Genomic DNA, 57,671 nt, shown 5'->3' on the forward strand with positions numbered 1-57,671 from the left:
CTCTTCATTAAAAAATGTATAAAAATATTGACTACAATTATAACAGTAAATAAAATATAATTAGTAATACTTGTTAAAAATCCTGTTCGTTTAGTAAACTCATTTAGAACATAAACCTGCAAATAAGTATTACATAAAATTCTCTATAAAACAAAAAATAACACCTAATGGATACCCTCCCTAGGTGTTATTTTTTTGATGATTTAATAATATTAACTTGTATTTTAATTATAGACAGTAATATTATGTTTTATACATATTAGAATTAGTAAATTAATAACAAATAAAGTTGTAATAAGATATTATAAGTTGTCGAATTATATAATAATAATAGAGTGTTTGTCGAAAGGCTTGAAGGAATAAAGAAAATCTTTTATTATCATAAGCGAATATTTTGTTTTTAGGGGGAATAATAAATGAAAAAAAATGATACAATGTAAATCTTGCTCTAAAGAAATAGCATCGAGTGCTAAAGTTTGTCCAGGATGTGGAGCAAAAAATAAAAAACCAATATACAAAAGAGTATGGTTTATAGTTATAGTACTTTTGATACTAGTTGGAGCAATAAATGCAGCAGGTGGTGGTAATTCTACTACGCCAAATAGTGGAATAACTGAAACTGGACAAGTAGAAAATTCTACAGCAAAGAAGGAAAAGTTTGAATTAGTTGGGGAAGTAGAAACAGAGACAGATCAATTTGCAACTTACTTAAAAGGTGTTATAAAAAATAATAGTGGTAAAGATTGTAGTTATGTTCAAGTAACTTTTAATTTATATGATGCTGAAGGAAATCAAATAGGAACAGCTTTGGATAATATAAATAATCTTGAAGCAGATGGAACTTGGAAGTTCAAAGCTATGGGAATTGATGTTGATGGTGAAATAGCATCTTACAAATTAGCTGAAATAACAGGATTCTAAGATTATAAAAACAATATATAACTAATCATGTGATATTATCAAGAAGATAATTAAAAAGAGTTTTAAGTGGCATGTGTACGGGATTTTACCGTATGCATGTCGTTTTTATTTATAAACATTTACTATTATAGACACTTAAGTGTCAAAACTAGGGATTAGTTAAATTATAGAATATTGTATAAGTTCGGAAAGAAGTTAGTTAAATAGAAATTAATTTATAAGATAAGAAAAGCTAGGTACCAATAATTAGGTATCTAGCATTTTTTTATATTTATTATTAGTTTACCACCTATACAAAATATGAATGATAAAAAAATTCCTTCATTATATATACTATAAATAATAACCTTGATAGGAATATATTACTAAGGAAAAAAATAGGTTGATACGAGAACGTTTGTTTGGTATAATTTGTTATGGATTTTACCAGCTAAGGAAAAGGGGGAACTGAAATGACAAACTTAGAAGTGTTTGGAAAACAAGAGGAGCTTATAAAGATGATATATAATTTAAAGGAGCAACAAGAAAAAAGAAGCAAGAAGCCTTGCAAAAAGACTTCTTAAGTATATGTCTAACATGAATAACATATTGAAATATGTTTAATTGATGTCTTAAGTAGCGAAAAAGACTCAGTGTTGGAGAAAGTGGAGAGCAATCTTCAAATTAAACAACTTTATAATAAAATTGGTATTTCTTTAACAGAAAGAGAAGGTGCAATATTAAAAATGAGATATGGACTTGTAGATGGCAGATGTAGAACTCAAAGAGAAATAGCCGCATTACTAGGAATTTCTAGATCTTATGTTTCTAGAATAGAAAAAAAAGCGCTTAAAAAGTTAAAAAAGGAGTTATCAAGTAAATAACTAAAAAATAAAATATTATATATTAAAAAGAAGGAATGTATAATATTTTATAGAACAAATTTATTAAAAGTAAGAAAGTAGAGTAACACGGAGGGAAAAAAGTGATTTATCTGCTAAATAAATTATTAGAAGAAACAATAAACAAGGGAGCATCGGATTTACATCTAACTGTTGGTTTACCACCAACTATTAGATTAAATGGTAAATTAATTAGAATTGGAGAAGAAAAATTATCACCAGTTGAATTAAGAGGATTTGCTGAGGAGATATTAGAAGAAAAAATTAATGATTATGATAATATTGGAGAAATAGATACATCATATTCAATTTCAGGAATAGGTAGATTTAGAGTAAATGTATTTAAACAAAGAAATAGTGATGCAATAGCTATTAGAGTAATTCCACTTAAAATTCCAACTTTAGATGAATTGAAGCATCCAAAGGTAATAAAAGATATTCTTCAAAAACAAAGAGGTTTAGTATTAGTTACTGGACCAACTGGAAGTGGTAAAAGTACAACTTTGGCTGCTATGATAAATGATATAAATAGTACAAGAGAAGCTCATATTATTACATTAGAAGACCCAATAGAGTATTTGCATAAACATAATAAGTGCATAATAAATCAAAGAGAAATAGGAAAGGATAGTAAGAGCTATCAAAATGCATTAAAAGCTATTTTAAGGGAAGATCCAGATGTTATACTTGTAGGGGAGATGAGAGACTTAGAGACAATTTCAATTGCAATTACTGCAGCAGAAACAGGTCATTTGGTATTCTCTACACTACATACAATAGGAGCTGCTAAAACTATAGACAGAATAATAGATGTTTTTCCACCACACCAACAACAGCAAATAAGGGTTCAATTAGCAGCTGTGTTACAAGGAGTTATTTCTCAACAATTGGTTCCAGTAGTAAATAATGATGGAAGAGTGGCAGCGTTAGAGATAATGACTACAACTCCTGGGATTCAAAATTTAGTTAGAGAAGGAAAAGCTTATCAAATAGAGTCTGCAATTCAGACTGGTGGAAAATATGGAATGAAAACAATGGATATGGCGTTAGTAGAATTATATAAGAGAGGTAGTATAACTGTAGAAACTGCATTAATGTATTCAGTAGATAAAGAGACTATTAAAAGAATGATGATGCTATAAAAACAGAGGTAACTCTGTTTTTTTTTTAGTTTTTTTATGAAATTTTCAATTCAATAGAGGAAATTTAAAATAAATGTTGAATATAAAATTTAGTGATATTTTTAAATAATTTTATAAATATAAGAATTATAATTAAAAATTTTTATAATGTTTAGGAAAAGGTTGAGTTATTTTAAGCAAGATGATAAAATTATAATTGAATTTTATTAAACTTAAATAAAAAATTATGGAGATTTTTATAAAAGAAATTAAATTTTATAAAAAATTACGTAATTTTTTTAATGTTATTAAAAGCAACCTATAATATAACAGTAAAATTCAAATATATACATTTATTACCAAGTGTCAACAAGAACTTTAGTATTTACTTTATTAAGTATTGTTAAAAAGGTATAATATGATGTAAAATTAATATATAAACATATATATTTTAATGAATTTGAAATTATTTAAATTATGAGAAGAAACAAAGTAGAAAAATTACTAGTAGATATTTTCTAAAGGAGGAATTATTTTGTTAGATTTCGAAGTAGATATGCAAGAGTTAACCAATATTAAGGTAATTGGTTGCGGTGGCGGCGGTGGTAATGCCGTAAATAGAATGATTGCTGAAGGGCTTAAAAACGTTGAGTTTATTGCCGTTAATACAGATAAACAAGCTTTGATGTTATCTCATGCTAATGTAAAAATTCAAATTGGAGAGAAATTAACAAAGGGGCTTGGAGCAGGAGCAAATCCTGAAATTGGTAAGAAAGCGGCTGAAGAAAGTAAAGAAGAGATTGCAGAAGCAATAAAGGGAGCTAATATGGTATTTATTACTGCCGGTATGGGTGGTGGAACTGGTACTGGAGCAGCACCTATAGTAGCTGAAATTGCTAAATCTATGAATATATTAACAGTTGGTGTAGTAACTAAACCATTCCCTTTTGAAGGAAAAAGAAGAATGAGACATGCGGAAATGGGAATAGAAAACCTTATGAAGTCCGTTGATACATTAGTTATTATTCCTAATGAAAAATTATTATTAATGGCTGATAAAAAGACAACACTTTTAGATTCATTTAAATTAGCAGATGAAGTATTAAGACAAGGTGTTCAAGCTATATCAGATCTTATTACAATTCCTGGTGTGGTTAATGCTGACTTTGCAGATATTGAAACTGTTATGTTAAATAAAGGATTAGCTCATATGGGAGTTGGTCATGGAACAGGAGATAATAAGGCTCAAGATGCTGTTAAACAAGCAATTTCATCACCATTATTAGAAACATCAATAGATGGAGCTACTGGGGTTATCATTAACTTTACTGGTGGAGTTGACTTAGGAGCTATTGAAGTTTATGAAGCAGCAGATATTGTAAGAGAGGCAGCGGATCCAGATGCTAATATTATATTCGGTGCTGTTATTGATGAAACATTAACAGATGAAATAAGAATAACTGTTATAGCAACAGGATTTGAAGAAGATAATAACAAGTTATTAAATCATGAGCCAATTTTTGAAAAAAAAATAGTTAAAGAAGAAAAGGTTAATGTTGAACCAACAGAACCTGTAAAAAGACTAGATCCTCTTTTAGATATTGAAACTGAAAGTGTAAATATACCAAGTTTCTTAAGATCAAGAAAGTAGTATAGTATTTAAGACCAAGAAATTGATTTTCTTGGTCTTTTTTTTACGTTTAAACATATTAATAGTTATAGTACAACTTTGTTAGTTTTTATTTAATTACTTAATGAAGTGTAAATAAATGTAATAAATGATAGATGAAAATAAAAAAAGTAACGAGTTATTATGACAAAATTTTGAAATGAAAGAGTTTATAATTTAAATAAAAAGGGGGAAGGAAAATGGTTATATACATAGATATACTTTTGATAGAAAATTTTATAATCAATCTATTTTTATTACTTATTACATTAAAGTCTCTTAGGTATAAGTATTATAAAACAGTTTATCTAGCTGCAATAGTAGGCTCATTTTATACTTTAGTTTTATTTATGGATAATAAGATCTTAGCATCTTTACCCTTTAAAATTATTGTTGTTTTATTAATGATTATGATTAGTACAAAAAATTATAAGTTATTAAAAAATATAAAATCTACTATAGCTTTTATTGTAACATCTTTTACACTATGTGGATTTTCATTTGCATTTTCAATGATAGATAATTATTATAGCGTTTTTAGCGGATTTACAATTAATAACTATTCTATTAAATATTTATTAATATCTATTATGGGCCTTTATGTAGTTATAGTTCGAGTAATAGATTATCTAAGAGATAGAGCTTTAATTAATAATTTTATTTATGATATTGAAATCTCTAATGAAAAAAACACTCTTTTTATAAAAGGTTTATTGGATACAGGAAATGCTTTAAGGGAGCCAGTTACAAATTTACCTTGTATCATAATTGAAAGTACTTTTTTAGAAAATTTTAATATTAAAAGCAATGAGGAATTTTCAATTCCTTATAGAACAATCGGTGAAGATGGAAACTTAAAAGGGTTTAAAACTAATACAGTTAGGATAAGAGGTGAAGATGAAGAGTGGAAGGCAGTAGAAGTTATACTTTGTAAATGTAAAAACAAATTAAGTAAGGAAAATGAATTCAATGCATTATTATCAAGAGGAGTAATATAAAAATATGATGAAAATAAGGGTATTATTAAGTAGAATATTATCAAAGTTAAAGATTTTAAAAGGAGAGGTTCATTATGTGGGAGGTAGTGAGGCATTGCCACCTCCACTAAAAAAAGATGAAGAAGAAGAATTAGTTGAAAAATTAATTCATGGTGATGAATCTATTAGAGATATTTTAATTGAAAGAAACTTAAGATTAGTAGTGTATATTGCGAGAAAGTTTGAAAATACTGGAGTAGGAGTTGAAGACTTAATTTCAGTCGGTACAATTGGATTAATAAAGGCAGTTAATACTTTTAATCCAGAAAAAAAAATTAAGCTTGCAACTTATGCATCAAGGTGCATTGAAAATGAAATATTAATGTATTTAAGAAGAAATAGTAAAGTTAAAGCTGAAATTTCATTTTATGAGCCTTTAAACATAGATTGGGATGGTAACGAACTTTTGCTATCGGATATTTTAGGAACAGAAAATGATATAGTTTATAACTTAATAGAAGATGAAATAGATAAAGAATTATTATTCTTAGCTTTAAAACACTTAAATGATAGAGAAAAGGAAATAGTAAGATTAAGATTTGGATTGAATGGTACAAGAGAGAAGACTCAAAAAGAAGTAGCTGATATGCTTGGTATATCTCAATCCTATATTTCAAGACTAGAAAAGAAAATTATTAATAGACTAAAAAAAGAAATCAATAAAATGATTTAGGTTGTCTTGAGTATAAAACGTATTACTCTCGGGGATACTTTTTAATGCAGTATGTTATTACTTCATAAGGGGTTGATAAGCTTGATTATTAATAAGGTAGAAATATGTGGGGTAAATACCTCAAAATTACCTATCTTAAAAGAAAAAGAAAAAAGAGAGTTACTTTTAAGTATGAGGGATGGAAATAAAAGTGCAAGAGAAACTTTCATTAAGGGGAATCTAAGATTAGTTTTAAGTGTGATTCAAAGGTTTAATAATAGGGGTGAAAATGTAGATGACTTATTTCAAGTTGGTTGTATTGGATTAATGAAGGCTATAGATAATTTTGACTTAGGGCAAAATGTAAAATTTTCAACTTATGCAGTTCCGATGATAATAGGTGAAATAAGGAGATATTTAAGAGATAATAATTCTATAAGAGTAAGTAGATCTTTAAGAGATATAGCATATAAAGCTTTATTGGTAAGAGATAGGTTAATTAAGGAGAATAATAAGGAGCCAACGGTTTCTCAAATAGCAAAGGAACTTAATTTGCCAAGGGAAGAAGTTGTATTTGCTTTAGATGCAATACAAGATCCAGTGTCGTTATTTGAACCTATTTATCATGATGGTGGAGATGCAATTTACGTTATGGATCAGATAAGTGATTCTAAAAATACTGATGAAAGTTGGCTTGAAAATATTTCTATTAAAGAGGCTATGAAAAAATTAAATGACAGAGAAAAGCTTATATTAACATTAAGATTTTTTAATGGTAGAACTCAAATGGAAGTAGCTGATGAAATTGGAATATCACAAGCGCAAGTATCTAGGCTAGAAAAAACTGCATTAAAGCATATGAGAAAATATGTTTAGGGCTCTTAATTGAGCTCTTTAAAATAACTATGATGTGTACATGCTGTATTTGTAAAGGAGGATATTTATGGGATTTTTTGATAATATTAAAATGGAAGATGAAAGACCTATAGAAGAAGAAAATGAGTTGCTATTACATTCATTAAATGCAATTAGAACTATGGAGGTAATAGATATTAAGACTGGTTCTAAAATTGGTTATATTAAGGATTTTGTAATAGATATTAAAGAAAGTAAAGTAGTATCAATATTGCTACCTGGAATGGCTAAAGGATGGTTTGGTAAAGAAGAAGATATAGAAATTCCTTGGAATAAAGTAAAAAAGGCAGGTATAGAAGTTATATTAGTTGATAGTACTGATATAGAAAATTTAAATTTATAAAAATAATATGGAAAAAGCATATAAAAATATGTATAATTTATATTATATATAGATACTTAAGAAAGGCGTGAATAAGATGAGGTGTCCATTTTGTTCCTTTGAGGAAAGCAAGGTTGTAGATTCAAGATCAACTGATGATAATACTACAATTAGAAGAAGGAGAGAATGTTTAAAGTGTAATAAAAGATATACTACATATGAAAAGGTTGAAGACATTCCAATATTAGTTGTAAAAAGGGATTCTACCAGAGAAAATTTTAATAAGGAAAAAATTATAAATGGATTAATTCGAGCATGTCAAAAAAGACCAGTATCAAGAATGCAAATTGAGGAATTAGCAGAGGATATAGAAAAGACTATATCAAATAAAATGATAACGGAAGTTAATTCTAAAATTATAGGCGAAATGGTAATGGAAAGATTAAAAGAAGTAGATGAAATATCCTATGTTAGATTTGCTTCAGTATATAGAGAATTTAAAGATATAAATACATTTTTAGAGGAAATAAAAAATTTAGTTTCTAAAAAGTAAAAGATTAACTTAAAATAGAGGATTCTATTTTAAGTTAATCTTTTTGACTTTAGTTAAAAATAAGTTAAAAATTTTTTTATAACTTAAAATAAATAGAAAAGGATATTAATAAATGGTAAAATGTATTAAAATAGTTAAATGAGGTGGCTAGATGATAAGCTTATATAAAGATGATGTTAAAGAAGTAGAAGATTTCTTAATATATAACATAGGTAAGATAAATATAGTTTTTTCAACAGCAAAGGATGATAGAAGTTTTAATAGATATAAAGATTATGGGATAAAAAACTTAAATAGTATTATAAGAGACTTTAACTTAAAAAACGTTGAATATTTAAATCAAATTCATAGCGATAAGGTTTATATATATGACAATTCTAATAAATCTATAAAAGATGAAGAGGGAGATGCTTTAATAACAAAGGAAGAAAATACAGCAATAGGTGTTTTTACTGCTGATTGTGTTCCTATAATTATAGCGGATGTTAAAAATAACGTTATTGCATCTATTCATAGTGGATGGAGAGGAACATTTAATTCAATAGTGATAAGAACTTTAGAAAAAATGGTAAATGAATTTAATATAGATATAAATGAAACTAAAATATTTATAGGACCTCATATTAGACAATGTTGTTATGAGGTTTCAGAGGAACTTAAAGAAAACTTCATAGAAAAGACTAAAATAAATAAAGATTTATTGTTTAAAGGTAGAAACTTAAGTATGGAAGAGTGTATATTAAAAGATATTAGAGAGTTTGGAATTAGTGAAGAGAATATTTATTCATTGAAACTTTGCACTCATTGTGAAGAAAACTTAAAGTTATATTCCTATAGAAGATCAGTGGGTACTTATGGAAGATTATTTTCATTTGCTTTTATAAAATAAGGAGGGGTAGTTATGGCAGCAGAAAAAATACTTGTGGTAGATGATGAGGATCATATAGTTGAACTTATAGGCTATAATTTAATTAATTCAGGGTATAATGTGATTACAGCTAATAATGGTATAGATGCAGTAAAATTAGCAAAGGAAGAGAATCCAAATTTAATTTTACTTGATTTAATGATTCCTGGTTTAGATGGATTCGATGTATGTAAGAGTATTAGAGGGGATGCTAATACTAAAGAAATATCAATTATTATGTTAACTGCTAAGGGAGAGGAATTAGATAAAATATTAGGATTAGAGCTTGGAGCTGATGATTATATAACAAAGCCATTTTCTATAAGAGAGTTACTTGCTAGAATAAAAGCTATACTTAGAAGAACAAAGGCTTCAAGTGGTAGTGAAGAGATATTTAAAGCTAATGATATTTATATTAATTTTGATAGAAGAGAAGTTAGTATATTAGATAAGAAAATTGATTTGACATTAAAGGAATTTGAACTTCTAGAAATATTAGTTAAAAACAGAGGAAAGATATTAACTAGAGAAACTCTTTTAGATAAAATATGGGGATATGAATATGTTGGAGAAACTAGAACTGTTGATGTTCACATAAGATATTTAAGAAAAAAAATAGAGGTTGATGATAAAAATCCTAAATTTATAGAAACTATAAGAGGAGTAGGATATAGGTTTAATCCTAATAATTAGAATATGAAGAAAAGAATATTAGCATCATCATTAATAACTGTAATTTTTGCATTAATAGTAGTGACTTGTTCTTTTATTGCATTAGTAAATATAAAGGAAATAGATAAGACAAAAGAGATATTATCAACATATAACGAGGTCATTATAAAAAATAATATTTTTAATGATAAAGATTTGAATGAATTTTCTATAAATAGAACAAAGGTTAGGTTTACTATAGTAGATAGTGAAGGAAATGTTATAAATGATACAGATAATGATAATCTTGAAAATCATTTAGATAGAGAAGAGATAGAAGAGGCATTTAAAAATGGAAATGCTTCAACTACAAGATTTAGTAATACTCAAGGGATTGATGTTGTTTATTATGCAACTAAAATTGATGAAAATACAGTAATTAGAGCATCAGTACCTCTTAGCAATGTAAGAGTATTTTCAGAAGGCTACATAAAATATTATATTATAATTATAATTTTTGTAATCTTATTATCTCTTGGTCTTTCATTAAAATTAATTAGAGCAATTATATATCCAGTTAAAGAATTAGAAATGGCGACATATAAAATAGCAAATGGAGATTATAGTAGAAGGGTTAATATATTTACTAATGATGAAATAGGATCATTAGCAAGTACTTTTAATGATATGGCTGAACAACTCCAATCTAGAATATCAGACTCTGCAGATAAACAAAATAAGTTAGAGGCAATTTTAGAAAGTATGGAAAGTGGAGTAATTGCTGTAGATAATAAGCAAAATGTAATTCTAATTAACCCATATGCTAAAAATTTATTTGGAATTAATAGAGATATTATTGGTGAAAATATTTCAGAATATATAATTGATTACGATATAATATCATTTATGAGAAACGTACCTGAAATTGAGACTAAAGAAATTAAACTTATGCATCCGATTCCTAGAGAACTTCGAATTAAGAAAGCACCTATTATTAATTCAAGAAAGATACCAATAGGAATTGTTGTTACAGTTTTGGATATAACTGATATAAAAAGACTTGAGAATATGAGAAGTCAATTTGTAGCAAATGTTTCTCATGAGTTAAAAACACCGTTAACATCTATAAAAGGTTTTGCAGAAACTTTAAAGTATGTGGAAGATAATAACACTAGGAATAAGTTTTTAGATATAATAGATAAAGAAGCAGAAAGATTAACAACATTAATCAATGATATTTTAATTTTATCTAATATTGAAAATAGTAACAAGATGAAGGAGGAAGAATTTAATCCCTCTGAAGTAATTGAAGATGTAATAAATATGTTTGTTAATAATTTTAACAATAAAGAAGTTAAAATATGTTTTGAGGATAAAGGCACAAAGATTTTAATAGGAGATAGGGATAAATTCTATCAAATGATGCTAAATTTAGTGGAAAATGCTATAAAATATTCTAATGATAGCGTTAAAATTAACATTAAAACATACGAAAATAAAGATTATGCATATGTAGAAGTTGAAGATAATGGAATGGGAATTCCAAAGGAAGATTTACCTAGGATATTTGAAAGATTTTATAGAGTTGATAAATCCCGTGCTAAGGGTGGAACTGGGCTAGGATTAGCAATAGTAAAACATATTACTAAAATGTTTAATGGGGAGATTTATGTAGATTCAATTTTGAATAAAGGAACAAAATTCACTATAAAAATAAGAAAAACTAAGAAACTAACAGATTTCATATTTTAAAAGAATTGTATTAAATAATATTTAATTTTAGATATTATTTTAAATACAATTCTTTTTTGTATTTAAAATAGAATTATTTCATTGAACTTCTTATATTAAAACATATAAGAAATGTTAAATTTTTTTAACATAATCCTAACCTTTCTTAACTTTTAACTAATATTTACTTAACTTTTAGGGATTAATATAAGTATGTAAGGAAAATTAATAAAAAAATATATAAATTATTAATTTGGAGGAGAAATTTATGAAAAGAAAAAGTTTAAAACTTTTATGTACAGCTTTACTAGTAACAATGGTGGGAGGGGCTGTTGTTGGATGTGGTAACAGTTCATCAAATGAAAATTCAGAAGGAGGAAGTGTTACAATATCAATTTCAGGATCAACATCCGTTGGACCGTTAATGGGAAAATTAGCAGAAAAGTTTGAAGCGGATAATAGTAATGTTTCAATAGAAATAAATGAAGTTGGATCATCAGCAGGAATTAAAGATGCTATAAATGGAGTATCAGAAATAGGAATGTCATCAAGAGAATTAAAATCTGAAGAAGAAAGTCAAGTAAAGGCAACAACAATTGCTTATGATGGTATTGCAATAATAACTAATAACAATAATCCAATTAAAAACATAACAATTGATCAAATTAAAGGAATATATACTGGACAAATAACGAACTGGAATCAAATTGAAGGCGGAAAAGATGCACCGATAGTCGTGGTTTCAAGAGAAGAAGGATCAGGGACTAGAGATGCTTTCCAAGAAATAGTTGGATATAAATCAGAAGAATTAATAGCAAATGCAATGATAGCAAATGCAACAGGAGCAGTTAAAGAAACAGTAGCTGGAAATGATAATGCTGTAGGATTCGTATCTTTTGAATACTTAGATGATGAAGTAAATATAGTAAATGTTGAAAATGTTGAGCCAAAGGCTGAGTTAGTTCAATCTGGAGAATATAAGATATCAAGACCATTCATCGTAGTAAATAAGGAAGGTAGCTTAAGTGAAGAAGGACAAAAGTTCATCGACTTTATTCTAAGTGATGAAGGGCAAACTATGGTTAAGGATAACAAAGCAATTCCAGTTAAATAACTGATTTATTAAGAATGCTCCAGGTGAGCATTCTTACTTTCATAGGAGAGGATAAGCATGTTAAAGGTTAAAAGTAATAATAAAAGTAAGTATGTTATAGAAAATATTTCAAAAGGAGTATTTTTAGCAAGTGCTCTTATTGCAGTAATAAGTTTATTAGTAATTATAGGATTTGTATTTTATAAAGGATTAACACCATTTATAAGCAAAGGATATTCTTTTAGTGAATTTTTCTTTGGTACTAAATGGGTGCCAAGTTCAGATAAATATGGAGTTATGCCTATGGTGATTGCATCTATATTTGGAACTTTAGGGTCTTTAGTAGTAGGTGTACCAATAGGTATATTAACAGCTATATTTATAGCAGAAGTTGCACCAAGAAAAATTGGAAAAATTATTTCAGGTGCTGTTGAACTTTTAGCTGGAATTCCATCTGTATTATATGGTGTGTTTGGTTTGGCAGTGATTGTTCCATGGATTATGGATACTTTTAATCTTCCGAAGGGACAAAGTCTTTTAGCTATTATAATAGTTTTATCAATTATGATGCTACCAACAATAGTAACAGTTTCAGAAACTGCAATAAGAGCAGTTCCTAAATCATACAAGGAAGGTTCTTTAGCTTTAGGAGCTTCACATATAGAGACAACATTTAAAGTAGTTGTTCCAGCAGCTAAATCAGGTATTTTAGCAGCTGTAGTTTTAGGTATAGGAAGAGCAATTGGTGAGACAATGGCAATAATATTAGTAGCAGGAAACTCTCCAATAATTCCTACATCAATTATGGATTCAGTAAGACCACTTACTACTAACATAGCATTAGAAATGGGATACGCATTTGGAACTCATCAAGAAATGTTATTCGCTACAGGGGTCATATTATTCTTATTCATATTATTATTAAACTTAGTATTAAGTAAACTTTCTAATAAGGAAGGTAACTAGTTATGAGAAAATTTAAAGAAAATTTATTAAAAATATTATTATGGTTATCTGCAGCTATTACTGTAGGTATGTTAGTATTTATATTAGGATTTATATTTTTAAAGGGATATAAATTAATTAATATAGATTTTATAACTAAAAATTATTCTGCATCAGGAGATGGCGGTATTCTTCCTATGATAATATCTACTTTATATACAGTATTTATTTCTATAATAGTAGCAACTCCTATAGGTGTATTAGCAGCAATTCATTTAACAGAATATGCAAAACAAGGTAAAATGGTAAAGATGATTAGATTTGCTACAGAAAGCTTATCAGGTATACCATCAATAGTATATGGTTTATTTGGATCTATATTTTTTGTTGTTACATTAAAATTTGGATATTCATTACTTGCTGGATCACTTACGGTTGCAATTATAATTTTACCAGTAATTATAAGAACAACAGAAGAATCTTTAAAGTCAGTTCCACCATCATATAAGGAAGCTTCATTAGGGCTTGGAGCAACTAGATTCCAAACTTTATATAAAGTTATAGTACCGAGTGCTATACCTGGTATATTAGTTGGTGTAATATTATCAGTTGGTCGTGTAGTAGGAGAATCAGCAGCTATATTATTAACAGCAGGAACAGTTGCAAAAATGCCAAAAGGAATAATGTCAAGTGCAAGAACTTTAACGGTTCATTCTTATTTAGTAACTCAAGAAGCTGGTAATATAGAACAAGCAGCAGCAGTTGGTATAGTTTTAATAGTAATAATATTAGTTTTAAATCTATTAGCAAAGTTAATTACTAAAAAATTTAATAAGGCAAATTATTAATTTTTATGATACTAAGAGGTGTAAGTATGTCAAATGAAAATATGAAAAAAATTCAAGTTAGAAATTTGAATTTATATTATGGTGATAATCAAGCATTAAAAAATATAAATATAGATTTAGAGGAACATAAGGTTACAGCATTTATTGGGCCATCAGGCTGTGGAAAATCTACATTTTTAAGAACTATAAATAGAATGAATGATTTAATAGATAATGTTAAAATAGAAGGAGAAATCCTTGTTGATGGCGAAGATATATATAAAAGCAAGGATGTAATTGCATTAAGAACAAAAGTTGGGATGGTTTTCCAGAAACCAAATCCTTTTCCAATGTCAATTTATGATAATATAGCTTATGGTCCTAGATTACATGGAATAAGAGATAAAAAGAGCTTAGATGAAATAGTTGAAAAAAGTTTAAAAGGTGCTGCACTTTGGGATGAGGTAAAAGATAGACTTAAAAAGAGTGCTTTAGGATTATCAGGAGGACAACAACAAAGATTATGTATTGCTAGAACTATAGCAGTTTCGCCTGAAATAATACTAATGGATGAACCAACTTCAGCTTTAGATCCAATTTCTACTAATAAAATGGAAGATTTAATGGAAGAATTAAAGAAAAAATACACAGTAGTAATAGTAACTCACAATATGCAACAAGCTGGAAGAATTGCAGATAAAACAGCATTCTTTTTAAATGGTGAGATAATAGAATATGGTGATACTGAAGATATTTTTTACAAACCAAGAGATAAGAGGACTGAAGATTATATTACTGGAAGATTCGGCTAAAATTAATAAGAGGTGATTAAAGATGATGAGAGAAATGATGAGCAATAAAATTAAGTTACTTAATTCCGAGCTAATTGAAATGGCGAGTTTAGTTGAAAAGCAAATATATGATAGTATGACTGCTTTGAAAAACCAAGATTTAGATTTATCAAAAAAAGTTATGAAAAACGATGATAAAGTAGATGAGCTTCAAAGGGTTATTGAAGAAAAGTGCATCAAGTTTATGGCTACTGAATCACCATTAGCTAGAGATTTAAGAAGTATATATACTACAACTAAAATAGTTACTGATCTTGAAAGAATGGCAGATTATGCAGTTGATATATGTAAAATAGTTCCTAGAGTTAAAGGTGTAGACTTCTCAGATGATATAGCACCAATATGGGAATTGGTTGATATTATTAATAATATGATAAAACTGGCAATTGAGGCATATGTTAATGGAGATGAAAAGGCTGCCTATGAAATTTGTCATATGGATGATAGAGTAGATGCGATTTATCAAAGTATGTTTGGAATAGTATTAAAAAAGATGAGTAAAGATGAATCAATGATAAATCAAGGAACTCAAATTTTATTTGCATCTAAATATTTAGAGAGAATTGGGGATCATGTAACTAATATATGTGAATGGATAATATTCTCTAAAAAAGGTAATTACGTTGATTTAAATGAATAAATAATAAGTAATATCCTAAACATCCTCTTTGTAGAGGATGTTTTTTATTGACTATAGAATATTATTAATGTAATATAACATCAAGTGATAATTATAATTAGGTGAATTACGTTTAATAGAAAAAAGTATGTATTTTTATATTTTTTATAAGATATAACGTTCTTTTTATAAATATAGTATTGTTCATAAAATTATATTTAAAAAGATTGAGGTGAGAAAATGAAAAATTTAATTAGTAAAGTTGATGCTGGAAGTATTGCAGAAGAAGTAGGTATAGAAGTTAATGATGTTTTAATATCAATTAATGGTACACCTATAGATGATATTATAGATTATAGATTTTTAGCTGTAGATGAAGAAGTTATTTTAGAAATAGAGAAACCGGATGGAGAAATATGGGAATATGAAATTGAGAAAGATTATGGTGAAACTTTAGGACTTGAATTCCAAGGCGGAATAATGGATAAAGCAAAAAGTTGTTCAAATAAATGTATGTTTTGTTTTATTGATCAACTTCCAAAAGGAATGAGAGACACATTATATTTTAAAGATGATGATTCAAGATTATCATTTTTACAAGGGAATTTTGTTACTTTAACCAATATGAAAGATGAGGATATTGATAGAATAATAAGATATAAGATTAGTCCTATTAATATCTCTGTACATACAACTAATCCTGATCTTAGGGTTATGATGCTTAGAAATAGATTTGCAGGATCTATTATGGAAAGGCTTAGAAAATTAAGAGATGCAGAAATTGAAATGCATGCTCAAGTTGTTTGTATACCTAATGTTAATAATGGTGAGGAACTAAGAAAAACTGTAAAAGATTTATATGAATTATATCCTTATGTAAAAAATGTTGCAGTGGTTCCTATAGGTATTACTAAGTTTAGAGAAAATTTGCCTAAGCTTGATACATTTACAAAAGAATCAGCTAAAAATGAGATTATGATGATTCAAGACTTACAGAGGAAGTTTGTTGAAGAAACTGGAGCACCATTTGTAAGGCTTTCAGATGAGTTTTATATAACAGCAGGACTAGATGTTCCAAATGAAGAATTTTATTCTGAATATGATCAATTAGAAGATGGGATAGGAATGATAAGGTATTATAGAGAAGTTGTTAATAGATCTTTAGAGTTTTTAAATAGAGATCTTAAAGGAAGTTTTTCTATGGTAACTGGTGAATTGGCCTATAATGAAATAAAAAAATCAGCAGATAGTATAATGAAGTGTAATCCTAATATTAAAATAGATGTATATAAGGTTATAAATAACTTCTTTGGAAATACTATTACAGTAGCAGGTCTTTTAACAGGAACTGATATAATAGATCAGCTGAAAGGTAAAATAAAAACAGATTATTTAATTATGTCAAGTAATATGTTTAGAAAAGGATATGAATTAGCACCAGCTGATATGGTTATGTTAGATGACTTAAATATTCATGATATAGAAGAAGCTTTAAACGTTAAGGTTATAGTTTGTGATTATACAGGTGATGACCTTATTGATGTAATAAATGCAAATTGTAAGGAGGATTAATAATGGGAAAACCAATAGTTGCAATAGTTGGAAGACCAAATGTAGGTAAATCTACTTTATTTAATAAATTAGCAGGGCAGAGGATATCCATAGTTCAGGATACTCCAGGAGTTACTAGAGATAGAGTATATGCTCAAGCAGAATGGTTAAATTATAATTTTACTATGATTGATACAGGTGGTATTGAACCGGAAAGAGAAGATATAATTGTAAAGCAAATGAGAAGGCAAGCTAATATTGCGATAGAAACAGCAGATGTAATAGTATTTGTTGTTGATGGAAAGGAAGGATTAACACCTGCAGACCATGAAGTAGCAAGTATGCTTAGAAAAAGCAAAAAAGAAGTTGTTTTAGTTGTAAATAAAGTAGATAATCTAAAAGACGAAGATAATGCTTGGGAATTTTACAATTTAGGAATAGGGGATCCTATAACTATATCTGCATCTCAAGGCTTAGGACTTGGAGATATGCTAGATAGAGTAGTTGAAAACTTCGATAAGTATAATGAAGAAGACGAAGAAGATGAGTACATAAGAATAGCTATGATAGGTAAACCTAATGTAGGTAAATCTTCTTTAATAAATAGATTATTAGGGGAAGAGAGACTAATAGTTTCTAATATTCCAGGAACAACAAGAGATTCTATAGATAGTACATTAGAAACAGATTTAGGAAAATTTATTTTAGTAGATACAGCTGGTCTTAGAAGAAAGAGTAAAGTAAAAGAAGAAATAGAGAGATACTCTGTAATAAGAACTTATGCAGCCATAGAAAGAGCAGATGTTTGTATTCTAATGGTAGATGCTACTGAGGGCGTAACTGAGCAAGATGAAAAGATTATTGGATATGCTCATGAAATGAATAAGGCTATTATGGTTATAGTTAATAAGTGGGATTTAATAGAAAAAGACGATAAGACTATGCAAAGATATAAAGAAGATTTAGAAATGAAGCTAAAATTCTTAAAATATGCGAAATACTTATTTATCTCTGCTAAAACAGGCCAAAGAACCCATAAGGTTTTAGAAATAGCGAGAGAATGTTATGATAATTATTCAAAGAGAATTCCAACAGGAATATTAAATGAAGTTATAAATAAAGCAGTTCTTATGAAAGAACCCCCAATAGTAGGTCTTAAAAGAATGAAGATTTACTATGCTACTCAAGTTGCATCTAAACCGCCTAAATTTATTTTCTTTGTTAATGATTCTAATGCTAGACATTTTTCATATGAAAGATATCTTGAAAATCAATTAAGAGATAGCTTTGATTTTAGTGGTACTGGTATTCAAATAGAGTATAGAGAAAGGAAGGAATAATTTATGAGTCATGTGGCTTTTTTAGGAGGCGGTAGTTTTGGTACTGCTTTAGGAATATTATTGGCTAATAATGGATGTGAAGTTAGTATATATGACAGAAAGAAATCTGTAGTTAATGATATAAATATTAACAGAAAAAATGATAAGTATATTAAAAATTTGAATATACCTAAAAATGTCACTGCTTATAATGATCTTGATGAAACTATAAAGGACGCAAAATTTATAGTTTTATCTGTTCCATCTCATGTAATAAGAGCAGTATCCAGCTCTTTGAAAGATAAGATAAGTGAAGATGTTGTTATTATTAGCATAGCAAAAGGAATTGAAGAGGGATCAAACTTAAGATTATCACAAGTCATAGAAGAAGAACTTCCTAACAATAAAGTAGTAATATTATCAGGACCAAGTCATGCAGAAGAAGTTGCTTTTGATATACCAACAACAGTAGTAGTTGCTTCTAGAGATTTAGATGCAGCAAATAAAGTTCAAGATTTATTTATAAGTAAAAACTTTAGAGTTTACACAAATGATGATTTAGTGGGAGTAGAAGTTGGTGGTGCAGTTAAGAATATTATTGCATTAGCTGCTGGGGTTTGTGACGGAATTGGTTATGGTGATAATTCTAAGGCTGCTTTAATGACAAGAGGAATGGCTGAAATAGTTAGAATTGGTATAAAGCTTGGAGGAAATCCGGAAACTTTTCTTGGACTAACAGGAATGGGTGATTTAATAGTAACATGTACTAGTCTTCATTCTAGAAATAGAAGAGCAGGATTTTTAATAGGTAAAGGAGAATCTACTGAAGAAGCTATTAAAGATGTTGGAATGGTAGTAGAAGGTATTAAAGCTTGTAAAGCATTCTATGAGATAAAGGAAAAGCTTAATGTTGAAATGCCAATTACAGATGTATTATATAAGATTTTATTTGAGAAAAAAGATCCTAAAGAGGCTGTAGTAGCTCTAATGGAAAGGGAAAAGAAAAACGAAATATATTATTAATCTTAAGGAAGAAAAGCGGTGTAGTTTTTCTTCCTTTTTAGATTTAGGAATATTTTTTTAGTTTCCATAATATAGTACTATATAATGATTTAAAAATTAAAAAAAGTTGTATATTTTTTTAATTTTTAGAATATATATATAGTGTTAAAAATAAGTAGGAGGGTACACTGTGGACAGCTTTAATATATATAAGGATATAGCTGAAAGAACACAAGGGGACATATATGTAGGTGTTGTAGGACCGGTTAGAACAGGAAAATCAACATTTATTAAAAAATTTATGGACCTCATGGTAATACCAAAGATTGATAATAATTATAAAAAGGAAAGAGCAAAGGACGAGTTGCCTCAAAGTGGTTCAGGAAAGGGAATTCATACAACAGAACCCAAATTTGTTCCAAATGAGGCTGTTGAAATTACAATTGATGAAGAGATAAAATTCAAAGTTAGAATGGTAGATTGTGTTGGCTATATAGTTAAAGGGGCAGTAGGGTATATGGATGGAGATGAAGCTAAAATGGTAAATACTCCATGGTACGAATACGAAATACCTTTTGAAGATGCAGCTGAAATAGGAACTAGAAAAGTTATTACAGATCATTCTACCATAGGTCTTGTAGTGACAACGGATGGAAGTATAACAGGAATTGAAAGAAATGAGTACTTAGAAGCAGAGGAGAGGGTAATAGATGAGTTAAAGGCAATAAGAAAGCCTTTTATAGTTGTACTTAATACAAAACATATAAATTCTCCTGAAACTAGAGCATTAAAAAAGGAGATTGAAGATAAATATGATGTTACTGTTCAAGTTATGGACGTAGCTAATATGAATGAAGATGATGTGGAAGATGTTTTCAAGCATGTACTTAAAGAATTCCCAGTGAAAGAAATCAACATAGATATGCCATCATGGGTAGAAAGACTTGAGCCTGATAATTGGCTTAAAAAAGATTTCTTTAGTGTTATTAAGGGGATGTGTGAAGATATAAATAGAATAAGGGATGTTAAATCTGTTATTAATATTTTAAAAGAAGAGGAAAATCTTGCGCCTATTGAAATGAATACTGTTAATTTAGGGGAAGGAAAGGCTAATATAAAATTAAAACCAAAAGATGGAATTTTCTATAATATATTAAGTGAGATTTGCGATTTAGATGTTAAATCGGAAAGTGATTTATTAGCTTTAATTAAAGATCTTAATTATGCTAAAAAAGAATATGATAAGGTTAAAGATGCATTAATAGATGTAAGAGAAACAGGCTATGGGCTAGTTCCACCTCAACTTTCTGAAATGAAGTTTGAAGAACCAGAAATGGTTAAGCAAGGAAATAGATTTGGTGTTAAATTAAAAGCATCTGCTCCATCTTTACATTTTATAAAAGCAAATATTAGAACTGAAATTAGTCCTATAATGGGATCTGAAAAAGAAAGTGAAGAACTTGTAAAATCATTAATGGAACAATTTGATGAGGATCCTGCATCATTATGGCAAAGTAATATGTTTGGTAAGCCGTTAGAAGTTTTAATTAGAGAAGGTCTACAAAATAAATTGTATAAAATGCCTGAGGATGTACAAGTTAAAATTCAAAAAACTTTACAAAAGATTATTAATGAAGGTAGTGGAGGGTTAATCTGTATAATATTATGATTTTAGAGGTTGGTGGTTAAACCAGCCTCTTTTTAATATTTATAAATTATTACAGAGTTAATTTAATTGTTTGATAAACTTTGAAAATAATGATTTGTTAAATATGTTAAATTTAAATATTTATAATAAAGTTAAGGAAATTTATATAGGTATAATGAATAATATATATAAAGAATCTCTGAAAAGCTAATATACACTATAGAGAATTGAGGGATATTATGGAAAATAGATTTTATACCTATAGAAGAGTAGGATATTTAAAAGGAAGAATGGCAGAAAATTTAGGGGTGAAATTTACAGGTACCATTTATGCGTCCCCAGGGGTAATAAAGCATATAAAAAAGAGACATGGAAAACAATTAAGCAAAAAGATACTTGGAAATATTATAGAATGTATGAAGGAGATAATAGAAAACCCTGATTATATAGGGGTATATAAGCTAACAAATAATGGAATATATATAGAGTTAATAAAAAAAGCAGAAACAAATATTTTAATTGGAATAGATATTGATGATAAAAGAGATTATATATATGTTTCAACTATGTATCCAATAACTAATGGAAAGATAAAAAATAGATTGTACAGTGGTAAATTAATGGAATGGAAATAGAATTATAAGTTGAAAGATTAAGATAATAAGCATATAATGAATATGTTAGTTTTGAATTATATAATTGTTGAGGTGAGAAAAGGCTCCTCACGCGCTAAGGCTTTTAGTAAAAGAGATGTAGGATACGCCGACCTACCAACAATTTAATTTTTTTTGTTTTTAAACTTTTGGGAAACCAAGAGTTTTTATTTTATCAGTTAACATTAGGAGGAAAATATGAAGAAGGTAGCAGTTGTATTTAATGGTGGAACAATATCTATGAAGGTGGATGAAAGGATTAAGGCAGCAGTACCAAGTTTAACTGGAGAAGAAATTATGTCTATGGTTACTGGAATAGAAAAATATGCAAAAGTTGAATCCTATAGTTTTTCTAGTAAACCATCACCACATATGAGTATACACAATATGTTAGAACTTAGTAAATTCATAAAACAGTTAATAGAAAGAGAAGATATCGATGGAGTAGTACTAACTCATGGAACAGATACTTTAGAAGAAACTGCATACTTTTTAGATTTAACGATAGATTCTGAAAAGGTAATTGTAGTTACAGGGGCTATGAGAAGTAGTTCAGAACTAGGATATGATGGGCCATTTAATTTAGCTACTTCCATTTGTACAGCAATTTCAGAAGATGCTAAAGGAAGAGGAGTTTTAGTTTGCTTTAATGGTGAATTAAATTCAGCAGCAGAGGTAACAAAAGCTAATTCTATGGCTCTTAATGCATTTAAGACTCCAAATTTTGGACCAATAGGAATAGTAGATAACAATAAAGTTTTATTTTATAGAAAAACTATTAAACATAAAGTCTATCATGTAGAGAATATAAAAGATGATGTTGCTCTTATTAAGTGCGTTGCAGGAATGACATCTGATTTTATAGATTTTGTTATAGACAGAGGATATAAAGGTATAGTAATTGAAGCTTTAGGAAGAGGTAATGTACCTCCTGAAATGGTAAAGGGAATAAGGAGGGCCTTAAATAAAAATATACCTGTAGTAATTGTATCTAGATGTTTTGAGGGAAGAGTATATGAATCCTACGGTTATGAAGGTGGAGGTAAGATGTTAAAGGATTTAGGAGTATTTTTTGAAGAAAGTATGCCTGGGCAAAAGGCTAGAATAAAGTTAATAGTAGCATTATCAAGTGAAAAAGCAATAGATATTAAAGAATCATTTAAGAAAAACACTAATATTAATAATTAATTAAAAGGAGAAGTTACTATTGTATTTAATTATAGAATGTAACTTTTCTTTTTATTATATAAATGTTAATATTCTGTGAACAAATCATTGACATAGATATATAAAATATTTTATATTAAGTATGGTAAAATAATAAAAAATAAATTTAATTATATTTTATATTTTTGTATATAAAGCTTTGGAGGCATATATGGTTAAAAGTATGACTAGTTTTGGTAGAGCTAGTAATGAAGAAGGAAGTAAACATTTATTTTCAGTTGAAATGAAAAGTGTAAATAGTAGATACTTAGATGTTAATGTAAGGTTACCTAAAAGTATTATTTCATTAGAAGAAGAGATAAGAAAATTAGTTAATTCAAAACTTTCTAGAGGAAAAGTAGATATATTTATTAATCAAAAAAGCTATTCTCAAGGAGAAGGTATAGCAAAGCTAAATTTAAAGTTAGCTGAAAGCTATTTTAACTGTTTAAAGGAAATAGAAAAAAACTTTGAGGTTAAAAATGATATTACTATCACACAAATAGCTAGATTCCCAGATGTAATTAATGTTGTTGAAGAAGAAGATTCCATTGATGAAATTTGGTCATATATTAAGCCTCTTATAAATTCATCTTTAGATATGATGGATAATATGAGGATGGTTGAAGGAGAAAAGCTTAAGGAAGATATACTAATTAAGCTTAAAGAAGTTGAAGATATAGTATTGAATATAGAGAAAATTGCAGATACTGTACCTAATACATACAAGAGAAAACTAGAAGTAAAGCTTAAAGATTTATTAGATGGTATAGAAATAGATGAAAGTAGAATTGCACAAGAAGTAGCTATTATTGCGGATAAAAGTGCGGTAGATGAGGAAATTACAAGGCTAAACAGTCATATAAATCAAATGAGAATTACATTTGAAGAAGGTGGCCAAATAGGAAGAAAACTTGACTTTATAATTCAAGAAATGAATAGAGAAGCTAATACAATAGCTTCAAAATCTAGTGATATGGATATGACTAATTATGTCATTAACATAAAAAATTTAATAGAAAAAATAAGAGAACAAGTGCAAAATATAGAATAATCAGGAGGAAAGTAATGGGAATCAAATTAATTAACATTGGATTTGGCAATATTGTATCTGCTAATAGACTTGTTGCTATAGTTAGTCCAGAATCAGCACCTATTAAAAGAATAATTCAAGAAGCTAGAGATAGAGGGATGCTTATAGATGCAACATATGGTAGAAGAACTAGAGCGGTTATTATCACTGATAGTGACCATGTGATTTTATCTGCAGTTCAACCTGAAACAGTTGCACATAGACTAGTAGTAAAGGATGAAACAGTAGACGAGGTTGATGAATAATGCATAGTAATAGAGGTGTTTTAATAGTTATTTCAGGTCCATCTGGAGCTGGAAAAGGAACTATTTGCAAAGCTTTATTAGAAAAGCATGACAATATTTATATTTCAGTTTCTGCAACTACTAGAGCTCCAAGAGAAGGAGAAGTAGAAGGAGTAAATTATTACTTTTTATCAAAAGAAGATTTTGAAGTAAAGGTTAGAGAAAATGGTTTTCTAGAATATGCAAATGTTCATGGAAATTTTTATGGTACCCCAAAGGGGAATGTAGAAAAAATGCTTGAAGATGGTAAGGATGTTATTTTAGAAATAGATATCCAAGGCGCATTGCAAGTTAAAGAAAATTTTAAAGAAGGTGTATTTATCTTCATTCTTCCACCATCCATGGAAGAATTGAAGCAAAGAATTATAAAAAGAGGTAGTGAAACAGAAGAATCCTTAATGACTAGATTTAAGAATGCTTACAAGGAAATTAATTATGTTTCTAAATACAACTATGCTGTAGTTAACGATACTTTAGAGTTAGCTGTAGAAAAGGTAGAATCAATAATAACAGCAGAAAAATGCAGAGTTGATAGAATAAAAGAAAATTCAATTTTAGATTCTAAGGAGGGCTTAATTCATGAACAACTCTATGATTAATCCATCAGTAATGGATTTACTTAAAAAGGTAGATGACAGATATTCATTAGTAATGGTAACTTCAAAAAGAGCAAGACAATTAATAAATGGTAGTAAACCATTAGTTGAAACAAAATCTAAGAAACCACTTACAATAGCAATAAATGAAGTTAATGAAGGGGAAGTAGGATATGAACCTACTCCAGTAAAAGAAGGATCAAAATAAATGAATAATAAAAGGTGTGTGTGTGTAGGAGTAAGTGGAGGTATTGCAGCTTACAAAGCATTAGATATTGTAAGTGCATTAAGCAAAAAAGATATTGATGTAAGAGTGATTATGACTGAGTCAGCAACTAAGTTTGTTACTCCTTTACCATTTCAATCTTTAAGTAAAAATATGGTTGTAACGGACATGTTTGCAGAACCAAAAGCTTTTGAAATTCAGCATATATCATTAGCTAAAAGAGCAGATGTTTTCTTAGTAGCCCCTGCCACAGCAAATATTATTGGAAAAGTTGCAAATGGAATAGCTGATGATATGTTATCAACAACTATTATGGCAACTAGAGCAAAAATTATATTTGCTCCAGCAATGAATACTAATATGTATGAAAATCCAATAGTTCAAGAAAATATTGAAAAACTAAAAAAACTTGGATGTGAGTTTATAGAACCAGCATCAGGAGTACTTGCTTGTGGTGATGAAGGAAAAGGTAAGCTTGCAGATGTTAATACAATAATAGAAAAAGTATTAAATGCATTAGATAATAAAGATTTACCTAAAGATTTACTTGGAAAAAATGTTTTAATAAGTGCAGGTCCTACTCATTCTAATATAGATCCAGTTAGATTTATTACAAATAAATCTACAGGGAAAATGGGATATGAGATAGCAGAAGAGGCTAGGGACAGAGGAGCTAATGTTACCTTAGTTTCAGGACCTACTAAGTTAAATCCTCCAAATGGAGTTAAGGTAATACGTGTAACTACAAATGAAGAAATGAAAAATGCAATTTTAGAGAATTATGATAATAGCGATATAGTTATTAAATCTGCAGCAGTTGCAGATTATAAAATTAAAAATTATAGTAATGAAAAGATAAAAAAAGGCGATGGTGATTTAGTTTTAACCTTTGTAAGAGATAATGATATATTACAAATATTAGGTGAAAATAAAAAACATCAAATTTTAGTGGGATTTGCCGCTGAAAGTAGCAATTTTATTGAAAATGCAAAGAAAAAGATTAAAAATAAGAACTTAGATTATATTGTAGTAAATGATATTACAAGTAATGATACTGGCTTTGCTAGTGATGATAACAAAGTTACAATTCTTTCCAAAGATGGAGAAGAATTTGATTTAGAAAAGATGAGTAAAAGAAAAGTTGCATCAAAAATCTTTGAAACTATATTAAGAAAGCGCTAAAATGCGCTTTCTTTTATATAAGTCTATAGTATACCTAATAAAAGGGTGATGAATTTGAAAATATATGCAGAAATTGTTATTAATAGTGATGCGTTAGAAATAGATAAACCTTTTACTTATGAAGTTCCAGAAGAACTAATGAAAGATATAGTTGTAGGACAATGGGTAAAGGTACCTTTTGGTATTAGAAATTCTCTTGTAGATGGCTTTATATTATCTATAAAAGAAGATGAAATAAGTGGTATAAAAATAAAAAAGATTAAGTCTATATCATTATTAGAACCACTTCTAACTAAAGATGATATAAAATTAGTAAATTTTTTAAAAGAAAATTATTTATGTAAATATATAGATGGAATTAGACTCCTTATTCCTCAAGGAATTTTAAAGGGCGTAAATAATAAATATAAGCAAGTAGTTGCTATAGGAAATAAAGAATTTTCTAAGGAAATAGAAGATAAATATGGTGATATCCTAAATTTTATAAAAAAAAATAATGGTAAATTCAACAAAAGTGAATTAACTAAAAAATATGGACTATCTACATATAAAATAAATAAACTTATAAAAGAAGATTATTTGAAAGTAGAGGAAGAAGTAGTTTACAGATATAATTTTAAGGAATATATTGAATATAAAGAAAAAGCTTTAACAAAAGATCAAATTAATGCTATTGAAAGTATAGAGAAATCAGATAAGAATGTTATTTTATTAAAAGGCGTAACTGGCTCTGGAAAAACTGAAGTATATATGAATCTTGTAAGAAAGGAATTGTTAGAGGGAAAAGCTGCTATAATTCTTGTGCCAGAAATTTCTCTAACACCACAAATGATAGAACGGTTTAAAGGCAGATTTGGTAGGGAAGTGGCAGTTTTTCACAGTAAGCTATCAGATGGTGAAAGATATGATGAATGGTATAGAGTAAGAGCAGGTAAGGCTAGAGTAATTATAGGTGCTAGAAGTGCATTATTTTTACCAGCTCAAGATTTAGGAGTAATTATTATAGATGAAGAACATGAAAATACTTATAAATCTGAGCAAAATCCCAAATATGTTACAAGAGAAGTTGCTGAATTTATAAGTAAGCTTAATAATTGTAAAGTTATTTTAGGGTCAGCTACTCCATCAATAGAAACTTATTATAGAGCAATATCTGGAGAAATAGAACTTGTAGAATTGAATAATAGGGTAGACAATAAACCAATGCCTAAAATTGAAATAGTAGATATGAGAGAAGAATTAAATAGTGGAAATATCTCCATGTTTAGCAGAAAGCTATTTTTAGAAATGAAAGAAGCTTTAAATAAAAAAGAACAAATTATTTTATTTTTAAATAGAAGAGGTTTTTCCACTTTTGTATCTTGTAGAAGTTGTGGGTATGTATTTAAATGTCCAAAGTGTGATATTTCAATGACATATCATAAAAATGGATATTTAGTATGTCATTACTGTGGGCATGGACAGTATCAACCAAAGGTATGTCCTAAATGTAAGAGTAAATATGTTAAACATTTTGGAACAGGTACTGAAAAGGTTGAAGAAGAGGTTAAAAGACATTTTAAAGATGCAAAAGTATTAAGAATGGATATGGATACTACAAGGAATAAAAATTCTCATGAAACTATATATAATGCATTTAAAAATCGTGAAGGAGATATTTTAATTGGTACTCAAATGATATCTAAAGGTCTTGATTTTGAAAATGTTACTTTAGTAGGTATATTGGCAGCAGATATGTCTTTAAATATATCAGATTACAGGGCGGCAGAGAGGACATTCCAAATTATAACACAAGTATCAGGAAGAGCAGGCAGAGGGCAAAAAGAAGGAAAAGTAATTTTACAAAGCTATAATCCCAGTCATTATAGTTTAAATTATGCTAAAAATTATGATTATGAAGGCTTTTATAATGAAGAATTTACAACTAGAGGTTTGATGTATTATCCTCCTTTTGGTAGAATACTATTAGTAAATGTTTCATCTAAAAATGAAAATGCATTGAAAAATTTTATGAATACATTAAAAAATGAACTAAGTAGTATATCTAATAGTGAGGAGAATATTGATATGCTTGGTCCAGTACCCTGTATAATTACAAAAATAAAAGATAATTTTAGATGGCAAATTATTTTTAAAGGAGATTTATCTTTAGATTTTTGTAAAAAAATAAAAGATAAACTTTATCAATTAAATAAGAATGTATATAATGAAATAAAAGTAACTATTGATATTAATCCCAATAATTTGACTTAGGAGGTAAAATAAATGGCAATTAGAAATATTAGAATAAATGGTGATGAAGTTTTAAGAAAGAAATGTAAGGATGTTACTGAAATAACACCTAGAACTATTAAATTAATAAAAGATATGGCGGATACTATGTATGAAGCTGATGGAGTAGGTCTTGCAGCACCACAAGTAGGAATTCTTCAAAGAATATTTGTTATAGATGTTTTTGACGATTATGGACTTAGAGTATTTATAAACCCAGAAATATTAGAAGTTTCAGGTAGTCAAATAGGAGAAGAGGGATGTCTAAGTGTTCCAGGAGAAGCAGCAGATATAGAACGTCCAAACTATGTAAAAGTAAAGGCTTTAAATGAAAAAGGTGAAGAATTTATTTTAGAAGCTACTGAGCTTTTAGCAAGAGCTATACTTCATGAAAATGATCATTTAAACGGAAAACTATTTATAGACTATTTAAAATAACAAAGGAGGTTTAACATGAAAATAGTATTTATGGGGACTCCAGATTTTGCGGTACCATCTTTAAAGAAGATAATTGATACTTTTGGGGTTGAATGTGTATTTACACAACCTGATAAACCTAAGGGAAGAGGTAAAAAAATTGCATATTCACCTGTAAAAGAAGTAGCTTTAGAGCATAATATAAAGGTATTACAACCTATGAAGTTGAAAAATGATGAAGAAGCTATAAAATATTTAAAGGATTTAAAACCTGATTTTATTATAGTAGTAGCTTTTGGACAGATTTTAACTAAAGAAGTTTTAGATATTCCAAAGTATGGATGTATTAACTTACATGCATCTTTGCTTCCTATGTATAGGGGTGCTGCTCCTTTAAATTGGGCAATAATAAATGGGGAAAAGAAATCAGGTAATACAACTATGTTAATGGATGTAGGATTAGATACAGGAGATATGCTTTTAAAAGATGAGGTTGAAATAACTGATGATATGACAGCTGGAAATCTTCATGATATTTTAATGGAAAGAGGAGCAGATTTATTAATAGAGACTATAGAAGGTTTATATAATGAAACAATTACTCCTAAAAAACAATCAGATGAAACTTTTTATGCTAAAATGCTAAATAAAGAATTAGCTTTAATAAATTGGAATAATTCTGCAGAAGATATTCATAACTTGATTAGAGGCCTTAATCCATGGCCAATTGCATATACTAACTATGAAGATAAGTCTATGAAAATATATGAGAGTAAGGTTTTAAAAGAAGAGAGTAAAAGAGAACCAGGAACTATAGTCAGTGTTTCTAAAGAAGGTATTAAAGTTGCAACACAAGATGGGATATTGTTAATAAAAAAGATTCAATTTCCAAATGGTAAGCCTTTAACTATAGAACAATATATAAATGGGAATGAAATTAAGGTGAATAATAAGCTTTATTAAAATTTAGTATAAAGGAGATGGATATATGTTTTATCCAGGATTTTATTTTGATTCAACTTATTTAATTTTAATACCAGCTATTATAATAGCTTTTTGGGCACAATTTAAAATAGATAATGCCTATAAAAAGTATAGAAGTGTAAGAATAGCAAGTGGAGTAACTGGAAGTGAGGTTGCAAGAAGCATATTAGATGGAGCAGGACTTTTTGATGTAAGAGTTGAAAGGTATGGAAGCAAGCTTGGTGATCACTATGATCCTTCTGCAAGAGTAATAAGGCTTTCACCTGAGGTATATGATGGTGCTACTGTAGCAGCAGCTGGAATAGCAGCTCATGAGTGTGGTCATGCAATTCAACATCAAACACATTATGCACCTTTAGTATTAAGAACTAAAATTGCCCCAGTTGTTAATATAGCAAGTAATGTATCTATATGGTTATTTATGATAGGAATATTTTTAGGAAATTCTTTATTTGCACAAATAGGTATAATCTTTTTTGGAGGAGCAGTAATATATCAACTAGTAACTCTTCCAGTAGAATTTAATGCATCTACAAGAGCATTAAATATTTTAAAAACAAGAACATTTTTATATGGGGATGAACTAAAAGGAGCACAAAAGGTTCTAGATGCAGCTGCTATGACATATGTTGCAGCAACATTAATGGCTATTTCTCAATTAATAAGATTAATAGCTATAAATAATAGATATAACGATAATTAAGAGGTAGAAAAATGAATAGTAGAAAACTTGCAAGAAAAATAGTACAAAGAGTATTGGAAGAAGGAGCTTATTCTAATTTAGTTCTTTCAAAGGAATTAAACGGTAGTGATATTGATGACAAGGATAAGGGGCTAATAACTGAAATAGTATATGGTACTTTAAGAAGAAAAAGAACTTTAGATGTGCTTATAGGAAATTTTGTTAAGGATATTAACTCATTGGATCCAAAAGTATTAAACATACTAAGAGTTGCCATTTACCAAATGTATTTCTTAGATAAAATACCTGAATATGCAGCTTGTAATGAGGCTGTAGAAGAAGCAAAGGAAGTTTCTTTAGAAGCATCTAAACTTGTTAATGGAATATTAAGAAGTTATATTAGAGATGAAAAAGAAATAGTAGTTCCAGGAAATAGAATAGATGAATTAGCTTACAAGTTCTCTTTTCAACCTTGGATGATTAGACTTTTCATTAAACAATATGGTGAAGAAAGAACAATGAAAATAATGGCTGGTTTAAATGAAACTCCAAAGGTAACAGTTAGAGTAAATGAATTTAAAAGCGAGTATGATGAAGTTTATGAAAAGTTAGAAGAAATGGGATATAACGTAGAAGAAGGATATGCTTGTCCTGAAGCAATTACAATCAAAGGTGGAAAAAGTGTAGAAAATAATGATTTATTTAAGGATGGTCTTATTACCGTTCAAGATGAAAGTGCTATGTTAGTTGCACCTTTACTAGAATTAAATGAGGGAGATAAGGTTCTAGATTTATGTGCAGCTCCAGGTGGTAAAACTACACATATAGCTGAGTTATTGGGAAATACTGGGGAAGTTTTAGCCTTTGATTTACATGAAAATAAATTGTCTTTAATTGAAGAAAATGCTAATAGATTAGAGTTAAATAATGTATCTTGTAAAGCAATGGATGCAACTAAGCTTAATACTGAATATATTAGCTATGCAGATAAGGTATTAATTGACGTACCTTGTTCAGGTCTTGGTATAATTAGAAAGAAGCCTGAAATAAAATGGAATAAAACAAGACAACAATTAAGAGATTTAATTGAGATACAAAGAGATATAATGGAAAATGCTTGGCAATATTTAAAACCAGGTGGTATTTTACTTTATTCTACATGTACCTTAAACAAAGAAGAAAATGAAGAAAACTTAAAATGGTTTTTAGCTAAACATAAAGATGCAGAAATAGAGAAGATATATTTAGGTAACAATAATAACTTTATATATAATGTAGATAAAAGTTTAACTATATTACCGAATGATTCCATGGATGGTTTCTTTATAGGAAAAATAAAGAAAATAAAATAGGTGATATAATGGAAAATATTTTAGATTATAGTTTAGAAGAAATATCTGTATGGATGAAAGAAAACAGTGAAAGTTCATTTAGAGCTAAGCAAGTTTTTTCTTGGATATACAATAATGTTTGGAACTTTGAGGATATGAAAAATTTACCTAAGTCTTTAGTTGAAAAGCTTAAGGAAAATTTTTATATAGGGGTTCCAGAAGTGGTAGAAGAGTATAATTCTACACTAGATGAAACAAAAAAAATATTATTTGCTTTTAAAGATGGAAATATCATTGAAAGTGTAATTATGAAGTACAATTATGGAAACACAATTTGCATTTCTACACAAGTAGGTTGTAGAATGGGATGTAAATTTTGTGCATCAACATTAGAAGGTAGAGTAAGAAATTTAACTGCTGGAGAAATTGTAGCAGAGGTTATTGTAGCTCAAAAGGTTCTAGGTGAAAGAATTTCTAATATAGTATTAATGGGAAGTGGTGAGCCTTTAGATAATTATGAGAATGTAACTAAGTTCTTAGATTTAGTTAATGCTGAATATGGATTAAATATAGGTCAAAGGCATATAACCCTTTCCACTTGTGGAATTGTACCAAAGATATATGATTTGGCTGACAAAGGATATAGCATAACTTTAGCAATATCTCTACATGCTTTTAGTGATGAAAAGAGAAGAGAAATAATGCCTATTGCTAAGAAATACTCTATAAAAGAAATTTTAGATGCTTGTGATTATTATTTTGAAAAAACAGGTAGACGTATATCTTTTGAATATTCTTTAGTTTCAGGTATTAACGATGGCAAAGAAGATGCAAAAGCTCTATCAAAATTATTAAAGGGAAAACAATGTCATATAAATTTAATACCTGTAAATGAGATAAAGGAAAATACTTTAAAGAGACCTTCTAAAAAAACTATAGAAGAGTTTGAAAAAATAGTTAGTGAACATGGGTTAGATGTTACAGTTAGAAAAGAAATGGGTAATGATATTAATGCTGCTTGCGGTCAATTAAGGAGAAATTTCTTAAAGATATAATAATAAAGGGAGTGGGCGTTGGTGATTGGTATAAAAAGTGACTTAGGCAATATAAGAAACTTGAATGAAGATTATGCTGAGTTTTATGAGGATAAAGAATATAAAATTTTTGTTTTAGCAGATGGGATGGGAGGTCATAATGCTGGCGAAGTAGCCAGTAAAACGGCCTCTAAAGCCCTAATAAAATACATAAGAGATAATGTTAATCTTATAGATTCAAAAAAATTATTAAATGATGCTGTAAAGCATGCGAATTTAGAGGTTTATAATCTTTCACATCGTTCAGATATATATTCTGGAATGGGAACAACTTTAGTTGCATGTTTAATTACTAGAGATGAAATTTTAATTTCAAATGTTGGAGATAGTGCTTGTTATGGAATTAAAGATAAAAAGATAATTAAAATAACTAAAGATCACTCATTAGTTCAAGAACTTTTAGATTGTGGAAGTATATCTAAGGAACAAGCAATTAAGCATCCTCAAAAGAATGTTATTACAAGAGCTATAGGAACAGAAGTAAATGTAGAGGTAGATTTATTTGAATTAAGAAAAGGTGAATTTGACTTTTTCCTAATGTGTAGTGATGGCTTAAGTAATGATGTTAATTTGGAACAAATTATATCATTTGAAGTAAAAGAGAAAGAATTACAGAATATTTGCGAAAGGCTCGTTGAAAGTGCAAAATTTAATGGTGGAAGAGACAATATAACTGTAATGTTATTTGGAGGAGAGGTGTAATATGAACGGAATTATTCTAGGTGATAGATATGAGCTTCTTGAAAAAATCGGTGAAGGTGGAATGTCTGAGGTCTATAAAGCTAAATGTCATAAGTTGAATAGATTTGTTGCAGTTAAGATATTAAAAAAACAATTTGCTGATAATAAAGAAATATCACAAAAATTCAAAAGAGAAGCAACTGCTATTGCTAATTTATCAGATGCAAATATAGTTAACGTATTAGATGTAGGAACTCAAGATGATATAGATTATATTGTAATGGAATATGTAAGTGGGAAAACATTAAAAGAGTTAATTAATTATAGTGGAAAACTAACTTATAATACAGCTATAAAAATAGCCTTACAAATTGCTAAAGCATTAGATTGTGCTCATAGAAATAATATAATTCATAGAGATATAAAGCCACAAAATATTCTAGTTACTGAAACTGGGGAAGTTAAGGTTACAGACTTTGGAATAGCAAAATCTACTGATTCTCAAACTATAACTAATACAACAAGTATTATAGGATCGGCTCACTATCTATCACCTGAGCAAGCAAAGGGAACTTATATAGATTTTAGATCAGATATATATTCTTTTGGAATAGTCTTATATGAAATGGTAACAGGAAGATTACCTTTTGAAGGAGAGTCGCCAGTTACAGTAGCTTTAAAGCACTTACAAGAAGAACCTGTTCCTCCTAAAAATATAAATTCTGCTATTCCAGATAGTTTTAATAAATTAATTCTTAAGGCTATTGAAAAAGAGCCAATAAAAAGGTATCAAAATGCAAAGGAAATAATTCAAGATCTTCAAAAGATTCAAGAAAATCCCGATGTTATTATAGGAGATAGCTTTAGTAATAGAGATAATGATAGTACTATTATTATGGCTCCAATAAATGCTGTTAATACATCAAATACATCCAAAATTTCTAAAGTTGAAGATGATTATGATGAAGATGATGAAGATTTTGATGATGATTATGATGAGGACGATTTTGAAGATGAAGATGATCTTCCAAAGAAGAAAAAAAATAAAAATGGCTTAAAGAAAGTTTTAATTTCAATTGGAATTATAGTAGTAATTCTAGTTTTAGGATCAATTGGTTTCTTTTTAGCAGGTGGAAATGGTAGTAATAATGAAGTTGAAGTTCCTAATATAGTTGGTAAACTTACTGATGATGTTAAAACCCAAATAGAAGATTTAGGATTAAAATTAGAACTAAAGTCTACGAAACAAAGTGATGAACCAGAAAATACCATTTTAGAAACTGATCCTAAAGCTGGTACTAAGGTTAAAAAAGGAAGTACTATAAGTGTAATAGTTTCTGCTGGAGAAGAACAAATTGAAATGCCAGATCTTAGAAATTATAGTCGTGCTGATATTGAGAAATCATTAGCTTCTAAAGGATTTACTAACTATACTATAACTGAAGAATATAGTGATAATGTTGAATCAGGATATTTCATAAGCCAAAGTCCAAGTGCTAAAACTAAGATAAGTAAGAAAACAACAATACAAATAGTGGTAAGCAAAGGTCCTGAAACTAAGTATATAGATGTTGCAGATGTTACAGGAAAAACCTTAGATGAAGCAAAAAAAGCTTTAAATGGACTTAATGTTAATGTTAATGAAGAAGTTACACATGATAAATCACAAGATGGAATAGTATTGAGTCAGGATAATAATGTAGGTAAAAAATTACAAGAGGGTGCTACTGTTACACTAACAGTAGGGAAATATGAAGAAGAAACTATAGATGTTTCTTCATATGGTATAGAAGAGGGGATGTCTGTTAATGATGCAATAGATATTCTTAAAAAGAATAATATTTCTTATAAAGTTATTGGAAATGGAGATATAGTAGAAAGTTTTACTAAAGAAATAAAAGCTAGTGGAACTGTTGAAATAAAGGCTAAAAAATCTGAAACAGAGACTCCTCCTGATAATGAAAATACAAATCCTAATTCTAATACAAATACAAATCCTACTAACACTAGTAGAGTCAATGATGATAAACAATAAAGAATCGGCAATATAGCCGATTCTTTTTACTTTTTATAAATTATAAAAATGTTATATTATGAATAATATTTTATAATTTATTTCTTTCAGGTATGAAGTGATTCTATTGATTTTACTATGATTGAGGGGAATACAAAATGATAAGCAAAATTACATAGAAGTACTTTTTTGCAAAAAATTATTTGCATTTTTTAGTTAAATCTGTTTATTATAAATATGAAGATAAAATTATTGGAGGAATTATGGAAGGAAAAATAATAAAAGGAATTGGTGGGTTTTACTATGTTAAAACTAAAAATGAAATTATAGAATGTAAGGCTAGAGGAAAATTTAGGCACAAAGATATGAAACCAATGGTTGGTGATAATGTGCTTATTAATGTTTCTAATGGAAAGGGAGTAATTGAAGATATCCTTGATAGAACTTCAGAATTAATAAGACCTACTGTAGCAAATGTTACTCAAGCTTTTGTAGTATTTGCAATAAAAAATCCAGATATTAATTTTGATCTTTTAAATAGATTTTTAATTTTATGTGAGTATAATAACATTAAATCAATAGTATGTTTAAATAAAGTAGATCTAGCAACAGAGGAAGAAAAAGAAGATATTAAGAAGAAAATTAATGATATAGGATATGATGTATTATTTATAAATGCAAAAAAAGGACTAGGAATAGAACTTTTAAAAGAGAGATTAAATGGTGAAGAAACTGTTTTATGTGGCCCTTCAGGTGCAGGAAAATCAACACTTATAAATACACTTATAAATAGAAGTCATATGGAAACTGGTGTAGTATCAGAAAAGATAGGAAGAGGAAAGCATACTACAAGACATAGCGAGCTTATTGAAATAGAAGAAGGATACTTAGTAGACAGTCCAGGGTTTTCAAATATAGATATTAGTTTTATTGATAAAGAAAATCTTAGATATAGTTTTCCTGAGTTTGAAGAATATAATCATAGTTGTAAATTTAGAGGTTGTCTTCATCATAAGGAGCCACAATGTTCAGTTAAAAATGCCTTAAATGAAGGTAAGATAAATGAATATAGATATAATTTTTATATTAGAATATTAGAAGAACTATTAGAGGGGGAAAAGTACAAATGGTAAAAATATCACCATCGATATTATCAGCTGATTTTTCAAAATTAGGTGATGAAATTATTAACATAGACAAGGCAGGAGCAGATTTTATTCATATAGATGTTATGGATGGAAACTTTGTTCCAAATATAAGTATTGGATTACCAGTAATAAAATCAATTAGAAATAAAACTGAAAAGATATTTGATGTCCATTTAATGATAGAAAATCCATCAAGATATATAGATGAATTTGTAGAAGCTGGTGCAGATATAATAACTATTCATTATGAGGCAGAAAAACATATTGACAGAGCTATTGAATATATAAAATCTAAAGGAGTTAAAGCTGGAGTCTCCTTAAATCCAGGAACACCAACTTTTGTTTTGAAAGATATAATTGAAAAGTTAGATTTAGTATTAATAATGTCTGTTAATCCAGGCTTTGGTGGACAAAAGTTCATTCCGTATTCTTTAAATAAAATTAAGGAAGTCAAAGAAATGAGCTTAGAGACAAATAAAAATTTACTTATAGAAGTAGATGGTGGAGTAGATAAGAACAATTCTAAATCCATAATTGAAGCAGGAGCAAATGTATTAGTTGCAGGATCTGCTATATTTGGAGATGGAAATCTTAAAGAAAATATAGAATCAATAAGAGGCGAATAAAATGAAAGTTGTAATCATATCAGGAGGAAAAGAACCATCAAAAACTTTAATACTAAAAGAACTTAAGGATGCCGATTTAATAATAGGTGCTGATAAAGGTTGTGAAGTATTATATAAATATAATATTACTCCAGATTATATTTTAGGAGATTTTGATTCTGCTGATATGGATATTATAAATTCTATTGAGTCTAAATCTGGAGAAAAAATAAGGTTTAAGAGGGAAAAAGATTATACAGATACAGAATTAGCTTATAATTTAGCTGTAGAAAAGGGCGCAGATGAAATAATATTATTAGGTGCTACTGGCACTAGATATGATCATTCATTAAGCAATTTGGGACTTATGCTAAGAGGTCTTAAGAAATCTATTAAGGTTAAGGTAATTGATGATAATAATTATATATTTTTAACTGATAAGTCTATAAGATTAAAAGGGAATAAAGGAGATACTATTTCTTTTCATGCATATTGTGACGAAGTTAAAAACTTTTCTATTAAGGGATCTAAGTATAACTTAAGGAATTACAATTTAAAGTTAGGTGATAGCTTAACAACATCTAATGAATTTACTGAAGAAGATATAAATATAACTTTTGATAGTGGAATAGTAATGATACTTTATACAAAAGATTAAAAATTAATCACTCATTTTATTTATTTGCATACAATGTATATAAAGAGATGAGTGATTTTTTATGGAGGATAAATATGAAGATAATAGCTATAAAACTACCTAAGTTTTTATCTAATCTAATTAAATTTTTTAGGAAGAAAAGATAATACATATGAAAAAGAATAGAACTAAATAAAGAAGTATTAAAAAATAAAAAATGCAATTGACTAATCAATTGCATTTTTTATTTGAACTTATATTGCTCTTTGAACCTTACCAGATCTAAGGCATCTTGTACATACATGAACTGTCTTTGGTGTTCCGTTAACTAAAGCCTTTACTCTCTTTATGTTAGGAGCCCAAGTTCTCTTTGATTGACGATGTGAGTGGGAGTATTGAGTTCCAGATACAACCCCTTTATTACAAACTTCGCATCTTCTTGCCACTTGAAAACACCTCCTTATTTTTGAAGATAATTTCTCTTCAATAGGACAGATTAAATTTTAACATAGTAAGCCTTAGAAAAGCAAGTAAAAATCATAAAAAAGTAAAAAAAACTTTTAATATGAGAAATTTAATATATATTATAAAATCTTCATATAATAAGCTATGTAATATTTACTTGAATAATAAATATAAGTAATATAAAATATAGTGTATAGATATTTATAAGGAGGATTCTGTATGGTAGGATATTCAAATGAACTTGGAAATATACATTACTCTGAAGAGGTACTAGCAAAAATAGTTGGATTATCAACTATGGAGTGCTATGGAGTTGTAGGTATGGTTTCTAAGAACGCCACTGAAGGATTATGGGAATTAATGAGAATAGAAAATTTAAGCAAGGGTGTTAAGTTAAATTTTGATGAAGATAAATTAATAGTAGAATTATATGTTATGGTTGAATATGGAACTAAGATTTCTGAAATAGCAAATAACATAATACAAAAGGTACGTTATAGTGTGGAAAACTTTACTGGATTAAAAGTTTCATCTGTTACAGTAAATGTTCAAGCAGTTAGAGTCTAGGAGGTAAAAAGATGAAATATCAGACAATAAATGGCCATGATTTTTATAACATGGTTGTTAATGCTAGCAATAGATTATTAGAAGAAAGTGAGTACGTTAACTCATTAAATGTATTTCCTGTTCCTGATGGAGATACTGGAACTAATATGTCTGCTACTTTTAAGGCAGCAGTTAAAGAAATAGAGGGTATGAATTCAGCTTCTATTGGAGATGTTTCAAAAAAGCTAGCAAAGGGTGCTTTAATGGGAGCAAGAGGTAACTCAGGAGTTATTCTTTCTCAAATATTAAGAGGAGTTTCAAAAGGATTAGAAGGTAAAGAGTCGGTGGATGCTGTAGGATTAGCTATAGCATTAAAAGAAGGAAGTAATTCAGCTTATAAGGCTGTTATGAGACCAACAGAGGGAACTATACTTTCAGTTATAAGAGCAGCATCAGAAGCTGCTATAGATACAGATGTTAAGGATATAGTTGACCTAATTGATGTTGTAGTAAAAGCAGCTAAGGTTATGCTTGATAAAACACCGGAACTTTTACCAGCGTTAAAGAAGGCAAAAGTTGTTGATTCTGGTGGAATGGGTTTATATATTATATTAAGAGGAATGCATGAAGCTTTAAGAGATGATATAAAAGCAGAAATAAAAGATATTAAGCCATCGGAAGCTAAGATGCAAGGAGCACAAGGCACTGAGGATATAGATATTAAATTTGGATATTGTACAGAATTTATTATTTTAGCAGATGCTAGCAACGCAGATAAATTTAGAGATGATATAACTCCAATGGGGGATTCACAAGTAGTAGTTGGATATGAAGATGTGATAAAGGTTCATATTCATACAAATGATCCGGGGGCTGTGTTAGCTAAAGCTGTTAAGCTTGGAGAATTATCTAAGATCAAAATTGATAATATGAGAGAAGAACATAGAGAAGTTCTTTTATCAAAGGAAGAGTATAAGCTTAAGGATGCTCAAAAGGAAGAGGTAGCAGAAGTTGAAAGCAAGAAATATGCTTTTGTAGCTGTTGCAATGGGAGAAGGTATAACTAATATATTCAAGGATTTAGGAGTAGACTATGTTATTGAAGGTGGTCAAACTATGAATCCTTCAACTCAAGATATAGTAGAATGTATTTCTAAGTTAAATGCAGAGCATATATTTGTTTTACCTAATAATAAGAATATAATAATGTCAGCAAATCAAGCTGCAGAAATTTCAGATAAAGATGTGAGAGTTATACCAACAACAACTATTCCACAAGGAATAACTTGTATAACTATGTTCAATTCAGAAAGTGAAGTTGAAGAAAATGAAGCTAGCTTAAAGGATGCTATTGAAATGGTTAAAACAGGTTCTGTAACTTATGCAGTGAGAGATACGGAAATGGATGGAATAGAAATTAAAGAAGGCAATATGCTTGGTTTGATTGAAGGAAAAATTAAAAAAGTAGGTTCATCTTACTGCGACGTAGCAGAAGAAGTTCTTGCTGAAATGATAGATGATGAAAGCGAACTTATAACAATATTCTATGGTTCGGATGTTTCAGAAGAAGAAGCAAATGATTTTGTTAGTAAGATAGAAGAAAAATATGAAGATCTAGATATTCAATGCTATAGAGGAGCTCAACCTTTATATTATTTCTTAATTTCAGTAGAATAATTTTAAAAGCACAAGTTACTACTTTATTTACATAAGCAGTAACTTGTGCTTTAATATTTATTGAATAAAATTTTGAGGTGAGCAAATGAATATATCAATGGAAGTTTCTGCTTTAAAAGGAGTAGGACCAAAGCTTACTGAAAAGCTTAATAAATGTGGAATTTTTACTTTATATGATTTACTTTTATATTTTCCAAGAGATTATGAGTTTATTAAAAGTGATGTAGATTTTAATGAAATAGATGGAGAGGATAAGCAAATTTTAACTTGTAAGGTAATAGGCTACGATAGAGATATAAAGACTAAAAATGGTAAAATATTATCAACTGTTAAATTTGACTATAAAGGACATATAGTTTTAGGGAAATGGTTTAATCAAAAATATATAAGAAATACATTTAGAATTAATAATTCCTATGATTTAGTTGGTAAGTTTAAAAGGGTAGGAAATTTATTAGAAGTTATAAACCCAATAGTTGGATGTAACGATGCTAAAAAGAGTGAAATAATACCTAAGTACCCATTAAAGGGAGATTTAAATGATAAAATAATAGGGAAGATAATTAATCAGGTGTTAGATAAGGTTATCATAACTGATAATTTACCTAAAGATATTTTAGATAAATATAATATGATAGATTTAGATACAGCTATTAGAGAAATACATTTTCCAAAGGGAAAAATAGAGCTGAATAAAGCTATATCAAGACTAAAGTTTCAAGAGTTATTTACATATTCTATGAAGCTTTTACTATTAAAAAGTAAACTAAGAAGTAATGATGGAATATCTTTTCAGTGGCATAAGGAATTAACAGATTTAAAAGAATCATTACCATTTAAATTAACAGATGCTCAAACTAATGTAGTAAGAGATATTTTAAGAGATCAGAAAAGCAAATACTCTATGAATAGATTAGTTCAAGGGGATGTTGGTAGTGGTAAAACTATAGTTGCTTTAATAGCCTTATTTAATGTTATTAAAAATGGATATCAAGGAGCTTTTATGGCTCCAACAGAGATACTAGCAAATCAACATTATTTAGAAGCTTTAAAAATTTTTGAAAACTTTAATATTGATATAGAGCTTTTAACTGGTAGTACTAGCTTGAAGGAAAAAAGACGTATAAAGGAAAAGATATCTGAAGGAAGACCTTTGTTAGTAGTTGGAACTCATGCATTAATTCAGGAAGATGTTGAATTTGTTAATTTAGGTCTAGCTATAACTGATGAACAACATAGATTTGGTGTTGAGCAAAGAAATAAGTTAATAAATAAAGGCAGAAGACCAGATGTATTAGTAATGACAGCTACTCCTATACCTAGGACTTTAGCTTTATATATGTATTCAGATTTAGATGTTTCTATAATAGATAAGCTTCCACCAGGAAGAAAGAAAATAGATACTAGATTTTATTCTGAAAATGAGAGGATGTCTGCTTATAACTTAGCTCTTGAAGAGATTAGAAAGGGAAGACAGGTATATATAGTTTGTCCTTTAATTGAAGAAAATGAAAAGATGGAGTTAAATTCAGTAGAAAAACTATATGAAGAGTTAAAGGAAGATGTTTTTAAAAATATAAGTGTAGAAATTTTACATGGAAAAATGAAGCCGAAGGAAAAGGACGAAATAATAGGATTATTTAAAGAAAATAAAGTGAAAGTTATAATTTCTACTACTGTAATTGAAGTTGGTGTAAATGTGCCAAATGCATCTATTATGATAATAGAAAATTCAGAGAGGTTTGGTCTAGCTCAGCTCCATCAATTAAGAGGAAGAGTTGGGAGAGGAGAATATGAATCATACTGTATATTAATAGGGAATGCTAAAAATGAAAGAACAAAAAAGAGAATGGAAATTATGACAAGCTCAACAGATGGTTTTTATATTTCTGAACAAGATTTAAAACTAAGGGGAGCGGGGGAAATGTTTGGACTTAGACAAAGTGGTGACATAGGATTAGTTTTGGCAGACATATATGAAGATATAGATATTTTAAAATGTGCAAGATATGAAGCTAATAATTTAATTAATTCAAATGAAATAAGAAATGTAAAATTATGTAGTGAAATATCTAAATCTATTGAAAGATATAGTCGATATATTTGTTTTAATTAAAAAAATTGTATATAAATAAATATTATGTTAAAATTGTAATATTAGTACCTAAGGAGGAAATTAGATGAGAATAATAGCAGGAAAGGCAAGAGGAAGAAAGTTAATACCTCCTGCAAATATGGAAACTAGACCAACTTTAGATAGGGTAAAAGAAGCTATGTTTAGCATAATTCAAAATTATATACCAGATGCTGTAGTTGTGGATGTTTTCGCAGGAACAGGAAGTCTTGGGCTTGAAGCAGCAAGTAGAGGTGCTAAAGAGGTTTATTTAGTGGATAAGAGTAATACTACATTCCCATTATTAAAGGAAAATGTAGAAAATTTAAAGTTTCAAGATTTTTGCTTTCCACTTAATATGGATTCATATGATGCTTTAAATATGTTAAGTAGTAAGGGTAAAAGTTTTGATATTATATTTATAGATCCACCTTATTGTAAGGAAATGATTCCTAAGGCTATAGAAATAATTAAAGATAATAATATGTTAAAAAAAGATGGAATAATAGTTACTAAAATAGATTCTATAGAAGATATTTATAAAGGATATAAAGAGATTACATTATTAAAAAGTAAAAAGTATGGAAATACAACAGTATGTTTATATAAATATGAGGAGTAAATAAAAGGTGATAAAAATGAATATTGCGATTTATCCAGGGAGTTTTGATCCAATAACTAATGGGCATTTAGATATTATAACTAGAGGAGCAAAAATTTATGATAAAGTAATAGTTGCGATTTTAGTTAATGTAGATAAAAAATGTTTATTTACTATTGAGGAGAGAGTTGAATTAATAAAAAGAGTTACTAGAAACCTAGATAATGTTGAAGTTTTAAGTTTTGATGGATTATTAGTTGACTTTGCAAAAATGCACAATTCTAAAGTGATTTTAAAGGGGCTTAGAACCATGTCAGACTTTGAATATGAGTTTCAAATGGCTCTTATGAATTCTAAGCTTGATTCAGAAATTGAAACTGTATTTATGATGACTTCATCAGCATATTCTTATGTAAGCTCATCTTCAGTAAAACAAGTTGCTAAGTTTGGTGGAAATATAAGCGGGCTAGTACCTGATGAATTGATTTCAGATATTATGAGTAAGTATTAATTATATGTACAAGGGGGAATAGTGATGGATAAGGTTGAAGTTAATATTATTGAACTTTTAGAATATTTGGAGGAACTTATAGAAACAGCACCTAAAGTTCCTATTACAGGTAAAAGTGTTATAGATAAAAAGGAATTTCTTGAAGTAATTGATCAAATTATTAATTATATTCCAGATCAAGTGAGAAAAGCTCAGTGGGTTATGAATGAAAAGGATAGAATACTTGGAGATGCACAAAAGCAATATGAATCAACAAAAAGTGAAATCATGGAAATGATGAAGCAAAATGTAGAAAACCATGATTTAGTTAAAGAAGCAAAGGTTAGAGCAAATGAAATAATTGCCTTAGCTCAAAGAGATGCCAAGGCAATTAGAATAGGATCAAGAGAATATTCTACGGAAATACTATCTCAATTAGATAGAGAAATAGAAGAAAGAAGAAATAAACTAATTGAGGATATGCAAAAATCCTTTGAGATGGTTGCAAAGGAAATAGATGAAAATTTAACTAGTACAGGTTCAAAAATTAAAGAAAATATTTCGGAATTAAGAGGAATGTAGTTTTTCTTTTAAGCATTTATATACAATAGAAATAAAAAGTGATATACATAAAAGAAAAATTATTGGAATAAAAATTCTATTTATAACTGAATAATAGCTATAATTAGGTGAAGTATTAAATGTAGGTACTGCTTTTAAAATTATATTGCTAGCAATGAAAGTTATAATAAATCCTATAATTCCTTGGAGAAATTTTAGCCGTATATATTTTTTAAGATTAGGATTATCTTTACCTACTATAGATGTTACTTGAGCAATTACAGATAAGCTTGAAAAACATAATATAAAGCTTATTATGCTTAGTTTTAAACTAATGGATAAATTTATTTCTGATATTAATTTAGCTCCGTTAGTAAATTCTATGCTTCCTAGCATTAGATTGTATATAATTACGGCAGGTAAATTAATTAAGTTTTCTAAGAAATTAAAAGCAGCTCTTATAAAAGTGTTGCTTTTTATTATACTTATAATTACTGAAAAAATTATTACAAAGGCACTAACATTTAATGTAGTATTTATAGCACCTTCAATGGAATTTTTTAAATTTGTTCCAAAATTAGATTCTTGAAATTTTAAACTTTTATTAGCTTGAATTTTATAATTTGTATATGGTTTTTTAGTTATAAAACCTATTAATAGTGAAGATAAATAATTTGCAATTAAAAGTATATAACCATATTTAATGTTATTTAGCATTGCAACAGAAACTGATCCTAATATGAATATTGGACCTGCGTTAGAAGCAATGTTTAATAGTCTTTCGTATTCATCTTTATGTATATATCCTAAATTATATATATCTGAAGAATATTTAGCTCCTAAGGGATATCCACAAATAAAACTTGCGGCTATAGGGAAAGAAGAACTTTTTGAAAGTCCTAAAGGCTTACATAGCAATGGACCTAATATTTTTGAATAAAGAGTTATGCCATCATAGCATATAAGTAAATTGCATATTACGCTAAAAGGAAATATTGTTGGTAAAATAGCTAAAACTACAAGTTTTGATCCGTTTATGGCAGCGTCAATACTGGATTTTAAGTTAATTACAAATATGATTATGAAGATTGTAATGAAAAAACACATAATATAATTTTTTTTAATATCTAGTAGCTTTAATAATATAGCTACTAGTAAAAAAATAAAAAGCCATAAAATATAAATACTAATCATGATATCTACCTCCTATATGTATTTATATGCTTATGGCTTTTTAATATTATTCTTTTATTATAGGTGATATAAAATAATCACTTAAAGGATTCACCATAGGGTTTAAAATTGAATAGGCTTTAGTTGCTTGAATGTCTAAACTTAAAAGTGGATTATCAATATTCTTTGGTACTTTCGTTATAATTGGAATGGTGGAATTTTTTTTCATTTCCTTTAATATTAGTTTTCCGGTATTATTGAATGCCAGTACTCTTGCGTATAAATTAGTATCCTTATTTAATTCATTAACAGAATAATTGTCAAGAGATAAAAATATTTGAGCAATTAACCTAGAGATTTTAGTATAAGTATATCTTTTACTTTTGACTCTAAAAATTAAATCCTCATAGGATGAGCTAAAATAAATTTCTTTTAAAAATTTATTATCTAAGCCTTCTTTTGCATCAAAAAGATTGTTAAAGTTTACGCAATTAGTAAGTAATTTATACTTAACATATTGATACATTTCTTCTTCAAAAACAAAAGGATAATTACTTTTTATTAAGCTATTTAGTATATTTAAAGATTCTTTAGGTAAATATGGATTTAATGAAGAAAGATCCTTGCCATTTTTCAAGTTTTTTCTTATGCTCGTTGCCGAAGAAAAAATTGTACTTAATTCTTTATCATTATAGTTAGAACCTTCTCTTTTCATAGTTAGTGGAATAATAGTACTACTAATTCTAAGAAGAGCCTTAATATATTCAATACCTAAAATATTGTTTGAGTTTGAAAGAACCTCAGCTAATGAATCTTCTTTTAATATATTTATTAAAGACAATTCTCTAGCTTTTGCATAAGTTACTCCAGTCTTTAAATTTTCCTTAATACTATATTTTAAAATGTCACTTTCAAATGTTAAAAGTTTAGCAATTTTATGTAGTAATTCTATGTTTCCAGATTCACTTCCAAAGAAAATATTTTTAACTACACCTATGTTATTAAGTATTTTAATTGCTCCACTAGCAAAAAATTCTGCTGAAGATAAGGCGTAAAAAGTTGGAAGCTCTATAACTAAATCAACTCCATTTAATAAAGCCATTTCAGCTCGTTTCCATTTATCTATTAAAGCTGGTTCTCCTCTTTGTACGAAATTACCACTCATGATACAAATAATACCATCACAATTTGTGGTCTCTTTAGCAGAATTTAAATGATATAAATGACCATTGTGAAATGGATTATATTCTGTAATTATTCCTGTTATATTCATAAATACACTCCTTAATGGGAAATATAAAGTTATTATAACATAATATTTTTATAAGAAAAGTTAATGTTTTAGGCAATTATATAATGATATAATTAATTATTCCGAATATTTCAAATATAAAGAATTAAATATTTTGAATATTTTAGGTTGAAAAATATAGTTACATAGGAGTATATTAGTATATGAAAAGAGGACTGTATTTTTTTGAAAGGAGCAGATGATATGGAACTTATGAATAAATTATGGGAGTCAGCTAAGGCTGATAAAAGAAAAATAGTTCTTCCTGAAGGAGATGAGGAAAGAACTTTAGTTGCAGCTCAAAGAATACAAGAGTTAGGTCTAGCTTATGTAGTTTTAGTAGGAGACAATGATAAAATATTAGAAAAGGCTAAGGCTTTAGGCGTTAATTTAGAAGGTGTTGAAATAATAGACCCTAACAAATCAGATAGACTAGAAGCTTATGTTAATGAATTTTATGAATTAAGAAAAAATAAAGGTATGACATTAGAAAAAGCGGAAAAAATAGTTAGAGATCCATTATATTTTGGAACTATGATGGTAAAACTAGATGATGCAGATGGTATGGTTTCAGGTGCTATACACACAACAGGAGATTTATTAAGACCAGGATTACAAATAATTAAGACTGCTCCTGGTGTTTCAGTAGTATCAAGTTTCTTTATAATGATGGTACCAGGTTCTAAGTATGGAGAGGATGGAATGTTATTATTCTCAGATTGTGCAGTTAATCCAAATCCAACTTATGAACAATTAGCTGCAATTGCAATTGCAACAGCTGATACTGCAAGAAATCTTTGTAAGATAGAACCAAGAGTAGCTATGCTTTCTTTCTCAACTATGGGAAGTGCAGATCACGAAATGGTTGATAAAGTAAGAAAGGCTACAGAACTTGCAAAGGAATTAAGACCAGATTTATTAATAGACGGGGAATTACAATTAGATGCAGCTATAGTTGATAAAGTAGCAGCACAAAAAGCACCTAATAGTAAGGTGGCTGGTAAGGCAAATGTCTTAATATTCCCAGATTTACAAAGTGGAAATATTGGTTATAAATTAGTTCAAAGATTTGCAAATGCAGAAGCTATTGGACCTATGTGCCAAGGATTTGCAAAACCAATAAATGATTTATCAAGAGGATGTAGTTCTGATGATATAGTTAATGTTGTTGCATTAACTGCTGTTCAAGCGCAAGCACAAAAATAATTGCTAGTTAAAAGGAGTATAATACAAATGAAAGTGTTAGTTATCAATTGCGGTAGTTCATCGCTTAAGTATCAATTAATTGATATGTCTACAGAGGAGTCTTTAGCTCAAGGATTAGTAGAAAGAATAGGTATTGAAGGATCAGTTTTAACTCAAAAGGTTGAAGGAAGAGATAAATATATTGTTAAGCAACCAATGGAAGACCATAAAGTTGCAATTAAATTAGTTTTAGATGCCTTAGTTGATAAGAATAATGGAGTTATTTCATCAATGGATGAAATTTCAGCTGTTGGTCACAGAGTTGTTCATGGTGGAGAAAAGTATAAATCTTCAGTACTTATAAATGGAGAGGTTAAAGATTATATAAGAGATTGCTTTAAGTTAGCACCTCTACATAACCCTGCAAACATGATAGGTATAGAAGCTTGCGAAGAGCTTATGCCAAATACACCAATGGTAGCTGTTTTTGATACTGCCTTCCATGGAACTATGCCAGAAGAAGCATATCTTTATGCTCTTCCATATGATTTATATAAAAAACATGGAATAAGAAAATATGGATTCCATGGAACTTCTCATAAATATGTATCTCAAAAAGTTGCAGAAGTTATGGGAAAAGATATAAAGGATTTAAAGATTGTTACTTGTCATTTAGGAAATGGTGCAAGTTTAGCAGCAATTAAAAATGGGGTTTCTATAGATACTTCAATGGGATTCACACCTCTTGAAGGAGTTGCTATGGGAACAAGAAGTGGTAATATAGACCCTGCTATAGTTACTTTCTTAATGAAAGAAGAAGGATTATCAGTAGATGAAGTTAATGACTTATTAAATAAAAAGTCAGGTGTTCTTGGTATATCAGGAATTAGCTCAGACTTCAGAGACATTGAAGATGCTGCATTTAAAGAAGATGTTCATAGAGCAAAGCTAGCTCTTTCTATATTTGAATATAAGGTAAGGGCTACAATTGGAGCTTATGCTGCTATAATGGGCGGTGTTGATGCAATAGTATTTACTGCTGGTGTTGGTGAAAACGGACCAGAAACTAGAGAAGCTATCTTAACAGGATTAGAATTCTTAGGAGTTGAAGTAGATAAAGAAAGAAATAATGTTAGAGGAAAAGTTAGAGAAATATCTAAAGAAGGCTGTAAAGTTAAAGCTTTTGTAATTCCTACTAATGAAGAATTAGTTATTGCTAGAGATACTGTTGAATTAATTAAGTAATATATTTTTTAAGTGCATAATTATTAGTTGAGTTATTTACATAAAATCGCTTGACTTTTAATCATGCACTTTATATAATAAATTGTGTTTATTCGGCAAATATTTATCTAAGGAGTGAAATAAAGCTTGGCTCAAGCTATGCACATAATGTGCATAATGTATCCTGAAGGATATGAGGACATGATCTAGAGCAAATACATATGATTATACAATTTTCAGACCTAATTTCATCAAAGAATAGAAAAAAAGAAGTAAATATAACATATGAATTAGCTCCACTTTATTTTGATGGAGAAAATATAGAAGCTGTAGAAGCTTTAAATGTAGTTGGAAATGTTATCTCTGTTGGAGATGTTTTAACTCTAAAAGCTTCAATAGAAACAAAATTGCAAATGCATTGTTCAAGATGCTTAGATACCTTTATCTATCCAATAGATATTGATATAGAAGAAAGGTTTACAAATAATAAGGAACTTCAAGAAGATGAAGAAATTATTTTTGTAGATAGCGATAGCTTTGATATTGCTAATATTGTTGAAAATGTTATTATTTCAACCTTACCTATTAAGAGACTTTGCTCAGACAACTGCAAGGGACTTTGTTACCAATGTGGTAAAAATCTTAACGAAGGTGCTTGTCATTGTGAAACAAATGATGTAGACTTAAGACTGGCAAAGTTGCAAGAGTTGTTTGGAAATAAGGAGGTGTAGTAATGGGAAATCCTGCGAGAAAAACATATAGAGCAAAGAGAAATTCAAGAAGAGCTCAAACTTTTAAGGCGAGCTTACCTGGAATAGTTGAATGTCCACAATGTCACGAAATGAAGTTAGCTCACAGAGTTTGCAAGAACTGTGGATTCTATAAAGGTAAAGAAGTAGTTGCTTCAGTAGAAGAATAAAGAAAGTCAAATGACTTTCTTTTCTTTATATATAAGGAAAAGGGGTGAAGGTATTATGAGAATAGCTATAGATGGAATGGGTGGAGATAATGCCCCAAAAGCTGTAGTTGAAGGAGTCATAAAGGCTCTACATGAATACCAAGGAATAGAATACTTTATAACAGGACCAAAAGAACAAATAGAAGAAGAATTAAAGAATTATACTTATGATAAATCTTTAATTAATATAGTTGATGCTAGAGAAGTAATTTCACCAAATGAACATCCTGTAATGGCCTTAAAGAAGAAAAAAGATTCTAGTATATGTAAGGCTTTAAAACTAGTTAAGGATAAAGAGTGTGATGCTGTAATATCAGCTGGTAGTACAGGTGCATTTTTAGCGGGGTGTACTCTTATAGTTGGTAGAATTAAAGGTATTGAAAGACCAGCCCTTGCTCCTATAATGCCAGGTAAAAACGGTAGTTTTATGATAGTTGATGCTGGAGCAAATGTTGATTGCAAACCAAGTTATTTAGTTCAATTTGCCCAAATGGGGAAACTATATTATCAAGGTATGTTAGGAAAAGAAAATCCTTCAGTAGGACTTGTTAATATTGGAGAAGAAGAAGAAAAGGGCAATGAACTAACCAAAGCAGCTCATAAGTTATTGAAAGAAGAAGAGAATTTAAATTTTGTAGGAAATGTAGAACCAAGAGATACATCCAGTGGAGATGTAAATGTTTTAGTTTGTGATGGATTTGTTGGTAACACTCTATTAAAAATGTATGAGGGTGTGGCATCTACACTTTTAAGTATGATAAAAGAAGAAATATTATCTGGTGGACTTATGAGTAAATTAGGAGCTGGACTTTTAAAACCTGTTTTTAAGACTTTAAAGGTTAAGTTTGATTATAAAGAATACGGTGGAGCACCATTTTTGGGTGTTGATGGTATTTGTATAAAGGCTCATGGAAGTTCAGATGGAAAAGCATTTAAAAACGCTATAAGACAAACAAAAACCTTCTATGATAATGATGTATTAGGAAAAATTAAAGAAGAACTAAAAAAATAATATATGATTTATAACAATCTGTATATTGACTAGAGAAATAATATATAATATTATCTAAATGATGTATTTAGGAGGTGATTTAGATGTTCGATAAAGTTAAGGAAATTATAGCAGAAAAATTAAGTATTAATGAAGATGATATTACAATGGACTCGTCTTTCGTTGATGATTTAAATGCAGACTCATTAGATTTAGTTGAACTTATGATGGCTTTAGAAGATGAATTAGATACTGAAATACCAGATGAAGAAGCTGAAAACTTTAAAACTGTTGGAGATGTAGTTAAGTATTTAAAAAATCACGTTGAAGAGTAATTTAATCCCGCAAAACGCGGGATTTTATATTTAATATTTATAATAGAATTTAGTTTATTCTTGAATTTGCTCTATTAAATTTAGTTAAAAAGCAAATTGAAGAATAAACTTCAAGGAGTTGGAAAAATGGCGAAGTTTAATATTAGTGAAGTTGAAGAATGCATAGGGTTAAGTTTTAATGAGCCAAGTCTATTAAAGACAGCACTAACCCATAGTTCATATGCTAATCAACATAGAGATGAAGAATATAATGAAAGATTTGAGTTTTTAGGAGATTCAATATTACAGTTATGTATAACTGAATATTTATTTTTAAATTATAAGACTAAAACTGAAGGTGAGTTGACCAAGATAAGAAGTTTAATTGTTTGCGAGAATTCTCTTTATGAAATAGGGAAAAAATTAAACTTAGGTTATTTTATTAGAATAAGTAAAGGTGAAGAATTAACAGGAGGAAGAGAAAGAGTTTCTATTATAGCAGATGCTGTTGAGGCACTCTTAGCAGGTATATATCTAGATAAAGGACTTGAATTTGTAAAAGACTATATATTAGGTCATTTTAAAGAAATAATAGATAAAGCAATTAATAATGATATAGTTTTGGATTATAAAACTAAACTTCAAGAAGAGATGCAAAAATCGGGAGAAGTATCAATAGTTTATGAATTAATTAAGTATGAAGGACCTCCTCACAGAAGAAAGTTTTTTACCTCAGTTATAATTGAAGATAAAGAGCTTGGAAGAGGAGAAGGTTATAGTAAAAAGGAATCAGAACAAAACGCAGCAAAAGAAGCTTTAAAAGGATTGGAAGGAATAGATGGATAAGAAACATTATATAATACCTATATTCATATCTCATATAGGTTGTCCTCATCAATGTGTATTTTGTAATCAAGATAAGATTGCAAAGGAAGTTGAAAAGGAGGTAACTGCTAAAGAGGTACGAGAGACATTAAATGAATATCTAGATACTATAGATCATAATAATTCTACAGTTGAGGTTTCTTTCTTTGGTGGGACTTTTACGGCAATAGATGTAAATAAGCAAAAAGAATTATTAGCAGTTGCAAAAGAGTATAAGGATAAGGGACTTATAGATAAAATAAGAATGTCAACAAGACCAGATGCTATTAATGGATATATATTAAGTTATTTAAAGGATTATAATGTAGATATAATAGAACTTGGAGTTCAATCCTTAGATGAAGAAATATTAAGATTATCAGGCCGTGGTCATACTGTAAAAGATGTTGAAAAGGCTTCTAAACTTATAAAGGAATATGGATTTACTTTAGGACATCAAATTATGCCTGGTCTACCTGGAGATAACTTTGATAAAGATGTTGAAACAGCAAAAAAGTCTATAGAAATGAAGCCAGATATATGTAGAATATATCCTTCTCTGGTAATTAAAGATACACCTATGGAAAAGATGTATGAAAGAGGGGAATATAAGCCATATTCATTAGAGGAAGCAGTAAATGTATCTAAGGAGCTATATAAGCTTTATACTAAAGCGAATGTAAATATAATTAGAATAGGACTTCAGCCTACTGATAATATAACATGGGGCAAAGATTTGGTAGATGGACCATTTCATCCAGCTTTTAGAGAGCTTGTTGAAGGTAGTTTAATTTGTGATAATATAAAAAATGTCGTTAATAAGGATGAAGATATAATTATAGAAATAAATTCTAGAGATTTAAGTAAGCTTTATGCAAATAAAAAGCTATATTTTAATAATTTTAAAAACAATCATAATGGAAAAATTATTGTTAATACTAAAGATAAATTAAAAAGAGGTAAAATTAATATAATTATTGTTAAAAAAACTGAAGAGATAAGTATAAGGTAGGCAATATTTTGCCTACCTTATATTGATATTTTATTATCTTTACTATAAACTAAAATAGAATAGAATAGGAGTGGTAATTATGAAAAAGAAAACAAGACAAAAGTGGATGCAAGTAATTACTATATTTTTAGCTATTATGTTTTCAATGAGTTTATTAGTATCATTGGTTAGGTAAGGAGTGTATCTATGTTTTTAAAATCCCTAGAAATAAGAGGGTTTAAATCTTTTGCAGATAAAACCAATTTAAAATTTAAAAAAGGAGTAACAGCAGTAGTTGGTCCAAATGGTAGTGGTAAAAGTAATATTTCAGATTCTGTTAGATGGGTTCTTGGAGAACAAAGTGTAAAAACATTAAGAGGCGGAAAAATGGAAGATGTTATTTTTGCTGGGACTCAATTCAGGAAGCCTGTTGGATTAGCTCAAGTTTCTCTTACTTTAGATAACTCAGATAATTCTTTAGATACTGACTACTCAGAAGTAACTGTAACAAGAAGGATTTTTAGATCAGGAGAAACTGAATATTTAATTAATAATCAGAAGTGTAGATTAAAGGATATTCATGGTCTTTTTATGGATACTGGTATAGGTAAAGAAGGATATTCGCTTATAGGTCAAGGAAAGATAGAGGCTATTCTAAGTGGAAAGCCAGAAGAAAGAAGAGCTTTACTTGAGGAAGCAGCTGGTATTGTTAAATTTAAATCTAGAAAAGAAGAAGCTGAAAGAAAATTATCTAACACTGAAAATAACTTAGTGAGAATTAGAGATATAATTTCAACCTATGAAGAAAGAATAGAACCCTTGAAAGAAGAAAGGGAAAAGGCATTAAAATATAATGGACTTGCTGAAGATTTAAAAATTAAGGAAGTTTCTTTATTAGTAAATAACATAAAAGTTATTAATACTGAGATTGAAGAGATAAACAATGAAATAAATAGTAGAAAAGGTAATATAGATAAAAAAAGAAAAGAGTTAAATAAGTCTAAAGAAGAAATTTTATTATTAGAGAGTAAAATAGAGGAATTAGAAAATAAAAATAATACAGAAAAAAATGAGTACTATACAAAAAAAGAAGAAGTAAATCAAAGTTTAAAAGAAATAGAAATTTTTAAAGAAAGAATTAATAACTTTGAAGAAATAATAAAGAAAGATTTGTTTGAAGTTGAGAGCTTAGAAAAAGAAATTTTAAAATCAAAGAAAGAAAAATCAATCTTATTAAAAGAGCTTGAAGAAAAAATAAAAAAGCAAATTAGTAAAGAAAATAAAATAAAAGATTTTGAAAAGGAAATTTATAAATTAAATCATGAAATTGAGAATTTAGAAGAAGAAACTTCAAGAATTAAAGAAGAAGAATTTGAACTATTAAGAAGAACTTCTGAAATTAATAATAGTATTTCTTTATTAAATAGAGAAATATTAAATAAAGAAGAACTTAATTCAACTAGTGAAATTAGCTTAAAAACTATTGAAGGGAATATAAGTATTAATTTAGCTACTATTTTAAGTATTAATGGCAATATAAGTTCTCATAAAGTTGAAAGGGAAAATCTTCAAAATATAATTTCAGAAAATCGCAAAAAAATAGGGGCTCTAAGTGGGCAAGTTACTAGAAAAGAAGGGATTATAAAAGATACAGCTAAAAAAATAAATATTTTAGAAGGTAAGTTAACAACTCTTAAAGATTTAGAAAAAAGCTATGAAGGATACCAATTATCTATTAAGAGATTAATGGATAGAATAGAGAAGGGACAAATATCTTATGGTAAGGGTACTAAAGTTTTAGGAGAAATATTTACAGTTGATAGAAAGTATGAAACTTCAATAGAAATTGCCTTAGGGGGCGCTATTTCCAATGTGATTACAGAAGATGAAAATATTGCAAAGCTTTTAATAGAGTATTTAAAGAAAAATTCTTTAGGACGAGCAACCTTTTTACCATTAAATATAATTAAAGGAAGCAGATTGAATGTTTCAAATGAAATAAAAAATATAAGTGGATATTTAGGATTAGCATCAGATTTAATAAGCTTTGATAATAAGTTTAAAGAAGTTATGGACTATTCTTTAGGAAAAACAATTATAGCCGAAAATATGGAAGCAGCATTAAAAATATCAAAGATTGGTGGGTATAAACTTAGAATAGTTACTTTGGATGGTGAAGTAATTAGTCCTGGTGGGGCTTTGACAGGTGGTAGTATTTACAAAAAAAATAATTCTAGTATTTTAGGTAGAAAAAGAGAAATACATGAATTAGAGGAATCAATAAATAATAATAAAATTGCATACCGTTCAGAAGTAGAATTATTAGGTAAAATAAGAGCTGAAATTAAAGAGATAGATGAAGATAATTTAAATAAAAGTGATAAAGTTCATGAAATAAATATAGATATAACAAGATTTGAAAGTGAAGTTAGAGCTTTAGAAAATGAAAGTGTAAAACTAAAAAAAGCTCTAGAAGTTTCTAAAAAAGAAATCTCCTTAAATAATGAAAATCTAATTAAGTTAAAAGAAGAAATTAGTATTAAAGAGGATAAATTAAGGATTATTAAAGAAAATAATTTAAATAATAAAGATAAAGCATTAAAACTTCAAAAGGACTTATTAGATAAGAAGGAAGAATTTAATAAAATTAAGGATGAAAATATTCAAATAAAAATAGATAAGGCTAAGTTAGACGAAATAGTTTATTCACGAGAAACTGATATAAAGAGAAAAGAGAAAGAAGAGAAAGAAAAGGAAGGGAAAATCCTATCTCTTAAGAAAGAAAAGGAAGAAAAACAAAATAACATAAATTATTTAAGAAAACTTATTGAAGATAAAGTAGTCCTTATTGGAAAGATAAATACAAGACTTAGTCAGTTGGAAGATATCTTTAAGTTTGATGAAGCTAATAGAATAAGTTTAAAAGATAAGTTAAAAATAATAGATAGTGAAGCAAATCAATTAATTGAAGAAGTAAGAGTTTTAGAAATTGAATTAAATAAAAAGGAAATAATCTTTGCTAAGTTAGAAAGTGAAAGAGAAAACTACTATTTAAGGTTAAATGAAGAATTGAACTTAACATTAGCAGAGGCAATAGAAATAGCGATAGAAATAGATAGTATATCTAAGATAAAGGATGAAATATTCAAATTAAAGTCTGAAATTACGGCCCTTGGAACTGTGAATTTAGCTGCAATTGCAGAATATGAAGAAGTATGTGAAAAATATAAGTTTATGTCTTCTCAAGAAGAGGATTTGAATAAAGCAAAAGAAGAGTTAATGACAGTAATTAATGAAATGACTGTAAAGATGCAGGAATTATTTAGAGATAACTTTAAAGTATTAAATAAAAACTTTAATGAAACCTTTAAAGATTTATTTAAAGGAGGAAATGCAGAGCTTATTTTAGGAGAAGGTGATGAGCTTACTGCTAATATTGAAATTAATGTACAGCCACCAGGTAAGAGACTACAAAACATAAATTTAATGTCTGGTGGAGAAAAAGTATTATCTGCAATAGCATTATTATTTGCTATTTTAAAAATGAAACCTACTCCATTTTGTATATTAGATGAAATAGAAGCTGCCTTAGATGATGCAAATGTATATAGATATGCAGAGTTTTTAAGAGAGTTTTCAGAGAATATACAATTTATAGTTATTACTCATAGAAAAGGGACTATGGAGGCTAGTGATGTTATGTATGGAGTTACAATGGAGGAAAAAGGGGTTTCCAAAGTGGTTTCTGTAGATTTAAGTAAGGAAAATTAGGAGGTTAGTTATGGCTATATTCGGAAAAATATTTGATAATTTGAAATCAGGACTTTCAAAAACAAAGGATGCATTAACAGACAAAATAAATGAGACTTTAAAGTTAGCAATTACTATAGATGAGGATTTGTATGAAGA

The 57,671-nt window shown here is 28.3% G+C and carries 57 protein-coding genes and 1 pseudogene (1 of these 58 running past the window's edge); 55 read left to right on the plus strand and 3 right to left on the minus strand.

Annotated elements, in window-relative coordinates:
* Positions 1-426 precede the first annotated feature (426 nt).
* The 39 genes and pseudogenes from ACQPVP_RS09680 (at position 427) to ACQPVP_RS09870 (ending at position 38,340) form a co-directional block, all read left to right on the plus strand.
* The gene (locus ACQPVP_RS09680) at positions 427-921 is read left to right on the plus strand and encodes an FxLYD domain-containing protein (RefSeq protein ID WP_430849480.1); all 495 of its coding nucleotides are present in this window, start codon (positions 427-429) and stop codon (positions 919-921) included.
* Between the two features lie 590 nt (positions 922-1,511).
* A pseudogene (locus ACQPVP_RS09685) lies at positions 1,512-1,784 on the plus strand (sigma-70 family RNA polymerase sigma factor); the annotation flags it as partial.
* 104 nt (positions 1,785-1,888) lie between these two features.
* Positions 1,889-2,944 (plus strand): type IV pilus twitching motility protein PilT, encoded by a 1,056-nt coding sequence (locus tag ACQPVP_RS09690; protein WP_430849684.1) that lies wholly within the window; start codon positions 1,889-1,891, stop codon positions 2,942-2,944.
* A 514-nt stretch (positions 2,945-3,458) separates the two neighbouring features.
* The gene (gene ftsZ, locus ACQPVP_RS09695; RefSeq protein ID WP_430849482.1) at positions 3,459-4,574 is read left to right on the plus strand and encodes a cell division protein FtsZ; all 1,116 of its coding nucleotides are present in this window, start codon (positions 3,459-3,461) and stop codon (positions 4,572-4,574) included.
* Between the two features lie 218 nt (positions 4,575-4,792).
* Positions 4,793-5,590 carry a sigma-E processing peptidase SpoIIGA gene (locus ACQPVP_RS09700; RefSeq protein ID WP_430849484.1) on the plus strand — a complete coding sequence of 266 codons (798 nt, stop codon included), beginning with the start codon at positions 4,793-4,795 and terminating at the stop codon, positions 5,588-5,590.
* A gap of 4 nt (positions 5,591-5,594) precedes the next feature.
* Positions 5,595-6,302: an RNA polymerase sporulation sigma factor SigE gene (sigE, locus tag ACQPVP_RS09705; RefSeq protein ID WP_430849486.1), complete on the plus strand. Its 708-nt coding sequence runs from the start codon at positions 5,595-5,597 to the stop codon at positions 6,300-6,302.
* Positions 6,303-6,383: 81 nt separating this feature from the next.
* A complete protein-coding gene (sigG, locus tag ACQPVP_RS09710) occupies positions 6,384-7,157 on the plus strand; it encodes an RNA polymerase sporulation sigma factor SigG (protein WP_430849488.1) in 774 nt (257 codons plus the stop codon).
* A 67-nt stretch (positions 7,158-7,224) separates the two neighbouring features.
* Positions 7,225-7,539 (plus strand): YlmC/YmxH family sporulation protein, encoded by a 315-nt coding sequence (locus ACQPVP_RS09715; protein WP_430849490.1) that lies wholly within the window; start codon positions 7,225-7,227, stop codon positions 7,537-7,539.
* Between the two features lie 76 nt (positions 7,540-7,615).
* Positions 7,616-8,071, plus strand: coding sequence for a transcriptional regulator NrdR (nrdR, locus tag ACQPVP_RS09720; protein ID WP_430849492.1), 456 nt, complete (start codon positions 7,616-7,618; stop codon positions 8,069-8,071).
* A gap of 151 nt (positions 8,072-8,222) precedes the next feature.
* Positions 8,223-8,960, plus strand: a complete 738-nt coding sequence (gene pgeF / locus ACQPVP_RS09725; protein WP_430849494.1) for a peptidoglycan editing factor PgeF — start codon at positions 8,223-8,225, stop codon at positions 8,958-8,960.
* A 12-nt stretch (positions 8,961-8,972) separates the two neighbouring features.
* A complete protein-coding gene (locus tag ACQPVP_RS09730) occupies positions 8,973-9,671 on the plus strand; it encodes a winged helix-turn-helix domain-containing protein (protein ID WP_430849496.1) in 699 nt (232 codons plus the stop codon).
* A gap of 3 nt (positions 9,672-9,674) precedes the next feature.
* A complete protein-coding gene (locus ACQPVP_RS09735; RefSeq protein WP_430849498.1) occupies positions 9,675-11,381 on the plus strand; it encodes an ATP-binding protein in 1,707 nt (568 codons plus the stop codon).
* A 247-nt stretch (positions 11,382-11,628) separates the two neighbouring features.
* The gene (locus tag ACQPVP_RS09740; protein ID WP_430849500.1) at positions 11,629-12,474 is read left to right on the plus strand and encodes a phosphate ABC transporter substrate-binding protein; all 846 of its coding nucleotides are present in this window, start codon (positions 11,629-11,631) and stop codon (positions 12,472-12,474) included.
* 57 nt (positions 12,475-12,531) lie between these two features.
* Positions 12,532-13,419: a phosphate ABC transporter permease subunit PstC gene (gene pstC, locus ACQPVP_RS09745; RefSeq protein WP_430849502.1), complete on the plus strand. Its 888-nt coding sequence runs from the start codon at positions 12,532-12,534 to the stop codon at positions 13,417-13,419.
* A 2-nt stretch (positions 13,420-13,421) separates the two neighbouring features.
* A complete protein-coding gene (gene pstA, locus ACQPVP_RS09750) occupies positions 13,422-14,246 on the plus strand; it encodes a phosphate ABC transporter permease PstA (RefSeq protein WP_430849504.1) in 825 nt (274 codons plus the stop codon).
* Between the two features lie 41 nt (positions 14,247-14,287).
* On the plus strand, positions 14,288-15,037 hold the full coding sequence (gene pstB, locus ACQPVP_RS09755; RefSeq protein WP_430849686.1) for a phosphate ABC transporter ATP-binding protein PstB: 750 nt from the start codon (positions 14,288-14,290) through the stop codon (positions 15,035-15,037).
* A 22-nt stretch (positions 15,038-15,059) separates the two neighbouring features.
* Entirely contained in the window at positions 15,060-15,716 is a 657-nt protein-coding gene (phoU, locus tag ACQPVP_RS09760) for a phosphate signaling complex protein PhoU (protein ID WP_430841140.1), read from the plus strand.
* A 219-nt stretch (positions 15,717-15,935) separates the two neighbouring features.
* Positions 15,936-17,267, plus strand: coding sequence for a DUF512 domain-containing protein (locus ACQPVP_RS09765; protein WP_430849506.1), 1,332 nt, complete (start codon positions 15,936-15,938; stop codon positions 17,265-17,267).
* A 2-nt stretch (positions 17,268-17,269) separates the two neighbouring features.
* Complete coding sequence (gene der / locus ACQPVP_RS09770; protein ID WP_430849508.1) at positions 17,270-18,586, plus strand: ribosome biogenesis GTPase Der; 1,317 nt, start codon at positions 17,270-17,272, stop codon at positions 18,584-18,586.
* Positions 18,587-18,589: 3 nt separating this feature from the next.
* Positions 18,590-19,588 carry an NAD(P)H-dependent glycerol-3-phosphate dehydrogenase gene (locus ACQPVP_RS09775; protein WP_430849510.1) on the plus strand — a complete coding sequence of 333 codons (999 nt, stop codon included), beginning with the start codon at positions 18,590-18,592 and terminating at the stop codon, positions 19,586-19,588.
* 169 nt (positions 19,589-19,757) lie between these two features.
* Positions 19,758-21,236 carry a stage IV sporulation protein A gene (gene spoIVA / locus ACQPVP_RS09780; protein ID WP_430849511.1) on the plus strand — a complete coding sequence of 493 codons (1,479 nt, stop codon included), beginning with the start codon at positions 19,758-19,760 and terminating at the stop codon, positions 21,234-21,236.
* Positions 21,237-21,454: 218 nt separating this feature from the next.
* A complete protein-coding gene (locus ACQPVP_RS09785; RefSeq protein WP_430849513.1) occupies positions 21,455-21,850 on the plus strand; it encodes a PBECR2 nuclease fold domain-containing protein in 396 nt (131 codons plus the stop codon).
* Positions 21,851-22,066: 216 nt separating this feature from the next.
* On the plus strand, positions 22,067-23,056 hold the full coding sequence (locus ACQPVP_RS09790; RefSeq protein WP_430849515.1) for an asparaginase: 990 nt from the start codon (positions 22,067-22,069) through the stop codon (positions 23,054-23,056).
* A gap of 190 nt (positions 23,057-23,246) precedes the next feature.
* On the plus strand, positions 23,247-24,128 hold the full coding sequence (locus tag ACQPVP_RS09795; protein ID WP_430849517.1) for a YicC/YloC family endoribonuclease: 882 nt from the start codon (positions 23,247-23,249) through the stop codon (positions 24,126-24,128).
* A gap of 14 nt (positions 24,129-24,142) precedes the next feature.
* Complete coding sequence (gene remA / locus ACQPVP_RS09800; RefSeq protein ID WP_066893902.1) at positions 24,143-24,412, plus strand: extracellular matrix/biofilm regulator RemA; 270 nt, start codon at positions 24,143-24,145, stop codon at positions 24,410-24,412.
* Entirely contained in the window at positions 24,412-25,050 is a 639-nt protein-coding gene (gmk, locus tag ACQPVP_RS09805; protein ID WP_430849519.1) for a guanylate kinase, read from the plus strand. The genes remA and gmk overlap by 1 nt, the downstream gene beginning before the upstream one ends.
* The gene (rpoZ, locus tag ACQPVP_RS09810; RefSeq protein WP_430849521.1) at positions 25,031-25,255 is read left to right on the plus strand and encodes a DNA-directed RNA polymerase subunit omega; all 225 of its coding nucleotides are present in this window, start codon (positions 25,031-25,033) and stop codon (positions 25,253-25,255) included. Before gmk ends, rpoZ begins: the two co-directional genes overlap by 20 nt.
* Positions 25,256-26,455, plus strand: coding sequence for a bifunctional phosphopantothenoylcysteine decarboxylase/phosphopantothenate--cysteine ligase CoaBC (gene coaBC / locus ACQPVP_RS09815; RefSeq protein ID WP_430849523.1), 1,200 nt, complete (start codon positions 25,256-25,258; stop codon positions 26,453-26,455). It begins immediately after the preceding gene.
* A 48-nt stretch (positions 26,456-26,503) separates the two neighbouring features.
* Entirely contained in the window at positions 26,504-28,708 is a 2,205-nt protein-coding gene (gene priA / locus ACQPVP_RS09820; protein ID WP_430849525.1) for a primosomal protein N', read from the plus strand.
* Positions 28,709-28,720: 12 nt separating this feature from the next.
* Complete coding sequence (gene def / locus ACQPVP_RS09825) at positions 28,721-29,164, plus strand: peptide deformylase (RefSeq protein ID WP_430849527.1); 444 nt, start codon at positions 28,721-28,723, stop codon at positions 29,162-29,164.
* A 15-nt stretch (positions 29,165-29,179) separates the two neighbouring features.
* Complete coding sequence (fmt, locus tag ACQPVP_RS09830; RefSeq protein WP_430849529.1) at positions 29,180-30,106, plus strand: methionyl-tRNA formyltransferase; 927 nt, start codon at positions 29,180-29,182, stop codon at positions 30,104-30,106.
* A gap of 25 nt (positions 30,107-30,131) precedes the next feature.
* A complete protein-coding gene (locus ACQPVP_RS09835; protein ID WP_430849531.1) occupies positions 30,132-30,830 on the plus strand; it encodes a zinc metallopeptidase in 699 nt (232 codons plus the stop codon).
* An 11-nt stretch (positions 30,831-30,841) separates the two neighbouring features.
* Positions 30,842-32,161, plus strand: coding sequence for a 16S rRNA (cytosine(967)-C(5))-methyltransferase RsmB (gene rsmB / locus ACQPVP_RS09840; RefSeq protein WP_430849533.1), 1,320 nt, complete (start codon positions 30,842-30,844; stop codon positions 32,159-32,161).
* Positions 32,162-32,169: 8 nt separating this feature from the next.
* A complete protein-coding gene (rlmN, locus tag ACQPVP_RS09845) occupies positions 32,170-33,195 on the plus strand; it encodes a 23S rRNA (adenine(2503)-C(2))-methyltransferase RlmN (protein WP_430849535.1) in 1,026 nt (341 codons plus the stop codon).
* Positions 33,196-33,216: 21 nt separating this feature from the next.
* The gene (locus ACQPVP_RS09850) at positions 33,217-33,936 is read left to right on the plus strand and encodes a Stp1/IreP family PP2C-type Ser/Thr phosphatase (RefSeq protein ID WP_430849537.1); all 720 of its coding nucleotides are present in this window, start codon (positions 33,217-33,219) and stop codon (positions 33,934-33,936) included.
* A gap of 1 nt (position 33,937) precedes the next feature.
* Positions 33,938-35,950 carry a Stk1 family PASTA domain-containing Ser/Thr kinase gene (gene pknB, locus ACQPVP_RS09855; RefSeq protein ID WP_430849539.1) on the plus strand — a complete coding sequence of 671 codons (2,013 nt, stop codon included), beginning with the start codon at positions 33,938-33,940 and terminating at the stop codon, positions 35,948-35,950.
* Positions 35,951-36,192: 242 nt separating this feature from the next.
* Positions 36,193-37,062, plus strand: a complete 870-nt coding sequence (gene rsgA, locus ACQPVP_RS09860) for a ribosome small subunit-dependent GTPase A (protein WP_430849541.1) — start codon at positions 36,193-36,195, stop codon at positions 37,060-37,062.
* The gene (rpe, locus tag ACQPVP_RS09865) at positions 37,056-37,703 is read left to right on the plus strand and encodes a ribulose-phosphate 3-epimerase (protein WP_430849543.1); all 648 of its coding nucleotides are present in this window, start codon (positions 37,056-37,058) and stop codon (positions 37,701-37,703) included. Before rsgA ends, rpe begins: the two co-directional genes overlap by 7 nt.
* A 1-nt stretch (position 37,704) precedes the next feature.
* Entirely contained in the window at positions 37,705-38,340 is a 636-nt protein-coding gene (locus tag ACQPVP_RS09870; protein WP_430849545.1) for a thiamine diphosphokinase, read from the plus strand.
* 233 nt (positions 38,341-38,573) lie between these two features.
* Here the strand turns inward: ACQPVP_RS09870 and rpmB are convergent, their stop codons facing one another.
* The gene (gene rpmB / locus ACQPVP_RS09875) at positions 38,574-38,765 is read right to left on the minus strand and encodes a 50S ribosomal protein L28 (protein ID WP_008678335.1); all 192 of its coding nucleotides are present in this window, start codon (positions 38,763-38,765) and stop codon (positions 38,574-38,576) included.
* Between the two features lie 238 nt (positions 38,766-39,003).
* Between rpmB and ACQPVP_RS09880 the strand changes: the two genes are divergently transcribed.
* From ACQPVP_RS09880 to ACQPVP_RS09905, 6 genes are all read left to right on the plus strand, one after another.
* Positions 39,004-39,351: an Asp23/Gls24 family envelope stress response protein gene (locus ACQPVP_RS09880; protein ID WP_430841118.1), complete on the plus strand. Its 348-nt coding sequence runs from the start codon at positions 39,004-39,006 to the stop codon at positions 39,349-39,351.
* 11 nt (positions 39,352-39,362) lie between these two features.
* Positions 39,363-41,006 carry a DAK2 domain-containing protein gene (locus ACQPVP_RS09885; protein WP_430849547.1) on the plus strand — a complete coding sequence of 548 codons (1,644 nt, stop codon included), beginning with the start codon at positions 39,363-39,365 and terminating at the stop codon, positions 41,004-41,006.
* Between the two features lie 85 nt (positions 41,007-41,091).
* Positions 41,092-43,122, plus strand: a complete 2,031-nt coding sequence (gene recG / locus ACQPVP_RS09890) for an ATP-dependent DNA helicase RecG (RefSeq protein ID WP_430849549.1) — start codon at positions 41,092-41,094, stop codon at positions 43,120-43,122.
* 64 nt (positions 43,123-43,186) lie between these two features.
* Positions 43,187-43,741 (plus strand): 16S rRNA (guanine(966)-N(2))-methyltransferase RsmD, encoded by a 555-nt coding sequence (gene rsmD / locus ACQPVP_RS09895; RefSeq protein ID WP_430849551.1) that lies wholly within the window; start codon positions 43,187-43,189, stop codon positions 43,739-43,741.
* Between the two features lie 16 nt (positions 43,742-43,757).
* Complete coding sequence (gene coaD, locus ACQPVP_RS09900) at positions 43,758-44,231, plus strand: pantetheine-phosphate adenylyltransferase (RefSeq protein WP_430849688.1); 474 nt, start codon at positions 43,758-43,760, stop codon at positions 44,229-44,231.
* 24 nt (positions 44,232-44,255) lie between these two features.
* A complete protein-coding gene (locus ACQPVP_RS09905; protein ID WP_430849553.1) occupies positions 44,256-44,792 on the plus strand; it encodes an ATPase in 537 nt (178 codons plus the stop codon).
* On the opposite strand, the gene ylbJ is transcribed toward ACQPVP_RS09905, so the two are convergent.
* Both ylbJ and ACQPVP_RS09915 read right to left on the minus strand, forming a co-directional pair.
* A complete protein-coding gene (ylbJ, locus tag ACQPVP_RS09910; protein ID WP_430849555.1) occupies positions 44,778-45,965 on the minus strand; it encodes a sporulation integral membrane protein YlbJ in 1,188 nt (395 codons plus the stop codon). The two genes, ACQPVP_RS09905 and ylbJ, sit on opposite strands and share 15 nt — an antisense overlap.
* 46 nt (positions 45,966-46,011) lie before the next feature.
* Entirely contained in the window at positions 46,012-47,217 is a 1,206-nt protein-coding gene (locus ACQPVP_RS09915; protein ID WP_430849557.1) for a nucleotidyltransferase, read from the minus strand.
* Between the two features lie 222 nt (positions 47,218-47,439).
* Between ACQPVP_RS09915 and pta the strand changes: the two genes are divergently transcribed.
* From pta to ftsY, 10 genes are all read left to right on the plus strand, one after another.
* Positions 47,440-48,441, plus strand: coding sequence for a phosphate acetyltransferase (pta, locus tag ACQPVP_RS09920; RefSeq protein ID WP_430841161.1), 1,002 nt, complete (start codon positions 47,440-47,442; stop codon positions 48,439-48,441).
* A gap of 27 nt (positions 48,442-48,468) precedes the next feature.
* The gene (locus ACQPVP_RS09925) at positions 48,469-49,665 is read left to right on the plus strand and encodes an acetate kinase (protein ID WP_430849559.1); all 1,197 of its coding nucleotides are present in this window, start codon (positions 48,469-48,471) and stop codon (positions 49,663-49,665) included.
* Between the two features lie 200 nt (positions 49,666-49,865).
* On the plus strand, positions 49,866-50,375 hold the full coding sequence (locus tag ACQPVP_RS09930; RefSeq protein WP_430849561.1) for a YceD family protein: 510 nt from the start codon (positions 49,866-49,868) through the stop codon (positions 50,373-50,375).
* Between the two features lie 2 nt (positions 50,376-50,377).
* Positions 50,378-50,563 carry a 50S ribosomal protein L32 gene (rpmF, locus tag ACQPVP_RS09935; RefSeq protein ID WP_008678357.1) on the plus strand — a complete coding sequence of 62 codons (186 nt, stop codon included), beginning with the start codon at positions 50,378-50,380 and terminating at the stop codon, positions 50,561-50,563.
* A gap of 55 nt (positions 50,564-50,618) precedes the next feature.
* Positions 50,619-51,614: a phosphate acyltransferase PlsX gene (gene plsX / locus ACQPVP_RS09940; RefSeq protein ID WP_430849563.1), complete on the plus strand. Its 996-nt coding sequence runs from the start codon at positions 50,619-50,621 to the stop codon at positions 51,612-51,614.
* Between the two features lie 83 nt (positions 51,615-51,697).
* Positions 51,698-51,928 carry an acyl carrier protein gene (acpP, locus tag ACQPVP_RS09945; protein WP_430841108.1) on the plus strand — a complete coding sequence of 77 codons (231 nt, stop codon included), beginning with the start codon at positions 51,698-51,700 and terminating at the stop codon, positions 51,926-51,928.
* A gap of 126 nt (positions 51,929-52,054) precedes the next feature.
* Positions 52,055-52,753 carry a ribonuclease III gene (gene rnc, locus ACQPVP_RS09950; RefSeq protein WP_430849565.1) on the plus strand — a complete coding sequence of 233 codons (699 nt, stop codon included), beginning with the start codon at positions 52,055-52,057 and terminating at the stop codon, positions 52,751-52,753.
* A complete protein-coding gene (locus ACQPVP_RS09955; RefSeq protein WP_430849567.1) occupies positions 52,746-53,783 on the plus strand; it encodes an elongator complex protein 3 in 1,038 nt (345 codons plus the stop codon). The genes rnc and ACQPVP_RS09955 overlap by 8 nt, the downstream gene beginning before the upstream one ends.
* A gap of 186 nt (positions 53,784-53,969) precedes the next feature.
* The gene (gene smc / locus ACQPVP_RS09960) at positions 53,970-57,533 is read left to right on the plus strand and encodes a chromosome segregation protein SMC (RefSeq protein ID WP_430849569.1); all 3,564 of its coding nucleotides are present in this window, start codon (positions 53,970-53,972) and stop codon (positions 57,531-57,533) included.
* A 16-nt stretch (positions 57,534-57,549) separates the two neighbouring features.
* Positions 57,550-57,671 carry the start of a signal recognition particle-docking protein FtsY gene (gene ftsY, locus ACQPVP_RS09965; protein ID WP_430849690.1) on the plus strand. It continues 793 nt past the right edge of the window, so the window shows 122 of its 915 coding nt (coding positions 1-122); the start codon lies at positions 57,550-57,552; its stop codon lies off the right edge, out of view.

This window comes from Clostridium nigeriense (assembly GCF_050585265.1).
GTDB lineage: Bacteria > Bacillota > Clostridia > Clostridiales > Clostridiaceae > Clostridium > Clostridium nigeriense_B.

Bases quoted from the DNA above. Each gene is read 5' to 3' on its own strand.
- ACQPVP_RS09680 (WP_430849480.1), top strand. From the start codon at position 427: ATGATACAATGTAAATCTTGCTCTAAAGAAATAGCATCGAGTGCTAAA.
- ACQPVP_RS09700 (WP_430849484.1), top strand. From the start codon at position 4,793: ATGGTTATATACATAGATATACTTTTGATAGAAAATTTTATAATCAAT.
- sigE (WP_430849486.1), top strand. From the start codon at position 5,595: ATGATGAAAATAAGGGTATTATTAAGTAGAATATTATCAAAGTTAAAG.
- ACQPVP_RS09715 (WP_430849490.1), top strand. From the start codon at position 7,225: ATGGGATTTTTTGATAATATTAAAATGGAAGATGAAAGACCTATAGAA.
- nrdR (WP_430849492.1), top strand. From the start codon at position 7,616: ATGAGGTGTCCATTTTGTTCCTTTGAGGAAAGCAAGGTTGTAGATTCA.
- pgeF (WP_430849494.1), top strand. From the start codon at position 8,223: ATGATAAGCTTATATAAAGATGATGTTAAAGAAGTAGAAGATTTCTTA.
- ACQPVP_RS09730 (WP_430849496.1), top strand. From the start codon at position 8,973: ATGGCAGCAGAAAAAATACTTGTGGTAGATGATGAGGATCATATAGTT.
- ACQPVP_RS09735 (WP_430849498.1), top strand. From the start codon at position 9,675: ATGAAGAAAAGAATATTAGCATCATCATTAATAACTGTAATTTTTGCA.
- ACQPVP_RS09740 (WP_430849500.1), top strand. From the start codon at position 11,629: ATGAAAAGAAAAAGTTTAAAACTTTTATGTACAGCTTTACTAGTAACA.
- pstC (WP_430849502.1), top strand. From the start codon at position 12,532: ATGTTAAAGGTTAAAAGTAATAATAAAAGTAAGTATGTTATAGAAAAT.
- pstA (WP_430849504.1), top strand. From the start codon at position 13,422: ATGAGAAAATTTAAAGAAAATTTATTAAAAATATTATTATGGTTATCT.
- pstB (WP_430849686.1), top strand. From the start codon at position 14,288: ATGAAAAAAATTCAAGTTAGAAATTTGAATTTATATTATGGTGATAAT.
- phoU (WP_430841140.1), top strand. From the start codon at position 15,060: ATGATGAGAGAAATGATGAGCAATAAAATTAAGTTACTTAATTCCGAG.
- ACQPVP_RS09765 (WP_430849506.1), top strand. From the start codon at position 15,936: ATGAAAAATTTAATTAGTAAAGTTGATGCTGGAAGTATTGCAGAAGAA.
- der (WP_430849508.1), top strand. From the start codon at position 17,270: ATGGGAAAACCAATAGTTGCAATAGTTGGAAGACCAAATGTAGGTAAA.
- ACQPVP_RS09775 (WP_430849510.1), top strand. From the start codon at position 18,590: ATGAGTCATGTGGCTTTTTTAGGAGGCGGTAGTTTTGGTACTGCTTTA.
- ACQPVP_RS09785 (WP_430849513.1), top strand. From the start codon at position 21,455: ATGGAAAATAGATTTTATACCTATAGAAGAGTAGGATATTTAAAAGGA.
- ACQPVP_RS09790 (WP_430849515.1), top strand. From the start codon at position 22,067: ATGAAGAAGGTAGCAGTTGTATTTAATGGTGGAACAATATCTATGAAG.
- ACQPVP_RS09795 (WP_430849517.1), top strand. From the start codon at position 23,247: ATGGTTAAAAGTATGACTAGTTTTGGTAGAGCTAGTAATGAAGAAGGA.
- remA (WP_066893902.1), top strand. From the start codon at position 24,143: ATGGGAATCAAATTAATTAACATTGGATTTGGCAATATTGTATCTGCT.
- gmk (WP_430849519.1), top strand. From the start codon at position 24,412: ATGCATAGTAATAGAGGTGTTTTAATAGTTATTTCAGGTCCATCTGGA.
- rpoZ (WP_430849521.1), top strand. From the start codon at position 25,031: ATGAACAACTCTATGATTAATCCATCAGTAATGGATTTACTTAAAAAG.
- coaBC (WP_430849523.1), top strand. From the start codon at position 25,256: ATGAATAATAAAAGGTGTGTGTGTGTAGGAGTAAGTGGAGGTATTGCA.
- priA (WP_430849525.1), top strand. From the start codon at position 26,504: ATGAATTTGAAAATATATGCAGAAATTGTTATTAATAGTGATGCGTTA.
- def (WP_430849527.1), top strand. From the start codon at position 28,721: ATGGCAATTAGAAATATTAGAATAAATGGTGATGAAGTTTTAAGAAAG.
- fmt (WP_430849529.1), top strand. From the start codon at position 29,180: ATGAAAATAGTATTTATGGGGACTCCAGATTTTGCGGTACCATCTTTA.
- ACQPVP_RS09835 (WP_430849531.1), top strand. From the start codon at position 30,132: ATGTTTTATCCAGGATTTTATTTTGATTCAACTTATTTAATTTTAATA.
- rsmB (WP_430849533.1), top strand. From the start codon at position 30,842: ATGAATAGTAGAAAACTTGCAAGAAAAATAGTACAAAGAGTATTGGAA.
- rlmN (WP_430849535.1), top strand. From the start codon at position 32,170: ATGGAAAATATTTTAGATTATAGTTTAGAAGAAATATCTGTATGGATG.
- pknB (WP_430849539.1), top strand. From the start codon at position 33,938: ATGAACGGAATTATTCTAGGTGATAGATATGAGCTTCTTGAAAAAATC.
- rsgA (WP_430849541.1), top strand. From the start codon at position 36,193: ATGGAAGGAAAAATAATAAAAGGAATTGGTGGGTTTTACTATGTTAAA.
- rpe (WP_430849543.1), top strand. From the start codon at position 37,056: ATGGTAAAAATATCACCATCGATATTATCAGCTGATTTTTCAAAATTA.
- ACQPVP_RS09870 (WP_430849545.1), top strand. From the start codon at position 37,705: ATGAAAGTTGTAATCATATCAGGAGGAAAAGAACCATCAAAAACTTTA.
- ACQPVP_RS09880 (WP_430841118.1), top strand. From the start codon at position 39,004: ATGGTAGGATATTCAAATGAACTTGGAAATATACATTACTCTGAAGAG.
- ACQPVP_RS09885 (WP_430849547.1), top strand. From the start codon at position 39,363: ATGAAATATCAGACAATAAATGGCCATGATTTTTATAACATGGTTGTT.
- recG (WP_430849549.1), top strand. From the start codon at position 41,092: ATGAATATATCAATGGAAGTTTCTGCTTTAAAAGGAGTAGGACCAAAG.
- rsmD (WP_430849551.1), top strand. From the start codon at position 43,187: ATGAGAATAATAGCAGGAAAGGCAAGAGGAAGAAAGTTAATACCTCCT.
- coaD (WP_430849688.1), top strand. From the start codon at position 43,758: ATGAATATTGCGATTTATCCAGGGAGTTTTGATCCAATAACTAATGGG.
- ACQPVP_RS09905 (WP_430849553.1), top strand. From the start codon at position 44,256: ATGGATAAGGTTGAAGTTAATATTATTGAACTTTTAGAATATTTGGAG.
- ylbJ (WP_430849555.1), bottom strand. From the start codon at position 45,965: ATGATTAGTATTTATATTTTATGGCTTTTTATTTTTTTACTAGTAGCT.
- ACQPVP_RS09915 (WP_430849557.1), bottom strand. From the start codon at position 47,217: ATGAATATAACAGGAATAATTACAGAATATAATCCATTTCACAATGGT.
- pta (WP_430841161.1), top strand. From the start codon at position 47,440: ATGGAACTTATGAATAAATTATGGGAGTCAGCTAAGGCTGATAAAAGA.
- ACQPVP_RS09925 (WP_430849559.1), top strand. From the start codon at position 48,469: ATGAAAGTGTTAGTTATCAATTGCGGTAGTTCATCGCTTAAGTATCAA.
- ACQPVP_RS09930 (WP_430849561.1), top strand. From the start codon at position 49,866: ATGATTATACAATTTTCAGACCTAATTTCATCAAAGAATAGAAAAAAA.
- rpmF (WP_008678357.1), top strand. From the start codon at position 50,378: ATGGGAAATCCTGCGAGAAAAACATATAGAGCAAAGAGAAATTCAAGA.
- plsX (WP_430849563.1), top strand. From the start codon at position 50,619: ATGAGAATAGCTATAGATGGAATGGGTGGAGATAATGCCCCAAAAGCT.
- acpP (WP_430841108.1), top strand. From the start codon at position 51,698: ATGTTCGATAAAGTTAAGGAAATTATAGCAGAAAAATTAAGTATTAAT.
- rnc (WP_430849565.1), top strand. From the start codon at position 52,055: ATGGCGAAGTTTAATATTAGTGAAGTTGAAGAATGCATAGGGTTAAGT.
- ACQPVP_RS09955 (WP_430849567.1), top strand. From the start codon at position 52,746: ATGGATAAGAAACATTATATAATACCTATATTCATATCTCATATAGGT.
- smc (WP_430849569.1), top strand. From the start codon at position 53,970: ATGTTTTTAAAATCCCTAGAAATAAGAGGGTTTAAATCTTTTGCAGAT.